The organism is Pseudomonas sp. RIT-PI-a (assembly GCF_001187875.1).
GTDB classification, from domain to species: domain Bacteria; phylum Pseudomonadota; class Gammaproteobacteria; order Pseudomonadales; family Pseudomonadaceae; genus Aquipseudomonas; species Aquipseudomonas coleopterorum.
The window spans coordinates 346,030-403,700 of sequence record NZ_LGIR01000012.1 but is presented as its reverse complement, the minus strand read 5'-3'; the positions used below and the strand labels follow the sequence as shown (position 1 = coordinate 403,700).

Below are 57,671 nucleotides of genomic sequence, written 5' to 3'. Positions count from 1 at the left end.
AACACCGAGGAGTTGCTGCGCCAGCACTTCACCCTGCAATTGGGCAAGGTGTCCATCGCGGCCATGCCGTCGTTCGCCGGCAACCTGTTGCCTGGGGCCCTGCGGATCTTTCGCGACCGCCATCCACGGGTCAATGTCGCGGTGCATGACGTGATCAACGAGCAAGTGGTGGAGATGGTTCGTCACCGCCGCGTGGAACTGGGCATCGGCTTCGAGCCGGAAAGCACCTCGTCACTGGTGTTCACGCCCTTCTACACCGACCGCTTCGTGGCCGTGGTGCCGGCCGATTCGTCGCTGGCCGAGCAACCGGTACTGACGTGGGCAACCCTGCTGGCCCATGATTTCATCGCGCTGCAGCGACCTTCTGCGGTCCGTCTGCTGCTGGAAAGCGCCGTCAGCGAGGCGCACGGCAAGCTGGCGGTGGCGTTCGAAAGTCACCAGTTGAGCACCATCGGGCGCATGGTCGCCCATGGCCTGGGCGTCAGCGCGGTACCGGCCCTGTGCATCGAGCAGATGCACGAGCTGGGCGCGCGCTGTGTGCCGCTGGAGTCGCCCAGCGTCGAGCGCCGAATCGGTCTGATGCGCTTGCCGGACCACAAGCTTTCGGCCGCCGCACACGCGCTGATGGAAGTGCTGCTGGAGCACACGGCCCACCGCCGCCAATGACCCTGCCACCCGACGGTTTGAACCGCAGCCCGATGACACTGCCCAACCCACAGGCTCCGTGTAGCAGCGGCGCAAGCCGCGTCGGCGGTCCCCGCGGTATTGTGACCCACCGCGTCGAGGCCGGACGCGGCTTGCGCCGCTGCTACAAGGGGCGCTCAATTCCTTTTCCATCGAGGAGCATTGTGATGAACAGCATTGATCTGGCCGGCAGGTCGGTACCACGCATTGGCCAGGGCACCTGGCGCATGGGGGAAGATCCGGCCCATGCCCGGCAGGAAATCGCCGCGTTGCAGGAAGGCATCGACCTGGGCCTGACCTTGCTCGACACCGCCGAAATGTACGGCGAAGGCGGCTCTGAAAAAATCGTCGGCCAGGCCATCCAGGGCCGCCGTGACCACGTCACGCTGGTCAGCAAGGTCTACCCCCACAACGCCAGCCTCAAGGGCGTGGCGCAAGCCTGCGAGCGCAGCCTGCAGCGCATGCAGGTGGAGCACATCGACCTGTACCTGCTGCACTGGCGTGGTCAGTACCCGCTGAGCGAAACGGTGGACGCCTTCGAGCGTCTGCGTGAACAGGGCAAGATCGGCGCCTGGGGCGTGTCGAATTTCGATGTCGATGACATGATCGAGCTGAACGATGAAGGCTGTGCGACCAACCAGGTGCTGTACAACCTGGAAGAGCGCGGCATCGAGTTCGACCTGCTGCCCTGGTGTGCCGAGCGGGCAATGCCGGTGATGGCCTACTGTCCGATTGCCCAGGGCGGCCGCTTGCTCGACCAACCGGCATTGCGCCAGGTTGCGCAGCGCCACGGCGTCACGCCGGCGCAAGCCTGCCTGGCCTGGGTCATTCGCCGTGAAGGGGTGATCGCCATCCCCAAAGCCTCCACGGCCGAACATGTGCGCCTGAACGCCGCTGCCCTGCACGTCAAACTCGATGCCGAAGACTTCGCCGCGCTGGATCGAGCCTACCCGGCACCGCAACGCAAGCAGCGGCTCAACATGGTCTGAAGCCGCCGCGTGCCGCCGACCGAGGCGCCGTCAATCGTCCAGCGGTTGCGGCGCCTTGCTCGGTTTCGCGGCCTTGGCGGGCTTGTTCGTAGGCTCCTGTGCGGCGGCTGCGACCGGGGCTGGCGCATTGGCCTCCTTCTCGGCTGCGGGCAATTGATCGATGGTACTGAACAGCTGCGCAGGCTCGACGTAGCCCGCCTGTTCGAGCTTTTTCTCGCCATCCTTGCCCAGCAGCACGAACTTCTGACTGGAACCGGCGCCCAGCTTCAAATCACGGATCAGGGACATGGTCGCCTGGGGGTCGAGGTCCTTGCCGTCACGCTGGCCGATGGTATTGATCACGGTGTAGAGCACCATCCCGCGCTGCTTGAAGCCGTCGCGGTTGGCGGGCTCTTCCAGCGCCTTGCGCAGTTTCAGCAGGTTGGGATCCACCGAACTCGGGGCAATCACCACCAACGGTCGGGCCCGTCCACGGTCCTGGGCCAGGGGGCTATCACCGTCGGCGGCCAGCAGCGGCGCGGCGAAGGCGAACAGTGAGGCGAGGGTCAGCGACCGGATCATCATGCTCCATCTCCTTGACGTATCGATGGCCCATCATTACAGAGATTTTGCCCCCGTGCGAGCCGGGGCCAGGCGCGCGATCAGGCTGCCGCCGAACACGTTGATCACCAGCCCCACCATCACCAGCGCACCACCCCACCACTGCAAGGCGCTCAGCCGCTCGCCGAGAATCCAGGCCGAGGAGCTCAAGCCCACCACCGGTACCAGCAACGAAAACGGTGCCACCTTGCCCGCCGGATAACGCGACAGCAGCTTGCTCCACAGGCCATAGCCCAGCACCGTGGCGATGGCGGCCAGGTACACCAGGCTGCCGATGGACTTCCAGCCGATGCCCAGCAGCGACCGTTCGATCAGCGCCGGCCCTTCCAGCCACAGCGACAGCGCGAAGAACGGCAGCGGCGGAATCAGCGCACCCCAGATCACCAGCGCGACCAGGTCGATATTGCCGAAACGGCGGGTAATGATGTTGCCCATGGCCCACATCGAGGCTGCGCACAGGGTCAGCAGTACGGCCACCAGTGGCGTGGCCTGATCACTTTCCAGGCCGATCATCGCCAGCCCGCCTGCCGCCACCAATAGCCCCACCACGCTGGCCGCACGCAGGCGTTCGCCAATGAAAAGGGCGGCGAAGAACAGCGTGAAGAATGCCTGGGATTGCAACACCAGCGAGGCCAGGCCCGCGGGCATGCCGTTGGCCATGGCCTCGAACAGAAAGGCGAACTGCCCCAGTGAAATGGTCGCGCCGTAGGCGATCAGCCAGCGCAGCGGCAGGTTCGGACGGCGAATGAAGAACACCGCGGGAATCGCCACCAGGGTGAAGCGCAGACCACCCAGCAGCATGGGTGGCAGGCCGTCGAGGCCGTAGCGGATCACCACGAAATTCAAGCCCCAGACGACGATCACGATCAAGGCCAACATCAGGTCTCTAGGTGCCACGGTACCTCCACAGGTTCAGGTCAGTCCGCTCGGGGCAGCCGATCCCCCACGGGATGGCGACTGCACGGGTCAGCCGGATCATTCTTGCCCATCGCAGCCCCAGACGGGAACCTGTTTCAAAACTTTTCTGAATAGGCTCGGCCTGGGTAGCGTTCCGTGCGAGCCCAAGCTTGAGCTAGAGTGCAATCACAATGCCATTTCAGGAGGTCCGTCGATGCGCGTGTTCTGGGTAATGCTGATTGCAGTGGGCTTGTCGGGTTGTACCTCGTTCCGCGCCGACTCGGAGCACCTCAAGGCTGTCCCAGCAGATCGTTTGTCAGCCTGGCAACAGCCCTTGACGCCGTCGAGCGAACTGGTGGTGGACCGCGACATCGGCATCATGGGCGGCGGCTGCTACGTCGCGCTGCTGATCGACCGCGAACCGGCGGCGTTGATGGCCGTCGGCGAGGTGGCCACCTTTCACCTGCCGCCTGGCGAACACATCGTCGGCATCACCACCGACAAGCAAGGTGGCATGCTCTGCAGCAAGGGCCGTCTGAACCGCGAACTGCGCCTGCAGGCCAACCCAGGCGAGCGCCAGCACCTGCGTATCGTCAGCGAAGCCAAGAGCGGCTTCGGTATCGTTCTGGACCCGCGCTGATTGCGTCGACACACCTTCTCCCCCGCTGATCTGATCAGGAGTCGCCATGCCCAGCCAGCCGCTGCACCACAACGCACACCAGCAGCCCATTGGCCACCCGCTGCCCGACTGGACCGCGCGCCCTCGCCCGGCCCATGCGGTGATCGAAGGCCGCTATTGCCGCCTTGAGCCCTTGAACGTCGCGGCCCACGCCGAGGATCTGTTCCAGGGCTATTGCCAGCAGAGCGACGGCAGCGACTGGACCTACCTGCCCGTCGGACCGTTCGCCGACCTCGACAGCTATCGCACTCACCTGCAAGCCGCGGCAGCCAGCCAGGATCCGCAACACTGGGCGGTGATCGATCCGCGCAGCCAACGGGCCGTGGGCACGCTGGCCTTGATGCGCATGGACCTGGCCAATGGCGTCATCGAAGTGGGCCATGTGACTTTCTCGCCGTTGATGAAACGCACCCCCGTGTCGACCGAAGCGCAGTACTTGCTGATGCGCCTGGTGTTCGATGAGTTGGGCTACCGGCGCTACGAATGGAAATGCGATGCCTTGAACGCGCCCTCGCGCAAGGCCGCCGAGCGCTTGGGCTTCAGCTTCGAAGGCATCTTTCGCCAGGCACTGGTGTACAAGGGCCGCAACCGCGACACCGCGTGGTTCTCGATCATCGACAGCGAATGGCCAGCGCGGCGCGCGGCATTCGAACGCTGGCTGGCGACGGAGAACTTCGACGGGTCGGGCCAACAATTGACCGCATTGACCGCCTGTCGCCAGCAGGATTGAGAAACCCGGCTATCCTTGCGACTGGCGAAATGAATCGCCTTGTTGCTCACCACCTGCAGCTCCTCATTCACAAAAAAGAGAGCCGACGCTTGAAACTCGAACCCTTGCCAAAGTCGCTGATCGCCGTTGCGTTCGCGCTGGCCCCCACCTGTTTGTTCGCCGCCTCCCCCGCCCCCGTCGCCGCGCAGAACGGCATGGTCGTCACCGCCCAGCAGCTGGCCACCCACGTTGGCGTGGACGTGCTCAAGGACGGCGGCAATGCCGTCGACGCTGCCGTCGCCGTGGCCTACGCCCTGGCTGTGGTCTACCCGGCCGCCGGCAACATCGGCGGCGGTGGCTTCATGACCCTGCAGATGGCCGATGGCCGCAAGACCTTTCTGGACTTCCGCGAGAAGGCCCCACTGGCCGCCACCCCGGACATGTACCTGGACAAGGCCGGCAACGTCATCGAAGGCCTGAGCACCGACGGCCACCTGTCGGTGGGCATTCCAGGCACCGTCTCGGGCATGGAGCTGGCCCTGCAGAAATACGGCACCTTCAAGCGTGCCGACCTGCTCGCGCCAGCCATCAAGCTGGCCGACGAGGGCTTCACCCTCGGTCAGGGCGACGTCGACCTGCTGGAAACCGCCACCGAGGATTTCCGCAAGGACAGCCAGGACTCGGCGAAGATCTTCCTCAACCAGGGTCAGCCGTTCAAGGCCGGTGACAAGCTGGTGCAGAAGGATCTGGCACGCACCCTGCGGGAGATTGCCGACAAGGGCAACGCCGGTTTCTATCAAGGCTGGGTGGCCAAGGCCATCGTGGATTCGAGCCAGGCCGGCAAGGGCATCATCACCCAGGCCGACCTCGACAAGTACAAGACCCGCGAGCTGGACCCCATCGAGTGCGACTACCGCGGCTACCATGTGATCTCCGCACCACCGCCCAGTTCGGGCGGCGTGGTCATCTGCCAGATCATGAACATTCTTCAGGGCTACCCCATGGCCGAACTGGGCTATGGCTCGGCGCAGGGCATGCACTACCAGATCGAGGCCATGCGCCACGCCTACGTGGACCGCAACAGCTACCTGGGCGACCCGGACTTCGTCAAGAACCCCATCGCTCACCTGCTCGACGCCAACTACGCGACGAAGATCCGCAACAGCATCTTGCCGAACAAGGCGGGTGTCTCGGCCGAGATCAAACCGGGCTTGGCGCCCCATGAAGGGAGCAATACCACCCACTACTCCATCGTCGATCAGTGGGGCAATGCGGTTTCGGTCACCTACACCCTCAATGGCTGGTTCGGCGCACGGGTCATGGCCAGCGGCACCGGCATCCTGCTCAACGACGAGATGGACGACTTCACCTCCAAGGTCGGCGTCGCCAACATGTATGGGCTGGTGCAGGGCGAAGCCAACGCGATCGCGCCCTACAAGACGCCGCTGTCGTCCATGAGCCCGACCATCGTCACCAAGGACGGCAAGCCGGTGATGGTGGTCGGCACGCCCGGCGGCAGTCGAATCATCACCGCGACCTTGCTGACCATGCTCAACGTCATCGACTACGGCATGGACATCCAGCAGGCGGTCAATGCGCCACGCTTCCACCAACAGTGGATGCCCGACGTGACCAACCTGGAACACTTCGCCATCAGCCCGGACACGCGCAAGATCCTCGAGAGTTGGGGCCACAATTTCGGCGAGCCGCAGGACGCCAACCACCTGGCAGCAATCCTGGTCGGCGCGCCTTCACTGGGTGGCAAGCCCGTCGCCAACAACCGCTTCTACGGTGCCAACGACCCGCGCCGCAACACCGGCCTTGCCGAAGGCTATTGAGCTAATGAATACGCGGTCGGGCCAGTGCATGGGCCTGACCGCGTGCACCACCGGTGAACGATCCACCTGAACTTTCCATTTTCCTCCGCGCTCAGATTTTTTGATCGCCTGGTACGCCAGGCCTTAACTGACCCGAGGAAGATCCACATGGCTACCCAACTGCAAGGCAAGAAAGTCCTGTTCATCACCGCCAACACCGGCATCGAGCGTGACGAACTGCTCAAGCCCGTCGAAGCGCTGCGTGCAGCCGGCGCCACCGTGACCCACGCTTCCAGTGAAGGCGGCACCGTGCAGACCTTCCAGCAGGACACCGAGAAAGATCGCACCGTCGAGTCCGACAGCAAGATCCAGGGCCTGAGCGCCAGCGACTTCGACGCCCTGGTCATTCCAGGCGGCACCGTCAACGCCGACACCCTGCGTCAGGACACCGATGCCCAGCACCTGGTCAAGGCTTTCGCCGATGCAGGCAAAGTGGTCGCTGCCATCTGCCACGGCCCATGGCTGCTGATCAACGCCGGCGTGATTCCCGGCAAGACCCTGACCTCCTACCCCAGCGTCAGCCTAGACCTGACCAACGCCAAGGCCGCAGGCTGGGTCGACCAGGAAGTCATGCAGTGTGGTGCCAACGGCTGGACCCTGATCACCTCGCGCACTCCTGATGACATCCCTGCGTTCAACGACGCCATCATCAAGGCCCTCGGCGCAGCCTGAGCCGCCCTTCCACTCACAGATCAGGGAGCCTAGATGCCTTCTCTATTCGATTCGATCCAGGTTGGCGAGCAGCAGTTGCCCAATCGGATCCTCATGGCCCCGCTGACACGCGGCCGCGCCACCCGCAATCACGTACCCACCGACCTGATGATCGAGTACTACACCCAGCGCGCCAGCGCCGGGTTGATCATCACCGAAGCGACCGGCATCACCCAGGAAGGCCTGGGCTGGCCCTACGCGCCAGGCATCTGGAGCGACGAGCAGGTCGAAGGCTGGAAGAAGATCACCGCCGCCGTGCATGAAGCCGGCGGGCGCATCGACTTGCAGCTGTGGCACATGGGCCGCATCGTCCACCCCAGCTTCCTCGGCGGTGCACAGCCAGTTTCGTCTTCGGCGACGACTGCGCCAGGCCACACCCATACCTATGACGGCAAGCAACCCTACGTGGAAGCCCGGCCGTTGGGCATCCATGAGATCCCGCGGTTGCTGGACGACTACGAGCACGCCGCGAAGAACGCCATGCGCGCCGGCTTCGATGGTGTACAGATCCATGCCGCCAACGGCTACCTGATCGACCAGTTCCTGCGCGACAACAGCAACTTCCGCGACGACGCCTATGGTGGTTCGGTAGAAAACCGGATTCGCCTGTTGACCGAAGTCACCCAGCGGGTTGTCGACACCATCGGTGCCGAACGCACCGGCGTGCGCCTGTCGCCCAACGGCGATTCGCAGGGCGTCAACGACAGCGATCCGGAAACCCTGTTCTCCGCCGCTGCCGCTGCGCTGGACAAGATCGGCATCGCCTATCTGGAACTGCGCGAACCGCCGTTCGATGGCACCTTCGGCAAAGCCGATCGCCCGCCGGTGCACCCGGTGATCCGCAAGGCCTTCAGCCGGACCCTGGTGCTCAATTCCGACTACACCCACGAAAAAGCGCAGGCTGCGCTGGACGCCGGTGAAGCCGATGCGATCGCCTTCGGTCGGCCGTTCCTGGCCAACCCGGACCTGCCCCATCGGTTCGCCAAGGGGCTGCCGCTGAACAAGGACGTCATGGAAACCTGGTACAGCCAGGGTCCGGAAGGCTATGTGGATTACCCCACAGCCGACGAGCAGTAAAGCGGAAACGGGGGCTTCGGCCCCCGATCTTTTTTAGACATTGTCGACACTTACCTTCGAGCGCCTTGACTGCAAGCTGTAACAGGACTATTTTTTCGTCACTACCTGCCCAGGTGTCGACAATATGTCCGTTACCTCTGTTTCGCCCTTGCCCGTTCCCGATCCGGAATTCACGACCCCGCCCAGTGCCGTTCCAATGGAAACCGAGACGCTGTCGGAGAACGTGTTCCGCCGCATCCAGGCGGCCATCATCAATGGCGAAATAGCCCCAGGCAGCAAGATCTCCGAACCCGAACTGGCACGCACCTATGGCATCAGCCGCGGACCGCTGCGTGAAGCCATCCACCGTCTGGAAGGCCAGCGCCTGCTGGTGCGCATTCCCCACGTCGGTGCCCGGGTGGTGTCGCTCAATCACGCCGAGCTGATCGAGCTCTACGAAATCCGCGAATCCCTCGAAGGCATGGCCTGTCGACTGGCTGCCGAGCGCATGAGCCAGGCACAGATCGACGAGTTGCGCGAGGTGCTCGCCACCCATGAACGCGATGCCGCGTTCCAGGCCGGCGTCGGCTACTACCAGCAGGAAGGCGATTTCGACTTCCACTACCGCATCATTCAGGGCAGCGGCAACAGCACGCTGGTGCAGATGCTCTGCGATGACCTGTACCAACTGGTGCGCATGTACCGCATCCAGTTCTCTGCCACGCCCAACCGTCCGCACCAGGCTTTCGCCGAGCATCACCGTATCCTCGACGCCATCGCCGAGCGCGACGGCGAACTGGCCGAGTTGCTCATGCGTCGGCACATCGCCGCATCCAAGCGCAATGTCGAACGCCATTACCTGGAACCCAACCAGAACAACACCCCAGGAGCCCCATCATGAGTCAGCCCTCCCGCCCCGGCCAACGCTTCCGTCAGGCCCTCGCCGAAGAGTCGCCCTTGCAGGTGGTCGGCGCCATCAACGCCAACCACGCCCTGCTCGCCCAGCGCGCCGGTTTCAAGGCCATCTACCTGTCCGGTGGCGGCGTCGCGGCCGGCTCCCTGGGCCTTCCCGATCTGGGCATCACCGGCCTTGACGACGTGCTGACCGACGTGCGCCGCATCACCGATGTGTGCGATCTGCCGTTGCTGGTCGACGTCGACACCGGTTTCGGCTCGTCGGCCTTCAATGTCGCCCGCACCGTCAAGTCGATGATCAAGTTCGGCGCCGCGGCCATGCATATCGAAGACCAGGTGGGCGCCAAGCGCTGTGGCCATCGACCGAACAAGGAAATCGTTTCCCAGCAGGAAATGGTCGACCGCATCAAGGCGGCGGTGGATGCGCGCACCGACGACAGCTTCGTGATCATGGCGCGCACCGATGCTTTGGCGGTGGAAGGTCTGGAGTCAGCTCTGGACCGCGCGGCAGCCTGCATCGAAGCGGGTGCGGACATGATCTTCCCCGAAGCCATCACCGAACTGCAGATGTACCAGCTGTTCGCCAGCCGGGTGAAAGCACCGATTCTGGCCAACATCACCGAGTTCGGCGCCACGCCGCTGTTCACCACCGAGCAGCTCGGTGGCGTCGGCGTCGGCCTGGTGCTCTACCCGCTGTCGGCGTTCCGCGCCATGAACAAGGCTGCCGAGAACGTCTACACCGCGATTCGCCGCGATGGCACCCAGCAGAACGTGGTCGACACCATGCAGACGCGCATGGAACTGTACGACGCCATCGACTACCACGACTTCGAGCGCAAACTCGACGCGCTGTTCGCGCAGAAAAAATGATCGCTGTATTCCAATAACAAATCCAAGATCGGAGAAAACCATGGCCGAAGCAAAAGTACTCAGTGGCGCTGGCCTGCGTGGCCAGGTGGCCGGACAAACCGCGCTGTCGACCGTCGGCATGCCCGGCGCCGGGCTGACCTATCGCGGCTACGACGTGCGCGAACTGGCCGAGCACGCGCTGTTCGAAGAAGTCGCCTACCTGCTGCTGCACGGCGAGCTGCCCACCCACGACGAGCTGGCTGCCTACCAGGGTAAGCTGCGCAGCCTGCGCGACTTGCCGCAGCCGCTCAAGGAAGTGCTCGAACGCATCCCGTCCAGCACCCATCCGATGGACGTGATGCGCACTGGCTGTTCGTTTCTCGGCACTCTCGAGCCGGAGCGTAACTTCAGTCAGCAGGAACACGTCACCGACCGCCTGCTGGCGGCCTTTCCGGCGATCATGTGCTACTGGTATCGCTACAGCCACCACGGCGTGCGCATCAGTTGCACCAGCGATGAAGACACCTTCGCCGGGCACTTCCTGTACCTGCTGCATGGCAAGTCACCGAGTGAACTGCACAGCAAGGTGATGGACGTCTCGCTGATCCTCTACGCCGAGCACGAATTCAACGCTTCGACCTTCACCGCCCGCGTGTGCGCCTCGACCCTGTCGGACATGTATTCGTGCGTGACCGCAGCCATCGGCTCGCTGCGCGGCCCCCTGCACGGCGGTGCCAACGAAGCGGCCATGGCCATGATCCAGAAGTTCGCGTCGCCCGAAGAAGCGGTGCGCGGCACCTTGGCCATGCTCGAGCGCAAGGACAAGATCATGGGCTTCGGCCATGCCGTGTACAAAGACAACGATCCGCGCAACGAAGTGATCAAGGGCTGGGCGAAGAAGCTGGCCGACGAAGCCGGTGACAAAGTCCTCTACCCCGTCTCCGAAGCCATCGACAAGACCATGTGGGAGCAGAAGAAGCTGTTTCCCAACGCCGACTTCTATCACGCCTCGGCGTACCACTTCATGGGCATCGCGACCGAGCTGTTCACGCCGATCTTCGTCTGCTCTCGGGTGACCGGCTGGGCAGCCCATGTGTTCGAACAGCGAGCCAACAACCGGATCATTCGCCCCAGCGCCGAGTACGTGGGCGTGGAACAGCGTGCGTTCGTGCCTCTGGATCGCCGCTGACCTGGCGGGCTTCTTCGCGGGCAGAGGGCTCGCCGCCCGCCCCGCTCCCACAGGCGGCGAGCCTGCTACCTGCGCCGCCCGCGAAGGCCGCCCCGCCGAACTTCTGCCATGCCTTGCACCGTGAGCCGACCTGATGAACATACAACACCGCAAGTCATTACCCAACTCGCCGCTGGACTATTACGACGCCCGAGAAGCCGTCGAAGCCCTCCAGCCCGGCGCCTACGCCACCCTGCCCTACACCTCCCGCGTACTGGCGGAAAACCTGGTGCGCCGTTGCGACCCCGCCACCCTGGACGCCTCCCTGCGCCAGCTGATCGAACGCAAGCGTGACCTGGACTTCCCCTGGTACCCGGCGCGAGTGGTGTGCCACGACATCCTCGGCCAGACCGCCCTGGTCGACCTGGCCGGCCTGCGTGACGCCATCGCCTCACAGGGCGGTGACCCGGCGCTGGTCAATCCGGTGGTCCCGACGCAGCTGATCGTCGACCACTCGCTGGCCGTGGAAAGCGCCGGCTTCGATCCGCAGGCGTTCGAGAAAAACCGCGCCATCGAGGACCGTCGCAATGAAGACCGCTTCCACTTCATCGACTGGACGCGCAAGGCGTTCAAGAACGTCGACGTCATTCCGCCGGGCAACGGCATCATGCACCAGATCAACCTGGAGAAAATGTCGCCGGTGATCCAGGTCCGCGAAGGCGTGGCCTTCCCCGACACCTGCGTTGGCACCGACAGCCATACCCCCCATGTCGACGCGCTGGGCGTGGTGGCCATCGGCGTGGGCGGGCTCGAAGCCGAAAGCGTCATGCTCGGTCGCGCGTCGTGGATGCGCCTGCCCGAAATTGTCGGGGTCAAGCTGACTGGCCAATTGCAGCCGGGCATCACCGCCACCGACATGGTGCTGTCCCTGACCCAGTACCTGCGTCAGCAGAAAGTGGTGGGTGCGTACCTGGAGTTCTTCGGTGAAGGCGCACGCGCCCTGACCCTGGGCGACCGCGCCACCCTCTCCAACATGGCCCCGGAGTACGGCGCCACGGCGGCGATGTTCGCGATCGACCAGCAGACCATCGACTACCTGCGCCTCACCGGCCGCGAAGAGCAGCAGGTGCAACTGGTCGAAGACTATGCGCGCCTGACCGGCCTGTGGGCCGACAGCCTGGACGCCGCTGTCTATGAGCGCGACCTGAGCTTCGATCTGTCCGGCGTCGTACGCAACATGGCCGGGCCGAGCAACCCGCACGCGCGAATCGCGACCAGCGACTTGACGGCCCAGGGCATCGCCGGCCCCTGGAGCGAAGTGCCCGGGCAGATGCCGGACGGTGCGGTGATCATCGCCGCCATCACCAGTTGCACCAACACCAGCAACCCACGCAACGTCATCGCTGCCGGCTTGCTGGCGCGCAATGCCAACCGCCTGGGCCTGACGCGCAAGCCCTGGGTCAAATCGTCCCTGGCACCGGGCTCGAAAACCGTGGCCCTGTACCTGGACGAAGCTGGCCTGACCGCGGAACTGGAAACCCTGGGCTTCGGCATCGTCGCCTTCGCCTGCACCACCTGCAACGGCATGTCCGGCGCGCTCGACCCGGTGATCCAGCAGGAGATCATCGAGCGCGACCTGTACGCCACCGCCGTGCTCTCGGGCAATCGCAATTTCGACGGACGTATCCACCCCTATGCCCGTCAGGCCTTCCTGGCCTCGCCGCCGCTGGTGGTGGCCTATGCGATTGCTGGCACCATTCGTTTCGACATCGAAAAAGACGTGCTCGGCCTCGACCCGCAGGGTCAGCCCATCCGCCTCAAGGACATCTGGCCCAGCGACGAGGAAGTCAACGCAGTGGTGAAATCGTCGGTGAAACCCGAACAGTTCCGCCAGGTGTACATCCCCATGTTCGCCGTGCACGAGGACCACGGACCGAAAGTCGCGCCGCTGTATGACTGGCGGCCGGCGAGCACCTATATCCGTCGTCCGCCGTACTGGGAAGGTGCCCTGGCAGGCGAGCGCACGCTCAAGGGCATGCGCGCGCTGGCGGTGTTGCCGGACAACATCACCACCGATCACCTGTCGCCGTCCAACGCGATCATGCTCGACAGCGCCGCCGGTGAATACCTGGCGAAAATGGGCCTGCCCGAAGAAGACTTCAACTCCTACGCCACCCACCGCGGCGATCACCTGACCGCGCAACGAGCGACGTTCGCCAACCCCAAGCTGTTCAATGAAATGGTGGTGGAGAACGGCAAGGTCCGCCAGGGCTCGCTCGCGCGCCTGGAACCCGAAGGCCAGGTCATGCGCATGTGGGAAGCCATCGAGACCTACATGCAGCGCAAGCAGCCGCTGATCATCATCGCCGGGGCCGACTATGGCCAGGGTTCCTCACGGGACTGGGCGGCCAAGGGTGTTCGTCTGGCCGGGGTGGAAGCGATCGCCGCCGAGGGCTTCGAGCGTATCCACCGCACCAACCTGGTGGGCATGGGCGTGCTGCCGTTGCAGTTCGACGCGGGCACGGACCGCAAGACCCTGGGCATCGATGGCACCGAGGTGTTCGACGTGGTCGGCCGCTTGACGCCCCAGGCGCGGCTGACCCTGATCATCGAACGGCGCAACGGCGAGCGCGTGCAGGTGCCGGTCACCTGTCGCCTGGACACCGCCGAGGAGGTCTCGATCTACGAAGCCGGCGGCGTGCTGCAACGCTTCGCCCAGGACTTCCTGCAGGCGACCGCACCCACTCACGCTGCTGCCGACGCCCATTGAGGACTGCCCCATGACCCAGCTTCGCATTCCCGCCACCTACCTGCGCGGTGGCACCAGCAAAGGCGTGTTCTTCAAGCTCGCCGACCTGCCCGAAGCGGCGCGTCCGCCCGGTCCGGCGCGCGACGCCCTGCTGTTGCGGGTGATCGGCAGCCCCGACCCCTACGGCAAGCAGATCGACGGCATGGGCGGCGCCACGTCGAGCACCAGCAAGACGGTGATCGTCAGTCCCAGCAGCCAGCCGGGGCATGACATCGACTACCTGTTCGGTCAGGTCTCCATCGACAGCGCCTTCGTCGACTGGAGCGGCAACTGCGGCAACCTGTCGGCAGCGGTCGGCCCGTTCGCCATCGCTCAGGGCCTGATCGATCCCACCCGCGTGCCCCACGACGGCATCGCCACGGTGCGCGTATGGCAGGCCAACATCGGCAAGACCATCATTGCCCATGTGCCCATGAGCGGCGGCGAGGTTCAGGAGACCGGTGATTTCGAACTGGACGGTGTGACCTTCCCGGCCGCTGAAGTGCAACTGGAGTTTCTCGATCCGGCGGCCGAGGCCGACGGCGCGGCCGGAGCCATGTTTCCCACCGGGCAGCTGATCGACGAGCTGGACGTACCCGGCGTGGGTCGGTTCGAGGCGACGATGATCAATGCCGGCATCCCGACGATCTTCATCGATGCCGCCGCATTGGGGTACAGCGGCTGCGAGTTGCAGGACGCGATCAACGGCGATCCTCAGGCGCTCGCGCGCTTCGAGACCATCCGCGCCCACGGGGCATTGCGCATGGGCTTGATCCAGCGTCTGGAAGAGGCGCAAACCCGCCAGCACACGCCCAAGGTCGCCTTCGTCGCGCCCCCAGCCGACTACGTCGCTTCCAGCGGCAAACCGGTGGCTGCGGCCGATATCGACCTGACGGTGCGGGCCATGTCGATGGGCAAGCTGCACCACGCCATGATGGGCACCGCCGCGGTCGCCATCGGGACGGCTGCCGCGATTCCCGGGACCGTGGTCAACCGCGCGGCGGGCGGTGGCGTGCGCAGTACGGTGTGCTTCGGCCATCCCTCGGGAACCCTGCGCGTAGGCGCCGAAGCCAACCAGCTGGATGGCCAATGGCAAGTGACCAAGGCGATCATGAGCCGCAGCGCGCGGGTCCTGATGGAAGGCTGGGTCAGGGTGCCCGCGCAGACCCTCGCTTGAACCTGTGCCAGGAACTCAGGCGGTGGGCTGCTCCTGCTGCCGGTAACGCAGCCACACCGCGCCGCCCTCTTGTACCTCGGCGCTGTCGAGGGTCAGGTAGGTCGGCTGCTGCCACTGCTTGGCATCGATCTCGAACGACGCCGGATGCTCGCCCCGGCCATCCACCAACGGCAACAGCAGGACGCTGATTTCGTCGACCAGCCCGGCATTGACGAACGAGCCACTGACGTGGGGGCCGCCTTCGACGACCAGGCGCTTGATGCCCAATTCCCGGCCGAGAATGTCCACCACCTGATGCAGGTCGAGGGAGTCCTTGCCGGCGAAGATGTAAGACACCTGGATCGATTGCAGATAGGCCAGATAGTCGTCGCTGACCGCTTCGGTGAGCACTTCGACGATGTGTGAATCCAACGCCGTGTTGGACTTCCAGCCGACCTTGCCCTGGGGGTCGATGGAAATGGCGTAGGCACTTGCCGAGCGATCGGCAAAATGATGCGTCCGCTCGATCGGCCCCTTGGCCAGGCCGGACGGATAACCGTCGTCGTGAGCGATTTCCTGCATCGTCACGCGCCCGCAGGCCCAGGCGTCGAAGTCGAACTGTTTGGCCAAGCGTTCGTACAGCTCGCCGGCGGCGTTCTTGAACGGCCGGGCCCAGCCGTCGGTGAGGGCATGACCGTCGACGGAGGACATCATGTGGCAGATTACATAGGGCTTCATGGGAGCTCCTTGGCTGTCGGTGTGTCTATCACCGACCGGCGCCCATGGCCGTTGGTTCAGCTTGAAGCGAGCGTGGACCTGCTCGACGCCGCCCCAAGATCGAGGCGCATGTGCGTCGTCTGCCAGACGGGATCGGACTCGACGTCGATCACCTCGAAGCCCTGTTTCTGCCAGAACGCGATCGCTCCGGGCAGGAACGGATGGGTGTGCAGATACAACGTGGCGATACCAGCCTGACGCGCCTGCGCCAGCAGCGCTGCGTACAGCGCCTTGGCAACCCCGGCACCCCGGCAGCTCGGCGAGACGAACAGCCTGACCACCTCGACGATGTCAGTGGCCGGCAACTGCAATTGGCTGAAGCGCTGATTGTAGGGCAGGTAGCCGATGGCGCCGACGATGCGACCCGCCTGCCAGGCCAGCAGAAAACAGCCCTGGTCCGAACCCAGATACACCTCGTCAAAGCGAGCTAGATCGTCCGGCACCTGGGTGGCATCCAACTGCGGGAAGATCGAGGCCCTGGCGGCCATGACATAGTCGAGAACCGCGGGTATCTGGTCCGGCGCTGCCGGACGGATGTCGATGGCGTTCACTGTGTCTGTCCTCTCCATAGGCGTGCGTCAGTGGGCTCAGAACGCAAGCTTGTAACCGATCAACAGCAGCATCACCGCCAGGCAGGGCCGCAGGATGTCGTCCGAAACCCGCCCGGACAGATGGCTGCCCAGGTAGATCCCCGGCAGCGAGCCGAGCAGCAAATGCCCGAGCAATGACCAGTCCATGTTACCCATGCTCGCATGCCCCATGCCCGCCACCAGGGTCAATGGCACGGCATGGGCGATTTCGGTGCCCACCAGGCGCCGGGTCGCCAGGAACGGATACAGCATGAACAACGCCACCGTCCCCAGGGCACCGGCGCCGATCGAGGTCAGCGAGACCATCACTCCGAGCACGACACCAGTTACCACAGTAAGCGCGTTGAGGGTCTTCGGGCTGAGGTTGTAGCGATCCCCGGCATGGCGGCTGGCCAGGGCTTGCAGGCGTTTCTTGAACAGGATCGCCAACGCCGTGAGGAACAGCACGACCGCCAGCGCCTGCTTGATCACCACGCCCATGGCCTGCGGCTCGGCATTCAGGCTTTTCAGGTACCAGAGCACGAACGCTGCTGCGGGCACGCTGCCCAGCGCCAGCCAGCCGGTGATCTTCCAGTCGATGTTCTTGTTGCGTCCATGGACCCAGACGCCACTGGCCTTGGTGATGGCCGCGTACAACAGATCGGTGCCGACCGCCGTGGCTGGATTGATGCCAAACCAGAGCAGAATCGGCGTCATCAGTGAGCCGCCGCCGACGCCCGTCATTCCGACGATGAAGCCCACGACCAATCCGGCAATGGTGAAACCCCAGGTACCTACTTCCATTCTTACGTCCTACACATCAGATTCAGCATCGCGGGAGCGGTAGCCGGGCGGCAGGATATCAACTTCTGTTATAGCCATTTATAACTATGCAGCATTAGCTTATAACCGGCCTCCCACAGGCGTCAGGAAGTGCACCACAGTTCACTGTCAACTTCAGCGCGACAGTCCTGGCCGCTTCGACGGATTTATCCTCCTGCGGAGAACGCATACTCTTGATCCATCGCACAGCATTTCCACCGCTGGGCACCTTCACTCGGGAGAACGTCATGCTCGCACTTCGCAAAGCCTCGGATCGCGGTATCGCCAACCACGGCTGGCTGCAATCCTTCCATACCTTTTCCTTCGGGCATTACCGTAATCCTCAGGAACAGGGCTTCTCCGACCTGCTGGTGATCAACGACGATCGCGTCAGCGCCGGCAAGGGCTTCGGTCAGCACCCGCACCGCGACATGGAGATCTTCTCCTACGTGCTGGAAGGCGCACTGGCGCACAAGGACACCCTGGGCACCGGCTCGGTGATTCGCCCCGGCGATGTGCAGCTGATGAGCGCCGGCCACGGCGTCGCCCACAGCGAGTTCAACCACAGCGACGTCGATCCCGTGCATTTCCTGCAGATCTGGATCGTGCCCGAAGTGGCAGGCGCCAAGCCGCGCTATCAGCAGGAGCACTTTTCCGCCGAGCAGAAACGCGGTCGCCTGCAGCTGATCATCTCGCCCGATGGTGCCGAAGGCTCGTTGCATGTCCGCCAGGATGCGCGGGTGTATGCCGGGTTGTTCGATGGCGAGGAGCAGGCCACGCTGACACTTGCGGCCAACCGCTACGCCTATGTGCACGTGGCCACCGGCAGTGTCGAACTCAACGGCCAGCGCCTGAACGAAGGGGATGGCGTGCGCCTGCGGCAGGAAACCGTGCTGCAGTTGGCCAATGGGGTCAATGCCGAGGTGCTGGTGTTCGACTTGCGCCCGAACGAGCTGCCGCAGATGCCCTGATCGGTATCCGCACCGGGGGCGCTCATCGACCTTGTCGATGGGCGCATTGAAAAAAGCGATTGGCTTGACCCCGGTGTGGCGCGTACCTTCAAGGTCTGCATTTTTTTTGCAACGCCTGTACGGCGTTGGCAGTCGAAATGGTCATGCCCTTTACTGGTACCCCTGATGCACACCCCTGAGCGCACCCTGCACGATGGCTTCGCCCGCAAAGTCGATTACCTGAGACTGTCGGTTACTGACCGCTGTGATTTCCGCTGCGTGTATTGCATGGCCGAAGACATGACGTTTCTGCCGCGCAAACAGATTCTCAGCCTCGAAGAGCTCGAACAGGTGGCAGCCAGCTTCGTCGCCCTGGGCACGCGCAAGATCCGCCTGACCGGGGGCGAACCCCTGGTGCGTTCGGGCATCGTCGATCTGTGCCGACGCATCGCCGCCCTGCCCGGCCTTCAGGAACTGTGCATGACCACCAACGGCTCGCAGCTGGCGACCTTGGCCAAGCCGTTGTTCGACGCCGGCCTCAAGCGCTTGAACATCAGCCTGGACAGCCTCGATCCGGCACGTTTCCGCGAACTCACCCGTACCGGCGACCTGAACAAGGTGATCGCTGGCATCGACGCGGCCAATGCTGCCGGTTTCCGCCATACCAAGCTTAACTGCGTGGTTATGCAGGGCCGCAACGATGACGAAGTCGTCGATCTGGTGGCCTTTGCCATCGAGCGCGGCCTGGACATTTCCTTCATCGAGGAAATGCCCCTGGGTGCGATCAGCGAGCACAGCCGCGCCGAGGCCTTCTACTCCAGCGAGCAGGTCCGCGCACGGCTCGCCGAACGCTACGAATTGCTCCCGTCCACGGATTCCACCCAGGGCCCGTCACGTTACTGGCGCGTTCCTCAGGCGCCGGGCACTCGCATCGGCTTCATCTCCCCGCACAGCCACAATTTCTGCGCGACCTGCAACCGAGTGCGCCTGACTGTCGAAGGCCGGCTGCTGCTGTGCCTGGGGAACGAGCACTCGGCAGACCTCAAGCAGGTGCTGCGCGAGCATCCCGGCCAGCCGGAAGTGCTCGAACAGGCAATCATCAAGGCCATGCAGCTCAAGCCATGGAGCCACAACTTCCGCCTGGACGACGATGTGCAGGTGGTGCGTTTCATGAACATGACCGGCGGTTGATCGCGGCGGCTGTCTTCGCCATTGTTCTGCTTTGCTTATCAACCCGTTTGAAAATGCAACTTATCAAATCAGTGCACAGGGCCGACAATCGCCCTGTGCCGTCGCTGTATTTCCGGTACGTCCTGCGCTGTCCGCGCCCCACAAGAACAAGGCCACCGGCCCACCTACCGAGGACTCCTCCATGCAAGACGTCGTTATCGTAGCCGCCACACGCACGGCCGTAGGCAGTTTTCAGGGTTCACTGGCAAGCGTGCCCGCCGTCGAGCTGGGCGCCGCGGTGATCCGCCGGCTGCTTGCACAGACCGGCCTGGACCCGGCGCAGGTCGACGAAGTGACTCTGGGGCAGGTGCTCACGGCCGGTGCCGGGCAGAACCCGGCGCGTCAGGCGGCCCTGTTTGCCGGCCTGCCCAGCGCGGTACCGGCCATGACGCTGAACAAGGTCTGCGGTTCGGGGCTCAAGGCCGTGCACCTGGCGACCCAGGCCATCCGTTGCGGCGATGCCGAGGTGGTGATTGCCGGTGGCATGGAAAACATGAGCCTGGCGCCCTACGTATTGCCCGCGGCCCGCACCGGGCTGCGCATGGGCAACGCACCCCTGGTCGACAGCATGATCAAGGACGGCCTGTGGGATGCGTTCAACGACTATCACATGGGCATCACCGCGGAAAACCTCGCCGAACAGTACGGCATCAGCCGAGAAGCGCAGGATGCTTTCGCGGCGCAGTCCCAGCAAAAGGCCGTGGCGGCCATCGAGGCAGGTCGCTTCACCGCCGAGATCACGCCCATCGACGTCCCGCAGCGCAAGGGCGACCCCCTGCCCTTCACGATCGACGAGCAGCCCCGCGCCGGCACCACCGCGCAAACCTTGGGCAAGCTCAAGCCCGCCTTCAAGCCTGATGGCAGCGTGACGGCTGGCAATGCGTCGTCGCTCAATGACGGCGCCGCCGCGGTCCTGCTGATGAGTGCGGCCAAGGCGCAAGCGCTGGGCCTGCCGGTGCTCGCGCGCATCGCCGCCTACGCCAATGCCGGCGTGGATCCGGCGGTGATGGGTATCGCCCCGGTGTCGGCGACGCGCCGCTGCCTGGAAAAGGCCGGCTGGAGCCTGGATCAACTGGATCTGATCGAGGCCAACGAAGCCTTTGCCGCCCAGGCACTGTCGGTAGGCCAGGTCCTGGGGTGGGACGCGAGCAAGGTCAACGTCAATGGCGGTGCCATAGCCCTGGGTCACCCGATCGGGGCTTCGGGTTGCCGGGTCCTGGTGACCTTGCTGCACGAGATGCTGCGCCGCGACGCCAGCAAAGGTCTGGCAACCCTGTGCATCGGTGGTGGCCAAGGCGTTGCCCTGGCCCTGGCTCGAGACTGACCCGTGCTCCCTCGCCGCGCACTGGCCGTGCGTGGCGAATGGGGCGACAATGGCTCAACGCCACTTATTCAGGAGCTCTGCCGATGAGCCGCACTCTATTCGCTTCGCTGTGCATCACGGGCGCACTGCTGTCGGCTGCGTCGACCGCCACTTTCGCCATCGAAGTCCTGCAAGCGCCCGGCACCGGTGCGCAGATGGTTTCGCTGGGCAAAGGCGACCGTGTTCCGCCCAACTATGCCCTCCCTGAATCGGCCTTCACGGGCTGGAAGGCTGCCGGTCTGAAGCAACCGGATATCGACAGCCAATGGGTGCAGATGGGCGACAACTTTGTGCTGATCAGGCGTGGCAATGCCGTGATTCAGGACGTTCAACCCATTCCAAAATAGACGCGGCAGCGATTATCGGTGCAACCGGTGTATCGGCAACCACATCGTCGAAGCCTCGATCAAGCGCTTTGCAGCTTCATTTACATCTAGTTACAGACAAACTGTATAGATTGTAAATGCGCTTTACTCTCAAATGCGAAAACCTATCATCTGCGCTCGCACCTCGTGTCGAGCGCTCCGGACCATGGCTGCTCCATAGCTCTTTCCCTTCCCGGTCGCTCTCGTCACGCCACTGAATTGCTGGAGAGCCCCGATGCGCTTGAACCTGAGCCACCTGTCCGTTGCCTTGCTGGCCGCGCTTGCAACCCCGACCTTTGCCGAATCGGCATCCACCAATTCCCAAGGCATTCCGGTGCAACCTACCGACCTGCCCGTGGATGGCAGTGAGCAGGCCTTGCAGCTCGAGGAAACCCGGATTCTGGGAACCGCCGCGCAGGAGCTCAAGCAGGCACCCGGGGTGTCGATCATCACCGCCGAGGACATCAAGAAGCGCCCGCCCACCAACGACCTGTCGGAAATCATTCGTCGCGAGCCGGGTGTCAACCTGACCGGCAACAGCGCCAGCGGCAACCGCGGCAACAACCGCCAGATCGACCTGCGCGGCATGGGCCCGGAGAACACCCTGATCCTCATCGACGGCAAGCCGTCCTCGTCGCGCAACGCCGTGCGCTACGGCTGGAACGGCGACCGCGACACCCGTGGCGAAACCAACTGGGTACCGGCCGAGGAAGTCGAACGCGTCGAGATCCTCCGGGGTCCGGCCGCAGCGCGCTATGGCTCCGGGGCCATGGGCGGTGTGGTCAACATCATCACCAAACGGCCGACCGACGAATTGCACGGGTCGATGACCGTCTACGCCCTGCAACCCGAAGACAGCGCCGAGGGCGCCGGCAGGCGGGCCAACTTCAACCTCAGCGGACCGTTGACCGATGATCTGATCTTCCGTGTGTATGGCAGCGCGAACAAGACCGATGCCGACGACGCCGACATCAACAGCAGCCACCAGGCCGATCCCGGCTCGCTGGTCGCCGGTCGCGAAGGCGTACGCAACAAGGACGTCAACGGCCTGCTGAGCTGGAAGCTCGACCCCGAGAACACCGTGGACCTGGAAGCCAGCTACAGCCGCCAGGGCAACATCTACACCGGTGACACGATGAACAACGTCGGCAGTGACTTCGTCAACAGCCAGCTGGGCAAGGAGAGCAACGTACTGCACCGCTCGAGCTTCGGCATCACCCACCACGGCGACTATGAGTGGGGCAGCAGCCAGTCCTCCCTGACCTATGACTTCACCCGCAACAACCGCCTGCGCGAAGGCCTCGCGGGTGGCCCGGAGGGCGCGCCCAACGGCTCCGGACGCTTCGAATCACGGTTGCGCAACACCCGCGCGGCGAGCGAGGTCAACCTGCCCCTGAGCTGGGGCGCAGAGCAGGTCCTCACCCTGGGCGGTGAGTACCTGTACGAGTCGATGAGCGACCCTGGCGCCCTCAGTTCGCAATCGTTCGACGGCAATGGCGGTGCCGCAGGCGCCCTGGGCGTGGACCGCAGCACTGACAAGATCACCGCGCGCAGTTTCGCCGTGTTCGTGGAAGACAACATCGAGGCGACGCCCGATACCATCGTCACTCCCGGCTTGCGCTATGACCACCACGAGACCTTCGGCGACAACTTCAGCCCCAGCCTGAACGCCTCGCACAAGCTGACCGACGATCTGACCCTCAAGGGCGGCATCGCGCGTGCCTACAAGGCGCCCAACCTCTACCAGTCCAATCCCAACTACCTGCTGTACAGCCGTGGCCAGGGTTGCAGCATCGCCCAGACCAACAACGGCGGCTGCTACCTGGTGGGCAATGAAAACCTGGTGCCCGAAATCAGCGTCAACAAGGAGCTGGGGCTGGCTTACGACAAGGGCACCTGGCGCACCAGCGCGACGTACTTCCGCAATGACTACAAGAACAAGATCGTCGGCGGGATCGACCCGCTCTACCGCCTGAACAGTGGCGCTCGCGTGCTGCAATGGGAGAACTCGGGCAAGGCGGTGGTCGAGGGCGTGGAAGGCAACCTGTTCATCACCCTCACCCCCGAGCTGGACTGGAACACCAACCTGACCTACATGATCGAGTCCGAGAACCGTGATACCGGGGAGCCGCTCAGCGTGATCCCCAAGTACACCCTCAACACCACTCTGGACTGGCAGGCCAGCGAAAAACTGTCGTTCCAGGCCAACGCTACCTGGTTCGGCAAGCAGGAAGCGCCATCGCTCAATACCCGTACCGGTGCGGTCTACGACGACCTGGCCCAGAAAGACGTCGCTCCCTACGCGATTGCCGGGCTGAGCAGCGGCTATGCGTTCAACGAACATTTGAGTGTGCGGGTCGGTGTGAACAACCTTTTCGACAAGCGCCAGTACCGTGAAGGCGGCGCCAGTTCGGCCGGCGCCCAGACCTACAACGAACCCGGACGCGCCTACTTCGCGTCCGTCACCACCTCGTTCTAAGAAGAGTCTGAACCATGCTCAAGCCCCTTTGCCTCGCGCTCTGCACCCTGCTCGCCAGCACCTGGGCGCTGGCCGCACCACGCACCCTCGACACGCCCTATGGGCCCGTCACCCTGCAAGGCTCGCCCACCCGGGTGATCACCCTCGACGAGAGCAGCCTGGACGCCGCGCTGGCGGTTGGCGTGCAACCGGTGGGTACCGTTTCGACCCGCGGCAGCGATCAGGTCTCGGCCTACCTGCAGGAACGCGCCGGCCAGCCACAGATCGTCGGTACGGCGCGGGCGCCGAATCTGGAGGCCATCCTCAAGCTGGCGCCCGACCTGATCCTGGCGCCTGCCGGCGTCAGTCAGGAACTGTTCGCCACCTATAGCCGCATCGCGCCGACCGTGGCGTCGAAGAACTCGAGCATGAACGACTGGCAGGCCACCACCGCGTTCTATGCGCTGGCCCTGGATCGTCAGGCGCAAGGCCAGCAGGTGCTCGCCGCCATCGACCAGCGCGCCGCCGAGCTCAAGGCGCGTCTGCCCGCCGAACAGCGAGTCTCTGTGGTGCGCTGGAACCCACAAGGCCCGATCGCCATGTCCGGCCGGATCTTCGTCGGGCAGATGCTGCACAAGGTCGGATTGCAGACCACCGAACTGGCCAACGGCCTGAAAGGGCCGCACAGCGATGTCCTCAGCCTGGAAAACCTGAGCCGGATCGACGCCGACTGGCTGTTCGTCGCCAGCCTGAACGCCGACGGTGCCAGCGCCCTGGAAGCGGCACGCCAGCAACCGGCGTTCACGCGCCTGCACGCCGTGCGGCAGAACCATGTGGCGACCGTCGACGGTCAGGTCTGGGCCAGCGGCTCGGGGCCATTGGCCGCGCACAAGGTGCTGGACGACCTGCAGCGCATCCTCGCCCCCTAGGCCCGGTTCTGTTCATGACCCAAACCCTGCCCGCGCCAACCCTGGTCAACCGCTACCGCTGGAGGGTGTATCGGTGTGCCGGCCTGCTGGCGCTCGTCATGCTGGCGAGCCTGCTGTTGGGGGCCGGCGACACCGGGCCCTGGCGTGCGCTGTCCACCTTGTTGGGCCAGGGTAGCAGCGAGGAGCGCTTCGTGCTGTTCCAACTGCGTTGGCCGCGAACCCTGCTCGGCCTGCTGGTCGGTGCCGCGCTGGGTGCGGCGGGCATCGTGCTGCAGGCGAGCATGCGTAACCCCCTGGCTGAGCCCGGCATGCTCGGCGTCAGTGCCGGTGCTTCGCTGGCCGTGGTGATCGCCGTCGCCCTGGGCGCGAGCTCGGCGACGGTCAACCTCGGCGTTGCCGTCGCCGGCGCGCTGGTGGGCTGTGCGCTGGTGCTGCTGGTCAGCCGCGTCGGCAGCCTGGGCGACGACCCGGTGCGGCTGGTACTGGCAGGCGCGGCGTTCAGCAGCCTGCTGGCGGCCTTGACTTCGCTGATCCTGCTGCACGATCAGCGCAGTGCCGACGAGATCCGCTTCTGGGTCATCGGCGCCCTCGCCGGTCGCTCCGGCGACACCGTCCTCTGGAGCCTACCCGGTGTGATCGGCGGATTGCTGCTATTGCTTCCGGTAATCCGGCCACTGGCCAGCCTGGCCTTGGGCGAGCGCGTGGCCGCCGGGCTAGGCCACCATCCGCAATTGACCCGCCTGTGGGCCCTGGTTGCCGTGGCGATACTGGTGGGTACGGCCACGGCCGCAGCGGGGCCAATCGGCTTCGTCGGCCTGATCGTGCCGTTCATGGCACGCCGCCTGGTCGGACCGGACATCCGCCGCACCTTGTTACCGGCCTTGTTGCTCGGCCCCTGCGTACTGATCAGCGCCGACATCATTTCGCGCCTGACCGTGCGCCCCTACGAACTGCCCATCGGGGTCATCACCGCGTTCATCGGCGCGCCGATTCTGATCGCCGTGGTTCGCGGACAGCGGATGCCGCGCCTGTGAAGCGCTCGATCCCTCCAGGCCACTGGCTGCTGCGCAGCGGCAACTGGTCGGTGCTGGTCGACCGCCGCGCCTGTCTGGCAGGCCTGATCCTGAGCCTGGCCTTGGTGCTGGCCAGCGCGCTGAGTCTGGCCAGCGGTTCAGCCGACATCGACGCCATCAGCGCAGTGCGCGCCCTGTTCGGGGTCGGTGAGCCGATGCAGGTTTTTTTGGTCCGCGAACTGCGGCTGGAGCGACTGCTGGCCGGGCTGTTCACCGGCGCCGCGCTGGGCATCGCCGGCTGCCTGTTGCAGACGCTGGCGCGCAATCGCCTGGCCACCCCCGGCGTGATTGGCATCGACGACGGTGCCACGGCGTTCGCCGTCGCCTCCATCGTGGCCGTGCCCACCAGCCTCGCACCGCCCGCCCTGGCACTGATCGGCGCCATGACCGCCGCCGCGCTGGCCTTCGGCCTGGCCGGTGGCAGCGGCGCACGGGGGTATCGGTTCATCGTCGTGGGCATTGGCGTTGGGGCGGTGTTCGGCGCGCTGACCAACCTGATGCTCGCACGCACCGACCTCGACAGCGCCAACCAGGCCTACCCCTGGACCGTCGGCAGCCTCAGTGCCCGGCCATGGCTGGCGGTGCAGGTGCTGGGCATTGCATTGCTGCTGGCGACTCCGTGCGCGAAAGGACTGAACCGGGCACTGGCCACCCTGCGCTTCAACGACAGCGTGGCCCGCGGCCTGGGCATCGACGTAGCACGGGTGCGCCTGCTGACCCTGGCCCTGACGGTGCTGCTGACCGGCCTGGCCGTGGCCGTGGTCGGGCCGGTCGGACTGATCGCGCTGGCCGCGCCGGAGATGGCGCGCTACCTGTCCGGACACCGCGGCGTGGCCGTCGTCAATGCCGGGCTAGCCGGCGCCCTGCTCATGGTCTGCGCTGACTGGAGTGGCCGTACCGTGCTGGCGCCGGTGGAAATCCCGGTGGGCATCGTCACCGCCGTCATCGGCGGCCCCTATCTGCTGTGGATTCTGATCCGCCAACCCGTACGGAGCACCCCATGAGTCTGGACCCGGCCCTGCTGGATGCCAACGCTGAACCTGCCAGCCTGAACGCGCGGGACCTGAGCCTGGGCTATGGCCGCACATCCGTGATCGAGCGCCTTTCCCTGGACGTCCCCAGCAATCAGGTCACCGCCATCGTCGGCCCCAATGGATGCGGCAAGTCGACCCTGCTCGCCGGGCTCTGTCGGCTGCATAGGGCCACCCATGGCGCGGTAGTGCTCGACGGCCGGGACATCGCCCGCCTGCCGACCCGCCAGGTCGCCCAGCGCCTGGCCCTGTTGCCTCAGGACGCTTCGGCGCCCGATGGTTTGACGGTCCAGGAGCTGATTCGCTTCGGTCGACAACCCCATCAGGGACCGCTGCGCCAGTGGTCCGAGCACGACCAGCGTATCGTCGAGGCCGCGCTGGCGGCCGCCGACCTGCAAGCGCTGGCCGACCGCCCTCTGGAGTCGATGTCCGGCGGCCAGCGGCAACGCGCCTGGATCGCCATGGCGATCGCCCAGGCCACACCACTGCTCCTGCTTGACGAGCCGACGTCTGCCCTGGACCTGGGCCATCAGATTGAAGTATTCGAACTGATCCGCGACCTCGCCGCCGCCGGCAAGACCGTGGTCATGGTGGTGCACGACATTTCCAGCGCCTGCCGCTACGCCGATCATCTGGTGGCCATGCACGATGGGCGGATCGTTGCCGAAGGCCCACCGGCAGAGGTGGTGACCTCGGCATTGATCGAACGGCTATACGGCGTGAAGTGCGAGCTGTTGCGTGATCCGCACAGCGGCACACCGATCATCGCCGGCGTGCGTCGGCGTTGATCGGCGCCCCCTGCTCAGCGGTATTGAGCGCCGTCGAACCAGGCGAGTTTTTCCCGCAGCACCACTACTTCACCCACGATCACCAAGGTCGGAGCATGCACTTCGTGCTCGGCAACCATGCGTGGCAGATCCGCCAGCGTGCCGGTGAACACCCGCTGATTCACTGTGGTGCCCTGCTGGATCAACGCCGCCGGTGTATCCGCGCCACGCCCGTGGCGGATCAGCTCTTCACAGATGATCGGCAAACCGATCAGGCCCATGTAGAACACCAGCGTCTGCCCCGGTGACACCAGATCGTGCCAGGGCAGGTCGCTGGTGTTGTTCTTGAGGTGCCCTGTAACGAAGCGCACCGATTGCGCGTAGTCGCGGTGGGTCAGCGGAATCCCGGCATAGGCCGCACAGCCACTGGCCGCAGTAATGCCGGGCACCACCTGGAAGGGAATACCGTGAGCGGCGAGCTCTTCGATCTCTTCACCGCCACGACCGAAGATGAACGGATCGCCGCCTTTGAGGCGCAGCACACGCTTACCCTGCTGGGCCAGCGCCACGAGCTGCTGATTGATCTGTTCCTGCGGCAGGGCGTGCTCGGCGCGACGCTTGCCGACGTACACACGCTCGGCGTCGCGGCGGCACAAATCGAGAATCGCCGGCGCGACCAGGCGGTCGTACAGCACCACATCGGCCTGCTGCATCAAGCGCAGCGCGCGAAAGGTCAGCAGGTCCGGATCGCCCGGCCCCGCGCCCACCAGGTACACCTCACCGGGCGCATGGGGCGGCGCGCCGTCGACCTTGGCCTGCAGCATGCGCTCGGCCTCGGCGCCCTGCCCGGCCAGTTGACGGTCGGCGATTGGGCCCTGGAACACTTCCTCCCAGAACGCACGGCGCTGAGTGACGTCCGGGTACAACGCCTTGACCTTCTGCCGAAAGCGCGCCGCCAGGCCGGCCAGCTCGCCATAGGTCGAGGGAATCCAGGTTTCCAGCTTGGCGCGGATCAGACGGGCCAGCACGGGCGCGTCCCCCCCACTGGAGACCGCCACCACCAACGGCGAGCGATCGACGATGGCTGGGAAGATCACCGTGCACAGCGCCGGAGAGTCGACCACGTTGACCGGGACGCAGCGCGCGCGGGCATCGGCCGACACCTGGGCGTTGAGCGGTTCATCGTCGGTGGCGGCAATCACCAGCTGACAGCCGTCCAGGTCGTGGCTCAGGTAGCCTCGGTCGAGCATCTGTCCGCCGCTGCCGCGCACCAGCTCGGCCAGTTGCGGATCGATGCTCGGCGCAACCACCCGCAGCACCGCGCCCGCTTCGGCCAGCAGGCGCGACTTGCGCAGGGCGATCTCGCCCCCGCCCACCACCAGGACCTGGCTGTCGCGCAGTTTGTGGAAAAGCGGTAGGAACTCCATTTAGCCGATGACCTCGAGGCCGCCCATGTAAGGCTTGAGAACCTCGGGCACGCGGATGCTGCCGTCGGCCTGCTGATAGTTTTCCAGCACCGCCACCAGGGTACGACCGACCGCCAGGCCGGAGCCGTTCAAGGTGTGCACCAGTTCAGGCTTGCCGGTTTCCGGATTGCGGAAGCGGGCCTGCATGCGGCGCGCCTGGAAATCACCGGTGTTGGAACACGAGGAAATCTCGCGGTACTTGTCCTGGCTCGGCACCCAGACTTCCAGGTCGTAGGTCTTCACGGCGCTGAAACCCATGTCGCCGGTGCACAGCGCCAGGACGCGGTACGGCAGCTCCAGGGCCTGCAACACGCGTTCGGCGTTGGCAGTCAGGCTTTCCAGCGCTTCCATGGACTTGGACGGCTCGACCACCTGGACCATCTCGACCTTGTCGAACTGGTGCTGGCGGATCATGCCGCGGGTGTCGCGCCCCGACGCACCGGCTTCGCTGCGGAAGCACGGCGTATGGGCAACGAACTTGAGGGGCAGCTGTTTGACGTCGAGGATCTCGCCGGCCACGATGTTGGTCAGCGACACTTCAGCCGTAGGAATCAGATACAGATCGGCCTCGCCGTCACGGCTGATCTTGAACAAGTCTTCCTCGAACTTGGGCAGCTGGCCGGTGCCCTGCAAGGCCGGTGCCTGGACCAGGTACGGGGTGTAGGCTTCTTCGTAGCCATGCTCGCTGACGTGCAGGTTGATCATGAACTGCGCCAGGGCACGGTGCAGGCGAGCGATCGGGCCGCGCATGATGGCAAAGCGCGCGCCGGACAGCTTGGCCGCCGTTTCGAAATCCAGGCCGCCGGTCTTGCCACCCAGCGCGACGTGGTCCTGCACCGGGAAGTCGAAGGTGGCAGGCGTACCCCAGCGACGGACTTCGACGTTGCCGTCTTCGTCTTCGCCGACCGGGACCGATTCGTGGGGCAGGTTGGGAATGCCCAGGGCGATACCGTCCAGCTCACCCTGCAATTGCTCCAGCTCGACCTTGCCGCGGCCCAATTCTTCGGCGATGGACTCGACCTGCGCCTTCAACGCGTCGACGTCGCCGCCACTCTTCATGACCTGGCCAATGGACTTGGACAGCGCGTTGCGTTCGGCCTGCAGTTGCTCGGTGCGGGTCTGCACGGTCTTGCGCTGGGCTTCCAGCGCCTCGATGCGTGCCACATCCAGGACATAGCCACGGCTGGCAAGGCGATCCGCTACGTCCTGAAGCTGGCTACGTAACAGTTTGGAATCGAGCATGTCGGTCTCTCGTTTATCAGTATTGGTCAGATTTTAGTCAGTGCCAGGCCGGCCCAGGTGGCCAGCAGGCCGCCGAATACGCTCACTGCGCAGTAGCCCATGGCAACCAGTCCCTGGCCGCTTTCGAGCAAGCGCACGGTGTCCAGCGAAAATGAGGAAAAGGTGGTCAGGCCGCCCACGAACCCCACCATCAGTCCCGAACGGATTTCGACCGGAATGTCCGGGCGAATCATGAACAGGCCGTACAGGTAGCCGATGATCAGGCAGCCGACGATATTGACGGCCAGCGTACCGGTATAGAACAGGCGTGGCCAGTTCGCATTGATGTAGGTGGCGGTAAACAGCCGCAGCAAGGTGCCGACCACCCCACCCAGCGAGACCGCGATGATGGTCGGGATCACTCGGTTCTCCGCCGTCGGGGGCTGTTGTCGTCCAGGCTGGACAGATGTTTGAGCTTCTCGCCGATCTTCAATTCCAGGCCGCGGGGCACAGGTCGGTAGTAGTGGCGCGGGCTCAGTTGTTCGGGGAAATAGTCCTCGCCGGCCGCGTAGGCGTCGGGCTCGTCGTGGGCGTAGCGGTACTCGTCGCCATAGCCCAGCTGCTTCATCAACTTGGTCGGGGCGTTGCGCAGGTGCAGCGGCACTTCGAGGGAACCGTGCTCGGCTGCTTCGCGCATGGCCGCCTTGAAGCCCATGTACACAGCATTGCTCTTGGGCGCGCACGCCAGGTAGACGATCGCCTGGGCCACGGCCAACTCGCCCTCCGGACTGCCCAAGCGCTCCTGCACGTCCCACGCCGACAGGCACAAGGGCAACGCGCGCGGATCGGCATTGCCGATGTCCTCGCTGGCCATGCGCACCACACGACGTGCCAGATACAGCGGATCGCACCCGCCGTCGAGCATACGCGCGAACCAGTACAGTGACGCATCCGGATTGGAACCGCGCACTGACTTGTGCAGGGCCGAAATCTGGTCGTAGAACGCCTCGCCGCCCTTGTCGAAACGCCGACGGGTGTCGCCCAGCAGGCTCTGCAACAGTTCGGTGCCGATTTCCTCGCCGTCTTCGGCAAGGTCCGACGCGTTCTCCAACAGGTTGAGCACGCGGCGCCCATCACCGTCGGCGGCCGCCATGAGCATGGCGAAGGCTTCGTCACCCAAGCGCAGTCGACGCTTGCCCAAACCCCGCTCCTCATTCAGCGCGCGATCGACCAGACGCCGCAGGGCCGCCTCGTCCAAGCTCTTGAGCACGTAGACACGAGCCCGCGAGAGCAAGGCGTTATTGAGCTCGAAGGAAGGGTTCTCGGTGGTGGCACCGATGAAGATCAGCGTGCCGTCTTCCACATAGGGCAGGAAGGCATCCTGCTGGGACTTGTTGAAGCGATGCACTTCGTCGACGAACAGAATCGTGCGACGGCCGTACTGACCGGCCTGCTGCTTGGCCACCTCGACCGCCTGGCGAATCTCCTTGACCCCGGCCAGCACCGCCGAGACGGTTTCGAAGTGCGCGTCCGAGACTTTCGCCAGCAGCCGCGCCAGGGTGGTCTTGCCCACGCCCGGCGGACCCCAGAAGATCATCGAGTGCAGGGCGCCCTGCTCCAACGCTTCGCGCAACGGCTTGCCACGGGCGAGCAGATGCTCCTGGCCGACATATTCGTCCAGGTTGCTTGCGCGCAGGCGGGCAGCCAGCGGCTGGGCAATGGGATCGCTGCGAAACAGGTCCATGGGCTGGCAATCGACCTCGAATTATTCCTGGATCACGTCCGCCCCTTTGGGGATGTCGAACTTGAACTTGCTGGCAGCGATCGGCTCGTTGGCCTTAACGTTCATGAACAGGATATTAGTGCGCTGGCCAACGCTGTCGATCAGCTGCATGTCGTTGATCATGCCCTTGCGGAACGACAGGCGCAGCGAGTCGAACAAGGTGTCACGCGTCTTGGGCTTGAGCACGAAATCGATCACGTCACCGGCTTCCTTGGCGCTGATGTCGAAGCTCTGGCTGATCTTGGACACGTCACCGGACAACAGCAGTGCCGGGGTCTGGGTCAGGCGCTGGTCGAGATTCTTGATGGTGACCTGCTCCAGGTCCGGGTCCCACAGCGAGACTTTCTTGCCGTCGGAAACCATCAGCTGTTCCTGGGGCGCATCGGTGTGCCAGTTGAACAGGCCAGGGCGCTGCAGGGCCATCTCACCAGCGGTTTCCTGCAACTGGGTACCGCTGCCATCCAGGGTCAGCTGGGAAAAGCGGGCGGTCAACGTCTGGGACTTTTCCAGCAGTTGCGTCAAGCGCGCCACGTCCTTCTGGTCGGCATGCACCGACAGGCTGGACAGGGCCAGGGCAGAAACCAACAGCATGCGAATCAGGCGCATGGGAATCCTCGTTCTAGGGTAAGGCGCGAGCGTTGCATCAGTCGCGCATCGGGCCCGGCGCGATCACTTCGCGCGAGCCATTGGTATTCATCGGCGTGACCACACCGGCCATTTCCATGGACTCGATCATCCGCGCCGCGCGGTTGTAGCCGATCTTGAGCTTGCGCTGCACCGCCGAGATGGACGCGCGACGGCTTTCGAGGACGAAGTTCACCGCTTCGTCGTAAAGCGCATCGCTCTCGCTGTCGTCACCATCACCGCCACCGCCGCTGTTTTCGAAGCCACTGCCGGCCTCTTCGACGCCGGCCAGGATGTCTTCGTTGTAATCCGGCACGCCCCGCTGCTTCCAGGCCTCGACCACGCGGTGCACTTCTTCGTCGGAAACGAAGGCGCCATGTACGCGAATCGGCAGACTGGTGCCTGGCGGCATGTAGAGCATGTCACCGTGACCCAGCAGTTGTTCGGCGCCACCCTGGTCGATGATGGTCCGCGAGTCGATCTTGCTCGACACCTGGAACGCCATACGGGTCGGAATGTTGGCCTTGATCAGGCCGGTGATGACATCCACCGACGGTCGCTGGGTGGCCAGGATCAGGTGGATACCGGCAGCACGGGCCTTCTGGGCGATCCGCGCGATCAATTCTTCGACCTTCTTGCCGACGATCATCATCATGTCGGCGAATTCGTCCACCACCACCACGATGGTCGGCAGGGTCTTGAGCAACGGCGCCTCGTCGTGAATGCTTTCACGCTTGTACAGCGGGTCACTCAGCGGTTCGCCAGCCTCTTCGGCATCCTTGATCTTGCGGTTGAAGCCCGCCAGGTTGCGCACGCCCATGGCAGCCATGAGCTTGTAGCGCCGCTCCATCTCGGCCACGCTCCAGCGCAGCGCGTTGGCCGCGTCCTTCATGTCGGTGACCACCGGGCACAGCAAATGCGGAATGCCTTCGTAGATCGACAGCTCGAGCATCTTGGGGTCGATCATGATCAGCTTGGCGTCTTCAGGACCCGACTTGAACAGAATCGACAGGATCATCGCGTTCACGCCCACCGACTTACCGGAACCGGTGGTACCGGCTACCAGCAGGTGCGGCATCTTCGCCAGGTCGGTGATGACCGGCTTGCCGCCGATGTCGTGACCCAGGGCCATGGTGACGGGCGACGTGGCCTGATCGTACTGGGGCGAGGACAGCACTTCGGAGAAGCGTACGATCTGCCGGTCTTCGTTGGGAATCTCGATACCCACGGTGGTCTTGCCGGGAATGACTTCGACCACCCGCACGCTCAACACGGCCAGCGAGCGTGCCAGGTCCTTGGCCAGGTTGGAAATCCGGCTGACCTTGACGCCGGCTGCGGGCTGAATCTCGTAGCGGGTGATGACCGGGCCCGGGTGAATGGAATCGACGGTCACTTCCACGCCGAATTCCTTGAGCTTGACCTCCAGCAACTGCCCGACGGCCGCCAGCGACTCAGGCGAGTAGTTGACCTTCTTCTGTTCGGCCGGGTCGAGGATGGAAATCGGCGGCAGCGTACCCTGCACGGCGCTGTCGACGAACAACGACGCCTGTTTCTCCTTCTGCACCCGCGCGCTCTGCTCGGCAGGCTTGGCACTGGATGCGCCGAGGCTGCTTTCTTCGCTCAACGGCTTGATCGGCACCGCAGGTCGCGCAGGCTGGCTCGGCGCGATCTGAGCGGGTGCAGGATTGGTTGCGACCGAGGCGGCCGGCATGATCGGCGCCACGGGACGAGGCTGCGGACTCGGCTGGCTCGACAGCGTCGGTTCCACCGGCAAAGGCCGAGCGGGCTTGGGCTTGGCCAGATCCCGCGGTTCGCTCATCCGCGGCGCGGCGTAGGCTGGCTCGTCCACTTCGCGCAGTTGGGCCACCAGTTGCTTGCGTTCGGCACGCGCCGCCCACCAGCGGGTGACGGAGCCCTGCATGAGTTCGAGCAGATCGAGGGTGATCTTGCCGGTCATGTCCATGACCTTGAACCAGGACAGGTCGGTGAACACCGTCAAACCGAACAGGAACAATGCGATGAACAGCAAGGTGCTGCCCTGGATGTTCAGTGCATTGAGCGCCAGGTTGCCCAGGCTTTCGCCCAGCGCACCCCCAGCTGACGCCGGCAGGCTGCCGGCGGAATGGAAATGAATATGCGCCAGCGCCGCGCCGGAAAGAATCAGGAACACCAGACCGATCAAGCGCCACGAGAACAGCCAGCCGCTCCACTGCCAGGGCTCATGGCGCTGACGGAAGATCTGCCAGGTCTTGACGGCCAGCAACAGCGGGAAGATGTAGGCGAAATAGCCCAGCACCATGAACAGGATATCGGCGGCGAACGCACCGGCGCGGCCGGCGGCGTTCTGCACCTGGTCCATGTTGCTGCTGGTATGACTCCAGCCCGGATCGGTCTGGTCGTAGGTCAACAACGCCATCCACAGATACAGACATAGCGCGCCCATGGCGATCAGGGCGCCTTCCTTGAGGCGGTAGTGCATCTGCTGACGCCAGACAGGCACCGATGCGGGAGCGGATGAGGCAGTGGATTTCTTCAAAACGCTTGATTTCCTGCGCCTGTTGGAGCGCGCAACTGATGAATGACTAAAAACACAGCAAATGGCCAGTATCGGTTGGGAACGGGCCCTGCAAAGATCGCATTGTACGGGTTTGTCGGCAATTCGCGCATCCGCAATATGAGCATCTGCCGCCGTGCGCTTTCGGACACCGTCGTCGAGCCGAATCACCGGTTGATTCGACCGCACATTGCCTTTGCCGACAAGACCTTACGCGCGGATCTTGAAGAACAGTCACGTGGGACTGCAAAAGCACAGAAAAGTTACATGAAAGCTGCCACCCAATCCTGTCCGGCATCGTGCAGGAAGACCGCGCTGCATCGGCGGTGCACGTTGGCGGGCCAGCCGGATCATGGCAGGATGAACCCATCGCCCACCCGTACCACCCTCCCCTGCCGTAGCGAACAACCATGCTGACTTGGCTCAAACGAAACGAATTGGTCTTTCCACCCCTGAGCAAAGCCATGCGCGAGCCCAACGGCCTGCTCGCCGCTGGCGGCGACCTCAGCCCCGAGCGCCTGATCCAGGCCTACCGACACGGCTGCTTCCCCTGGTTCGAGGAAGGCCAACCGATTCTGTGGTGGTCACCCGATCCGCGCACCGTGCTGCTGCCCGCCGAAGTGCACGTTTCCCGCAGCCTGCGCAAAGTCCTGCGCCAGGGCCGTTTCAGGGTCACGTTCGACCGTGACTTCGCGGCAGTGATTGCCGAGTGCGCCGGGCCACGGAACTACACGGACGGGACCTGGATCACCGACGACATGCAACGTGCCTACCTTGCCCTGCACGAGCAGGGTCACGCCCACTCGGTCGAAGTGTGGGACGGCGATGCGCTGGTGGGCGGGCTCTACGGCCTGGCGATGGGCCGGCTGTTCTTCGGCGAGTCGATGTTCAGCCGTGCCGACAATGCCTCGAAGGTCGGTTTCGTGACCTTGGTCGAACACCTGCAGCAAGCCGGGTTCGTGCTGATCGATTGCCAGATGCCGACCGACCATCTGCACAGCCTGGGTGCACGAAGCATTCCCCGCGAGGTATTTGCCGGCTACCTGAGCCAATACCTGGACCAGCCCAACAGCGCGACGTGGCGGCGCTAGGCGAGTTATCCAGCACTGGCATACACTGAACGTACTGGTTTCATTCCGAGGGTTCATCATGACTGAGTTGGCGCGCTTGAAGTTCTATGCCACTCAACCCCATTCGTGCAGCTACCTGCCCGACGAGCAAGCCACGACCTTGTTTCTCGATCCGAGCCAGCCGATGGACGTCAATGTATACGCTGACCTCTCGGAAATGGGTTTCCGCCGCAGCGGCGACCATCTCTACCGGCCGCACTGCCAGCGCTGCAGCGCCTGCGTGCCGGCGCGCATCCCAACAGCGGGTTTCACCCCTTCACGCCAGCAGAAACGCATCCTCAAGCGCAACCCCGACGTGCAGGTGACCTGCGCCACCCCGCGTTTCACCGAAGAATATTTCGATCTGTACCAGCGTTACATCGAGCAGCGTCACGCCGATGGCGACATGTTTCCGCCCAGCCGGGATCAATTCTCGACCTTCCTGGTGCGCGACCTGCCCTTTTCCCGCTTTTACGAATTTCGCCTGCAGGGGAAGCTGGTGGCGGTTGCTGTGACCGACGTACTGCCCAACGGCCTGTCCGCCGTGTACACCTTCTACGAACCGACCGAGGAACGCCGCAGCCTGGGCCGCCTGGCGATTCTCTGGCAGATCGAGGAAGCCCGTCGCTTGAGTCTGGATGCGGTCTATCTGGGGTACTGGATCAAGAACTGTCAGAAGATGAATTACAAGACCCAATATCGCCCGATCGAGCTGCTTATCAACCAGAGATGGGTGACTCTTAACTGAACCCCTTGGCTTGAGCCCCCTTTTTCGGGCACAATGCACGCCGCTTTTGCCTGGCGCAGTTGCACCGGGCCATCAACTGGATACCGAGGGTTTTACTGCATGTCGAAAGAAGACAGCTTCGAAATGGAAGGCACTGTCGTCGACACCCTGCCCAACACCATGTTTCGCGTGGAGTTGGAAAACGGGCACGTCGTAACCGCGCATATCTCCGGCAAGATGCGCAAGAACTACATTCGTATTCTGACCGGTGACAAGGTGCGTGTTGAGCTGACGCCCTATGATTTGAGCAAAGGGCGCATCACCTACCGCGCTCGCTGAACCGAGACACATGAAAACGCCCGGCATTGCCGGGCGTTTTTGTGTGCGCAGGGTTTGGACATTAAAAGCTACGCGGCTTGCGCCGCTGCTACAGGGATCATACAAACCCATGTAGCAGCGGCGCGAGCCGCGTCACACGCTTAGGCCATCTCCGCCGTGGTCTCGAAATCGAAGGTCAGCTCGCCGTCCTTGATGTCGATGTGCACCACGCCGCCGTGCTCGGCCAACTCGCCGAACAGGATTTCTTCCGCCAACGGCCGCTTGATCTTGTCCTGAATCAAGCGCGCCATCGGCCGCGCCCCCATCTGCACGTCGTAGCCACCGGCCGCCAACCAGCCGCGAGCGGCGTCGGTGACTTCCAGTTGCACACGCTTGTCTTCCAGCTGCGCCTGAAGCTCGGTGAGGAACTTGTCGACCACGCTCTTGATGACTTCGTGGCTCAGGCGACCGAACTGGATGATGGTGTCCAGGCGGTTGCGGAACTCGGGCGTGAAACTCTTCTTGATCACTTCCATGGCGTCCGAAGAATGGTCCTGATGGGTAAACCCGATCGAGGCACGTGCAGCGGTTTCGGCACCGGCGTTGGTGGTCATGATGAGGATCACGTTGCGGAAGTCCGCCTTGCGACCGTTGTTGTCGGTCAGGGTCCCGTGGTCCATCACCTGCAGCAGCAGGTTGAAGACCTCAGGGTGAGCCTTCTCGATTTCATCGAGCAACAGCACACAGTGCGGCTGCTTGGTGATGGCCTCGGTCAGCAACCCGCCCTGGTCGAAACCGACGTAGCCGGGCGGCGCACCGATCAGACGCGAAACGGTATGACGCTCCATGTACTCGGACATGTCGAAGCGCACCAACTCCACGCCCAGCGCCTTGGCCAACTGCCGCGCAGCTTCGGTCTTGCCCACACCGGTGGGACCGGCGAACAGGAACGAGCCGACCGGCTTGTCCGGCGCCTTGAGGCCCGCACGGGACAGCTTGATGGCGGTGGCCAGCGAATCGATGGCAGCGTCCTGGCCGAATACGGTGAGCTTGAGGTCACGCTCCAGGTTACGCAGCAGTTCCTTGTCGGAGCTGGTCACGTGCTTTGGCGGAATCCGCGCGATCTTGGCCACGATGTCCTCGACCTGAGGCACTTCGATGCGCTTGACCCGATTAGCCTCTGGTTGCAGACGCTGATAGGCACCGGCTTCGTCGATGACGTCGATGGCCTTGTCGGGCATGTGCCGGTCATTGATGTAGCGCGAAGCCAACTCCGCAGCGGCACGCAACGCCTCGTCGCTGTACTCGATGTTGTGGTGTTGCTCGAAACGCCCCTTGAGGCCGCGCAGGATACCGATGGTGTCTTCCACCGAAGGCTCGGACACATCGACTTTCTGGAAGCGCCGCGCCAGGGCACGGTCCTTCTCGAAGATGCCGCGGAATTCCTGGAACGTGGTCGAACCGATGCAACGGATATCTCCGGAGGACAGCAGCGGCTTGAGCAGGTTGGAGGCGTCCATCACCCCGCCCGACGCCGCGCCCGCACCGATGATGGTGTGGATCTCGTCGATGAACAGGATAGCTTGTGGACGCTTCTTCAGCTCACCGAGCAGCGCCTTGAAGCGCTTCTCGAAATCGCCGCGGTACTTGGTGCCGGCCAGCAACGCACCCAGGTCGAGGGAATACACGACGCTGTTGGCGAGCAGGTCGGGCACCTGACTGTCGACGATGCGCTTGGCCAGGCCCTCGGCGATGGCCGTCTTGCCCACGCCTGCCTCGCCCACCAGCAACGGGTTGTTCTTGCGGCGACGGGCGAGGATCTGCGCAACGCGCTCGACCTCGATCTCGCGCCCTACCAGCGGATCGATGCGACCCTGGCGTGCCAGTTCATTTAGGTTGCTGGCATAGGCGTCCAGCGGGTTGCTCGACGTGGAGGTGTCACCACCTTCCTCATCCTGCATCTCCTGCTCGCCTTCGGAACTGTCGCCGTGGCCCGGCACCTTGGAAATGCCGTGGGCGATGTAGTTGACCACATCGATCCGCGCCACGCTCTGCTGCTTGAGCAGGAACACGGCCTGGCTTTCCTGTTCGCTGAAGATCGCCACCAGCACGTTAGCGCCAGTGACTTCTCGCTTGCCCGAACTTTGCACGTGAAACACGGCGCGCTGCAGCACACGCTGGAAGCCCAGGGTTGGCTGGGTCTCGCGATCCTCGTCATGCACGGGGATCAACGGCGTGGTGGAGTCGATGAACTCCTGCAGGTCGTGTTTGAGTTTGTCGAGATTGGCGCCGCACGCCCGCAAAACGGTGGCGGCTGCCTCGTTGTCCAATAGCGCCAGCAGAAGGTGCTCCACGGTCATGAATTCATGACGCTTGGAGCGCGCTTCCTTGAAGGCAAGATTGAGCGTGACTTCGAGCTCGCGGTTTAACATAGCTTCACCTCATACCCAAGTGGTCGGCGTTAACCGTCCTTCTCGATTTCACAGAGTAGCGGATGCTGGCTTTCCCTGGCGTACTGGTTGACCTGCATGGCCTTTGTTTCGGCGATGTCTCGGGTAAACAATCCGCATACTGCCCGTCCTTCGGTGTGGACGGCCAGCATGACCTTGGTCGCCAGCTCACGATTCAGATTGAAAAAAACCTCGAGGATTTCGACGACGAAATCCATCGGGGTGTAGTCGTCGTTGAATAGAACCACCTTGTACATCGGTGGGGCCTGTAATGCCGGCTTGGATTCCTGAACGGCAATGCCTGCCGAATCGTCCTCGTGCGACTGCGGGCGGTCTTGATTGAAGGTTAGTCGAATCTGACTGAATGCATGCATGGAAAGAAGATTCATCGTTGAGCGAATAGAAGTAGTGGGTTGGACCTTGTGACCGAATTTTGACTCGGCCGCCGCATGACCTTGACTATCGGCAAAACGGTGTTACAAACAGTAGAACCCACATTGGGGAAGAAAGGTCCGCGCAGTCAACCAAATTTTTTCAATCGATTGATTGCGCATGAAGTGGATGATACTCCAGAGCTGGAGTCCTTTGCAGAGGGATATGGGTATGCACAGTGGTAAAGTCAAGTGGTTCAACAATGCCAAGGGCTACGGCTTCATCATCGAGGACGGCAAGGACGAGGATCTTTTCGCCCATTTCTCCGCCATCGGGATGGAAGGCTACAAGACGCTGAAGGCAGGTCAGGCCGTGGTCTTCGACATTATCCAGGGACCCAAGGGTCTGCACGCGGTGAAAATCCAGGCGGCGCAGACAGCAACGTCCGAAGCAGCCACTGCCACGTCCGACAACCAGACCAAGGAGTCCGCAGACGCGTGATGCTCAGGCTGGCACAGTGATCGCGAGCAAGCGTTCCGTGGGCCCATGCCCTGCAACCGGAGCGTTTACTCGCCGTCATTGGACCACCTTCTGGTTCGATGCACACACAGACAGGCCATCCAGACGGATGGCCTGTCTCGTTTCACGCGTTTGGATTTCGAGTGCGCCCCGGCGCCGCAGCTTTGTGCCCCCTACACAGTATTCATCGCCACGACCAGTGGTATACTGCCGCAGTGACCACAGGGTCACCCTGGTCGGACCGGTCCGCTCGTGCGAGTTGTCTTGGGGCCATTCTTGGGGCCGTTTGTTGCCGGTCGACCGCTTGACGCTCTACTGATGCATCCCACATCACCGCGACGAATGCTCGACTTTTCGCCTCATTGATGACAACGAGCGAAAGCGCCTATCCTGCGCATCTCGAGATTCTGTGCACGCTCAGCAAAGAAGAGAGTTAATTCGATTATGCCCACCCGCTCAAAGATCATCTACACCTTCACCGACGAAGCGCCAGCCCTGGCCACCTATTCGCTGCTGCCGATCATCGAAGCCTTCACCGCTTCCTCGGACATCGCCGTCGAGACGCGCGACATCTCCCTGGCAGCGCGCATCCTTTCAAGCTTCCCCGAGCGTCTGCAGGCCGGCAAACCCGTCCCGGACGATCTCGCCGAGCTGGGCACCCTGGCCACCACGCCTGAAGCGAACATCATCAAGCTGCCGAACATCAGTGCTTCGGTACCGCAGCTCAAGGCCGCCATCAAGGAGCTGCAGGATCAGGGCTTCGACCTGCCCGACTACCCGGACACCGCCGAATCCGACGCCGACAAGGACACCCGCGCCCGCTACGACAAGGTCAAGGGCAGCGCCGTGAACCCGGTCCTGCGCGAAGGCAACTCCGACCGCCGCGCCCCGCTGTCGGTCAAGAACTACGCACGCAAGCATCCGCACAAGATGGGTGCCTGGGCGGCCGATTCCAAGTCCCATGTAGCCCACATGAGCAGCGGCGACTTCTACGGCAGCGAAAAAAGCGCCCTGATCGAAGCCGATGGCAGCGTCAAGATCGAGCTGGTCGGCAATGACGGCAGCACCACCGTACTGAAGGAAAAGACCAAGGTGCTGGCCGGCGAGATCATCGACTGCGCCGCGCTGAGCAAGAAGGCCCTGCGCGCCTTCGTCGCCGCCGAGATCGAAGACGCCAAGAAGCAAGGCGTGCTGTTCTCCGTGCACCTCAAGGCCACCATGATGAAGGTCTCCGACCCGATCATGTTCGGCCAGATCGTCGCCGAGTTCTACCAGCAGGCGCTGGACAAGCACGCCGACGTGCTGGAGCAGGTCGGTTTCAACCTGAACAACGGCATTGGCGATCTGTACGCACGCATCAAATCGCTGCCGGCCGAACAGCAGGCGCAGATCGAAGCCGACGTTCAGGCCGTCTATGCCACCCGCCCTGCCCTGGCCATGGTCAACTCCGACAAAGGCATCACCAACCTGCACGTGCCCAGCGACGTCATCGTCGATGCCTCGATGCCGGCCATGATCCGTGACTCGGGCAAGATGTGGAACGCCGACGGCGTGCTGCAGGACACCAAGGCGGTGATCCCGGATCGCTGCTACGCCAGCATCTACCAGGCCGCCATCGAAGACTGCAAGAAGCACGGCGCCTTCGATCCGACCACCATGGGCAGCGTGCCCAACGTCGGTCTGATGGCGCAAAAAGCCGAAGAGTACGGCTCCCACGACAAGACCTTCCAGATCGCCGCCGATGGCGTGGTTCGCGTCAGCGACAGCAACGGCCGCGTGCTCATGGAGCAGAAGGTCGAAGCCGGTGACGTGTTCCGCATGTGCCAGACCAAGGACGCGCCGATCCAGGATTGGGTCAAGCTTGCCGTCAACCGCGCCCGCGCCAGCAGCACCCCCGCCGTGTTCTGGCTCGACCCGGCGCGCGCCCACGACGCCGTGATGATCGAAAAGGTGCAGAAGTACCTCAAGGACCACGACACCAATGGCCTGGACATCCAGATCATGTCGCCGGTCGATGCCATGGCGTTCTCGCTCAAGCGGATTCGCGCAGGGCAGGACACCATCTCCGTCACCGGCAACGTGCTGCGCGACTACCTGACCGACCTGTTCCCGATCATGGAACTGGGCACCAGCGCCAAGATGCTGTCGATCGTGCCGCTGATGAACGGCGGTGGCCTGTTCGAAACCGGCGCTGGCGGTTCGGCCCCCAAGCATGTCCAGCAGTTGGTGGAAGAAAACTTCCTGCGCTGGGATTCGCTGGGTGAGTTCCTGGCCCTGGCCGCTTCGCTGGAGCACCTGGGCAGCACCTACGACAACCCCAAGGCGCTGGTACTGGCCGCAACGCTGGACAAGGCCACCGGCCAGTTCCTCGACAACAACAAGTCGCCATCGCGCAAGGTCGGCAACATCGACAACCGCGGCAGCCACTTCTACCTGGCGCTGTACTGGGCCCAGGCCCTGGCCGAGCAGAACGACGACGCCGCTCTCAAGGCGCAGTTCGCCCCGCTGGCCAAGACTCTGGCCGAGAACGAGGCGAAGATCGTCGCCGAGCTCAACGCCGTTCAGGGCAAGCCGGTGGACATCGGTGGCTACTACCACGCCGATGCCGAGCTGACCCGCAAGGCCATGCGCCCGAGTGAAACCCTGAACGCCGCGATCGCTTCGCTGGTGTAAGGTTTGCCTTGGTAACACCCTCAGCCCCGGCCTAGTGCCGGGGCTGACTTTTTCTGGCATCCGCGATCTCTCGTAGGAGCGGTCATCGGCCGCGAAAAAGGCAACGCGAATTGGCTGATGCACTGCGGTGCCTGTTTCGCGGCCGCGCCCCCCCCCCTCCTACGAGGGCCCCATCAATAGGAGATTCCACCATGACCTGGCAACCCCACATCACCGTCGCCACCATCATCGAGGACGACGGGCGTTTTCTGTTCGTCGAGGAAATGAAAGGCGGACGGCTGGTGCTCAACCAGCCTGCCGGCCATCTGGAACCCGACGAAAATCTGCTGCAGGCTGCGCTGCGCGAAACGCTGGAAGAAACCGCCTGGGACGTCGAACTGACCGGTGTGGTGGGCGTGTACCTGTACACCGCGCCCAGCAACGGCGTGACCTACCAGCGCATCTGCTTCAGTGCACGCCCCTTGCACCTGAACCCCGAGCTCGAACTGGATCCGGACATCAGCGGCACCACCTGGCTGACCCGCGACGAGCTGGCCGCACAGGGCCATCGACTGCGCAGCGAGCTGGTCATGCAATGCCTGGACGACTACCTGAACGGACCGCTGCACAGCCTGGAGCTGATTCGCACCTGAGCGTTTTGCAGCTTACCCTGTTAGAATCGCGTCCTTTTCAGAGACCCCATCGAATCCCTATGCGTGAGCCAGCTCCCCGCCACTGTGCAAAGCAGCGCGTCATCGTCGGCATGTCCGGCGGCGTCGACTCGTCCGTGTCCGCCCTTCTGCTGATGGAGCAGGGTTACCACGTGGAAGGCCTGTTCATGAAGAACTGGGAAGAAGACGACGGAACCGAATACTGCACGGCGCGCGAGGACCTGGCGGACGCCCAGGCCGTCTGCGACAAGCTGGGCATCAAGCTGCACACGGCCAACTTCGCCGCCGAATACTGGGACAACGTCTTCGAGCATTTCCTGGAAGAGTACAAGGCAGGCCGCACGCCGAACCCGGACATCCTGTGCAACCGCGAGATCAAGTTCAAGGCATTCCTGGACTACGCGCTGATGCTGGGTGCCGACCTGATCGCCACCGGTCACTACGTGCGTCGCCGCGACATCGACGGGCAGACCCAACTGCTCAAGGGCCTGGACCCGAACAAGGACCAGAGCTACTTCCTGCATGCCGTGGGTGGCGAGCAGATCGCCCGTACGCTGTTCCCCGTGGGTGAACTGGAAAAGCCGGAAGTGCGCGCGATTGCCGAGATGCACGGCCTGGCGACCGCCAAGAAAAAGGATTCCACCGGCATCTGCTTCATCGGCGAGCGACGCTTCAGCGATTTCCTCAAGCAGTATCTGCCGGCGCAGCCAGGCGAGATCAAAACCACCGACGGCGACGTCATTGGCCGCCACCATGGCTTGATGTACCACACCATCGGCCAGCGCCAGGGCCTGGGCATCGGCGGGCTGAAGGACGCTGGCGACGATCCCTGGTATGTGCTGATCAAGGACCTGGCCAACAACGAACTGATCGTCGGCCAGGGCAACGAACACCCACTGCTGTTCTCCCGCGCCCTGCTCGCCTCGGAAATCTATTGGGTGAACCCAGTGGACCTGACCGAACCGCGGCGCCTGACCGCCAAGGTCCGCTATCGGCAGAGCGACCAGGCCTGCACCCTGGAACAGACCGCCGAAGGCTATCGCGCGGTGTTCGACGAGCCGCAACGGGCGGTCACTCCGGGTCAGTCGGTGGTGTTCTACGACGGCGAAATCTGCCTGGGCGGCGGCGTCATCGAAGTCGCCGAGCCCTGGAGCCAGTCATGAACAACCTGCAGGAACAACTGGTAGCGCTGGGTGCGGTGTTCCAGGCGGCCGTGCTGGTCGACCGGATCGCCAAGACCGGTTCCGCCGCCGAGGCCGAGGTTGCCTGCCTGCTGGGCAGCCTGCTGGTGGTCGATCCGCAGAATACGCTGCAAGTCTACGGTGGTGACGACAGCCATCTGCGCGAAGGCTACGGCGCGCTGTCCAGCGCGCTGGAGCGTGACCCTGGCAGCCTGCAGCGCGAGCCGCTGCGCTATGCGCTGTCGATGCTGGGTCTGGAGCGGCAGTTGGCCAAACGCGACGAGATGCTGGACATCATCGGCAAGCGCATCCCGCAGATCCAGAATCAGGTGGAGCATTTCGGCCAGGGCCATGAGAACGTCATCGCGGCCACCGGCGCGCTCTACCAGGACACCCTGAGCACACTGCGCCAACGCATTCAGGTGCATGGCGATACGCGCCACCTCCAGCAACCCAACAACGCCTCGAAGATTCGCGCGCTGCTGCTGGCCGGCATTCGCTCGGCGCGGCTGTGGCGGCAACTGGGCGGGCATCGCTGGCAGCTGGTGATCAGCCGCCGCAAGTTGCTGCGAGAGCTGTACCCCCTGATGCGCGGATGAACGGCCGAACGGTCGGCCCGCGCCGCCCAACCGGCTTTTTTCATGTATAATTCGCGCCCTTTTCAAAGCCCGACTGTCCGAGAATACCCATGCAGCTTTCTTCGCTCACTGCGGTTTCCCCTGTAGACGGCCGCTACGCCGGCAAAACCCAGGCCCTTCGTACCATCTTCAGCGAGTACGGCCTGATTCGCTTCCGCGCCCTGGTCGAGGTGCGCTGGTTGCAGCGCCTCGCCGCGCATCCGCAAGTCGCCGAAGTACCGGCTTTCTCGGCAGAGGCCAACGCCGTGCTGGACGTGCTGGCCAGTGATTTCGCCCTGGAGCACGCCGAGCGCGTCAAGGAAATCGAGCGCACCACCAACCACGACGTCAAAGCCATCGAGTACCTGCTCAAGGAGCAGGCCGCCAAGTTGCCGGAGCTGGCCAAGGTCAGCGAGTTCATCCACTTCGCCTGCACCAGCGAGGACATCAACAACCTCTCCCACGCCCTGATGCTGCGCGAAGGCCGTGACGACGTCATGCTGCCGCTGATGCGCCAGATCGCCGAGTCCATCCGGGAACTGGCCCACCGCTTCGCCGACGTGCCGATGCTGTCGCGCACCCACGGCCAGCCCGCTTCGCCAACGACCCTGGGCAAGGAACTGGCGAACGTGGTGTACCGCCTCGAGCGCCAGATCGCCCAGGTGGCAGCGGTACCGCTGCTGGGCAAGATCAACGGCGCGGTAGGCAACTACAACGCACACCTTTCGGCCTACCCGCAGATCGACTGGGAAGCCAACGCCCGCGCCTTCATCGAAGACGAGCTGGGCCTGGGCTTCAACCCCTACACCACGCAGATCGAGCCGCACGACTACATCGCCGAGCTGTTCGACGCCATCGCGCGCTTCAACACCATCCTCATCGACTTCGATCGCGACATCTGGGGCTACATCTCCCTGGGCTATTTCAAGCAGCGCACCATCGCTGGCGAAATCGGTTCCTCGACCATGCCGCACAAGGTCAACCCGATCGACTTCGAGAACTCGGAAGGCAACCTGGGCATCGCCAACGCGCTGTTCCAGCACCTGGCGAGCAAGCTGCCGATCTCGCGCTGGCAGCGCGACCTGACCGACTCCACCGTACTGCGCAACCTGGGTGTAGGCTTCGCCCACAGCGTCATCGCGTACGAGGCAAGTCTCAAGGGAATCAGCAAGTTGGAGATCAATACTCAACGCATTGCTGAAGATCTGGACGCGTGCTGGGAAGTGTTGGCCGAGCCGATCCAGACGGTCATGCGCCGCTACGACATCGAGAACCCCTACGAGAAGCTCAAGGAGCTGACTCGCGGCAAGGGCATCAGCCCTGAAGCCCTGCAGACCTTCATCGACGGCCTGGACATGCCCGACCAGGCCAAGGCCGAGCTCAAGCAGTTGACGCCAGCCAATTACATCGGCAATGCGGCCGCTCAGGCCAAACGCGTCTGACACTCGCCACCGACGCTTCGACGCCCGGCTTCGCCGGGCGTTTTTATTCCGGCTATAAAAGCAATATTATTCAGCAGGTTACACATGAAATCTAATACCCCACTTCAAATACTGGGCGGTCTGACTGCCGCTGAATTCCTTCGCGACTACTGGCAGAAAAAACCCCTGCTGGTGCGCCAGGCCTTTACCGATTTCGAAAACCCATTGAGCGCCGACGAGCTGGCCGGCCTGGCGCTGGAAGAAGAAGTCGAGTCGCGGATCGTCATCGAACATGGCGCCCAGCCATGGGAAATGCGTCGCGGCCCGTTCGCTGAAGATGAATTCAGCAAGCTGCCGGAAACCGAATGGACCTTGCTGGTCCAGGCTGTCGACCAGTTCGTGCCGGAAGTGGCCGAACTGCTCGAGCACTTCCGCTTTCTGCCGAGCTGGCGCATCGACGATGTGATGATTAGCTTCGCAGCGCCCGGCGGCGGTGTGGGCCCGCACTTCGACAACTACGATGTGTTCCTGCTGCAAGGCCTGGGCAAGCGCAACTGGAAAGTCGGGCAGATGTGCGACTCCCAGAGCCCGCTGCTCGATCATCCGGATCTGCGCATCCTGGCCGACTTCCAGCAGAGCGAAGAGTGGACGCTGGAGCCGGGCGACATGCTTTACCTGCCGCCGCGCCTGGCCCACTGTGGCGTGGCCGTGGACGACTGCATGACCTATTCGGTAGGTTTCCGCGCCCCGAGCGCAGCCGAAGTGCTGACCCACTTCACCGACTTCCTCAGCCAGTTCCTGCCGGACGAAGAACGCTACAGCGACGCCGATGCCGTGCCTGCGGTCGACCCCCACCAGATTCAGCACGACGCGCTGGACCGCCTCAAGCGCCTGCTGGCCGAGCACATGAGCGACGAGCGCCTGCTGCTGACCTGGTTCGGCCAGTTCATGACCGAACCACGCTACCCGGAGCTGGTGGCAGGTGAAGAAGTGGCCGAAGCCGATCTTCTGGCGGAGCTGGAACAGGGTGCCTTGCTGGTGCGCAACCCGAGCGCGCGCCTGGCCTGGTCGGAAGTCGACGAGGACCTGCTGTTGTTCGCCAGCGGCCAGAGCCGTCTGTTGCCGGGCGAGCTGCGCGATCTGCTGAAGTTGATCTGCGCGGCCGATGCCTTGCACATCGACAACCTGGGGCCGTGGATGAATGACGAGCAGGGTCGCGCGTTGCTTTGCGAGTTGGTGAAACAAGGGAGCCTGGGGTTCGCCATCGATGAATAGCATCGATGTGCGCGTGGCCGACTGGCACAAGGACAACCAAGACATCCGGCGCATTCGCGAGGCGGTGTTCATCGCCGAGCAGTCGATTCCGGCCGAACTCGAGTGGGACGAGGACGATCTGAGCGCGGTGCATTTCCTGGCCGTCGAAGGCGACTACGCGGTAGGTACCGCCCGCTTGCTCGCCGACGGTGAGATCGGGCGAGTCTCGGTGCTCAAGGATTGGCGCGGGCTGCGGGTGGGCGACAAACTGCTGCAAGCGGTCATCGCCCATGCCAATTCGCTGGGTCTGCACGAACAAAAGCTCAGCGCTCAGGTGCACGCCACGGCGTTCTACGAACACCATGGCTTCCGCGTCGTCAGCGGCGAGTTTCTCGAAGCCGGCCTGCCCCATGTGGACATGGTCCGCACGCAGGATTGATCGCGCTGCGATCTGCCCGACAGACCCCAGCGCACCGTTCGCGACCACGGACCGCTTCTACAAGCAAGTATGCGTGAGACTTGTAGGAGCGGTCATCGGCCGCGAACCTACGCTGCGGGCTGTCTGATGCACCGCAGCGCGCCGTTCGCGGCCACGGACCGCTCCTACAAGCAGGAATGCGTGGGACCTGTAGGAACGGTCATCGGCCGCGAACAGGCGCTGCGGGTTGTCTGATGCACCGCGACCGGCCGCTCCAGCGTGCCATACTGGTCCGCACACTCAATGCGGAGATCATGGACATGCCGCTGCACCTTCTGTTCGCCAGCCTGCTGTTGTGCCTCGGCACCGGGGCCAACGCCGCCACACAGGTCATGCCGCTTCACTATCGCACCAGTGCCGACATCCTCCCCATTGCCCAACAGCTGGTGGGACGTGACGGCACCGTCGCGGCCTATGGCAACCAGTTGGTGGTCAACGCCGAACCGGACAAGCTCGACGAACTTACCGCTTTGCTCGAACAGCTGGACAAGCCGGCGCGAAGGCTGCTGATCAGCGTCGACACCAGCGACAGCAATACGGCCAACCAGCGCGGCTATCGGGTCAACGGCGGCGGCACCACGCGCATCATCCAGTACGGCACCGACAACCGCAGCGGTGGCGTGCAGCAAGTACAGGCCAGCGAAGGCAGCCCTGCCCTGATCCAGATCGGCCAAAGCGTCCCGCTGACCACGGCCGGCACCGACGCCTATGGCCGCCTGCAAGCGCAGACCGAATACCGCGAGGTGACTCAAGGCTTCTACGTCACGGCCAGCCTGACCGGCGATGTAGTACACCTCAACATCGCTACAAACAACGACCGCATGAGCCAGGAACGGGCCGACGTGGTCAACGTGCAAAGCACTCAATCCACTCTCAGCGGTCGGCTCGGCGAATGGATCACCGTGGCTGGGATGAACGAACATTCGAGCATCAATCAGCAAGGCATCGCCCGCCAGTACAGCACTCAAGGCCGAAACGACACCACCGTGCGCGTGAAAGTCGACGCGCTGGATTGAGCCGATGGCCCGCCGCCTGCTCCAAAGACATGCGGACGACCAAGGCCCCGAAAACTGACCGCCCAGTCGCTGAATCGAAAGAAATGTAGTGCTTTGTATTTTTCACTACAAAACGTTTGACGTGCAGAAAATCCGTGGGGCATGATGGCCTCGCCCTCACCGAACCGTGCCCCTGCCCACCGGCAGGCGCAGGTTCGGCGAGCGCCGATCAAGTGTTCGGCACACGCAGCGCCTGGCGCAGCACCCCATCATCGAACCTATGCACGAGGTTTATCTCCATGGCACTGACACGCGAACAACAAGAAGCGGCCCTTGCAAAAGACTGGGCTGAAAACCCGCGCTGGAAAGGTGTAACGCGCAACTACTCGCCCGCCGACGTGGTCCGCCTGCGCGGCTCGGTTCAACCCGAGCACACGTTGGCCCGCCTTGGCGCGGAGAAGCTCTGGAACCTGGTGACCCAAGGCGCCAAGCCGTCGTTCCGCCCCGACAAGGACTTCGTCAACTGCATGGGCGCGCTCACCGGCGGCCAGGCGGTGCAGCAGGTCAAGGCCGGCATTCAGGCCATCTACCTGTCGGGCTGGCAGGTGGCGGCCGACAATAACTCCGCCGAATCCATGTACCCCGACCAGTCGCTGTACCCGGTCGACTCGGTGCCGACCGTGGTCAAGCGCATCAACAACTCGTTTCGACGGGCCGACCAGATTCAGTGGAAAGCGGGCAAGAACCCAGGCGACCAGGGCTACATCGACTACTTCGCACCGATCGTGGCCGATGCCGAAGCCGGGTTCGGTGGCGTGCTCAATGCCTATGAACTGATGAAGAGCATGATCGAAGCAGGCGCCGCCGGCGTGCACTTCGAAGATCAGCTGGCTTCGGTGAAAAAATGCGGGCACATGGGCGGCAAGGTGCTGGTGCCGACCCAGGAGGCCGTACAGAAGCTCACCGCCGCGCGCCTGGCTGCAGACGTTGCCGGCGTGCCCACTATTATCCTGGCGCGGACCGATGCCAACGCGGCCGACCTGCTGACCTCGGATTGCGACCCTTACGACCAGCCGTTCGTGACGGGCACCCGCACACCCGAGGGCTTCTACAAGGTGCGTGCCGGTCTGGATCAGGCGATCGCTCGGGGTTTGGCCTACGCGCCCTATGCCGATCTCATCTGGTGCGAAACCGCCAAGCCGGATCTGGACGAGGCACGCCGCTTCGCCGAGGCCATCAAGCGCGAGTACCCGGACCAGTTGCTCTCGTACAACTGCTCGCCGTCCTTCAACTGGAAGAAGAACCTGGATGACGCAACCATCGCCAAATTCCAGCGCGAGCTGTCGGCGATGGGCTACAAGCACCAGTTCATCACCCTGGCCGGGATCCACAACATGTGGCACGGCATGTTCAGCCTGGCCCACGACTACGCGCGCAACGACATGACCGCATACGTGAAGCTGCAGGAGCAAGAGTTCGCCGATGCGGAAAAGGGCTACACCTTCGTGGCACACCAGCAGGAAGTGGGCACCGGCTACTTCGACGACATGACCACCGTGATCCAGGGCGGCGCCTCGTCGGTCACTGCACTCACCGGCTCCACCGAGGAAGAGCAGTTCCACTGACCACCCAGGCAAGCTGCTCCCTCAGGGGAGCAGTTGCCTCCCTGGGTAGCAGATATCCCTGTGGCAGCGGGCTCTGCCCGTGAAAGGATTGTTGCGGTGTCTCTGGCGGACCGTGGTGTGGCTTTCTCGGGTAGAACCCGCTCCCACAAGGGAGGGGGGTGGTTTGGAGCCGCCGTGGCGAAAGCCCGGCGGTTTTTTTTTTGCATGATCGATTGATCTGGCGCAATGCCGACAATCGAATATCCCAGTAAAACACTCAGCGCAGTTAATTATCCCAACTTGAACAACAGCACCAGCCCGCAAATGATATTAATTATCATTAAGATATAAGCACAGTGATGGTAAAAGCCTGTCAGCGTTGAATATTCTTCATAAACCCTACCAAAACCCCAGCATGGGCTACATTGAATAAGCCTATGTGCGTAATGATACGAATTAATTTGCGATCCGAAATTTACTTGCCCGGCTTTTACCCATAAAATCACCGCGATCGATTCTGCTGCGACATATCGTCACTGCGACACTTCATTCATTTCAGCGGCCCAGGCCCCTGCCAAGGAAACCAGCATGCCCGATTCGACAGGACTCATCGCCCACAACTGGGGCTTTGCCATCTTCCTTCTCGGTGTTGCCGGTCTGTGCGCGTTCATGCTCGGGCTCTCCAGCCTGCTGGGCAGCAAAGCCTTCGGACGCAGCAAGAACGAACCCTTCGAATCCGGCATGCTGCCGGTCGGTAGCGCCCGTCTGCGCCTTTCCGCCAAATTCTATCTGGTCGCGATGCTGTTCGTGATCTTCGATATCGAAGCCCTCTTTCTCTTTGCCTGGTCTGTGTCCGTCCGCGAAAGCGGCTGGACCGGATTCGTCGAAGCTCTCGTTTTCATAGCAATTCTGTTGGCAGGTCTTGTCTACCTGTTCCGAGTGGGCGCCCTTGACTGGGCTCCGGAAGCTCGTCGCAAGCGGCAGGCGAAGCTGAAACAATGAGGCTTTGGCAATGCAATACAATCTCACCCGGATCGACCCCGATGCTCCCAACGAGCAGTATCCCATCGGCACCAGGGAAACTGTTTCCGGCCCCCTAGAAGATCAGGTTCACAAGAACATCTTCATGGGCAAACTCGAAGACGTCCTCAGCGGCGCGGTCAACTGGGGTCGCAAGAACTCCCTGTGGCCGTACAACTTCGGTCTCTCGTGCTGCTACGTGGAAATGACCACGGCCTTCACGGCGCCCCACGACATCGCCCGCTTCGGCGCCGAAGTCATCCGGGCCTCGCCGCGTCAGGCCGACTTCATGGTCATCGCCGGCACCTGCTTCATCAAGATGGCGCCGATCATCCAGCGTCTCTACGAGCAGATGCTCGAACCCAAGTGGGTCATTTCCATGGGTTCGTGCGCCAACTCCGGTGGCATGTACGACATCTACTCGGTGGTTCAGGGGGTCGACAAGTTCCTCCCCGTGGACGTCTACGTGCCTGGCTGCCCGCCGCGCCCTGAAGCTTTCCTGCAAGGCCTGATGCTGTTGCAGGAGTCGATTGGCCAAGAGCGTCGCCCGCTGTCCTGGGTCGTCGGTGATCAAGGCGTGTACCGCGCCGAGATGCCGTCGCAGAAGGAACAGCGCCGCGAACAGCGTATCGCGGTAACCAACCTGCGCAGCCCCGACGAAGTCTGATCCAGCGCCTTCCACGCCTGCAGCGGCAGGCGAGAACCCTGGCTTCACACCGTAGTTGACCGATAGCGACCGAGACCATGACAACAGCGGACACCGCTCTGTATATCCCGCCTTACAAGGCTGACGACCAAGACGTGGTCGTCGAACTGAACCAGCGCTTTGGCCCCGAGGCCTTCCTCGCCCAGGAAACCCGCACCGGCATGCCGGTACTGTGGGTGGCCCGCGCCAAGCTGGTCGAGATCCTCACGTTCCTGCGCAACGTGCCCAAGCCCTACAGCATGCTGTACGACCTGCACGGTGTGGACGAGCGCCTGCGCACCCATCGCCGCGCGATCCCCAGCGCCGGCGACTTCACCGTGTTCTACCACCTGCTGTCGGTCGAGCGTAACAGCGACGTCATGCTCAAGGTGGCCTTGAACGAAGGCGATCTGAACCTGCCGACGATCACCGGTATCTGGCCCAACGCCAACTGGTACGAGCGTGAAGTCTGGGACATGTTCGGCATCGACTTCGCCGGCCACCCGCACCTGTCGCGCATCATGATGCCGCCGACCTGGGAAGGCCATCCGCTGCGCAAGGACTACCCGGCGCGCGCGACCGAATTCGACCCCTACAGCCTGACCCTGGCCAAGCAGCAGCTGGAAGAGGAAGCCGCGCGCTTCAAGCCCGAAGACTGGGGCATGAAGCGTTCGGGCACCAACGAGGACTACATGTTCCTCAACCTGGGCCCGAACCACCCTTCGGCGCACGGTGCCTTCCGCATCATCCTGCAACTGGACGGTGAAGAGATCGTCGACTGTGTGCCCGACATCGGCTACCACCACCGTGGCGCCGAGAAAATGGCCGAGCGCCAGTCGTGGCACAGCTTCATCCCCTACACCGACCGCATCGACTACCTGGGCGGGGTGATGAACAACCTGCCCTACGTGCTGGCGGTCGAGAAGCTGGCCGGCATCAAGGTGCCGCAGAAGGTCGACACCATCCGCATCATGATGGCCGAGTTCTTCCGCATCACCAGCCACCTGCTGTTCCTGGGCACCTACATCCAAGACGTCGGCGCCATGACCCCGGTGTTCTTCACCTTCACCGACCGGCAGAAGGCCTACACGGTGATCGAAGCCATCACCGGCTTCCGCCTGCACCCGGCCTGGTACCGCATCGGCGGCGTCGCCCACGACCTGCCGCGCGGCTGGGAAAAGCTGGTCAAGGACTTCATCGAGTGGATGCCCAAGCGCCTCGACGAATACACCAAGGCCGCGCTGCAGAACAGCATCCTCAAGGGCCGCACCATCGGCGTCGCCGCCTATAACACCAAGGAAGCCCTGGAATGGGGCGTCACCGGTGCCGGCCTGCGCTCCACCGGTTGCGATTTCGACCTGCGCAAGGCGCGTCCGTATTCGGGCTACGAGAACTTCGAGTTCGAAGTGCCGCTGGCCCACAACGGCGACGCCTATGACCGCTGCATGGTGCGCGTGGAAGAAATGCGCCAGAGCATCCGGATCATCGAACAGTGCATGCGCAACATGCCCGAAGGCCCGTACAAGGCGGATCACCCGCTGACCACGCCACCGCCCAAGGAGCGCACGCTGCAGCACATCGAAACCTTGATCACGCACTTCCTGCAGGTTTCGTGGGGCCCGGTGATGCCGGCCAACGAATCCTTCCAGATGATCGAAGCGACCAAGGGCATCAACAGCTATTACCTGACGAGCGACGGCGGCACCATGAGCTACCGTACCCGCATACGCACCCCAAGCTACCCGCACCTGCAGCAGATCCCCTCGGTGATCAAAGGCAGCATGGTCGCGGACTTGATCGCGTACCTGGGTAGTATCGACTTCGTTATGGCCGACGTGGACCGCTAAGCATGAACAGCACGCTCATCCAGACAGACCGTTTCGCCTTGAGCGAAACCGAGCGCTCGGCCATCGAGCACGAGCTGCACCACTACGAAGACCCGCGCGCGGCGTCCATCGAAGCCCTCAAGATCGTCCAGAAGGAACGTGGCTGGGTCCCCGACGGCGCGTTGTACGCCATCGGCGAGATCCTGGGCATTCCGGCCAGTGACGTCGAAGGCGTGGCCACCTTCTATAGCCAGATTTTCCGCCAGCCTGTGGGCCGCCACATCATTCGCGTGTGCGACTCGATGGTCTGCTACATCGGTGGCCATGAGTCGGTCGTCAGCGAAATTCAGAGCAAGCTGGGCATCGGCCTGGGCCAGACCACCGCCGACGGCCGCTTCACCCTGCTGCCGGTGTGCTGCCTGGGCAACTGCGACAAGGCCCCGGCGCTGATGATCGACGACGATACCTTTGGCGATGTCCAGCCCGCTGGCGTGGCCCAACTGCTGGAGGGCTACGTATGAAGCTCACCTCGTTCGGCCCGGCCAATACCATTGCCCGCGCCGCTGAAACCCATCCGCTGACCTGGCGCCTGCGCGACGACGGCGAGCCGATCTGGCTCGACGAGTATCAGGCCAAGGACGGCTACGCCGCCGCCCGCAAGGCGTTCGCCGACATGTCGCAGGACGACATCGTGCAGACGGTGAAGGATTCGGGCCTCAAGGGCCGCGGCGGTGCGGGCTTCCCCACCGGCGTCAAATGGGGCCTGATGCCCAAAGACGAATCCATGAACATCCGCTACCTGCTGTGCAACGCGGATGAGATGGAACCCAACACCTGGAAAGACCGCATGCTCATGGAGCAGCAGCCTCATCTGCTGATCGAAGGCATGCTGATCTCCGCTCGTGCGCTGAAAGCCTATCGCGGCTACATCTTCCTGCGTGGCGAGTACACGACCGCCGCCAAGCACCTGAACCGCGCGGTGCAGGAAGCCAAGGCCGCCGGCCTGCTGGGCAAGAACATCCTGGGGTCGGGTTTCGACTTCGAGCTGTTCGTGCACACCGGCGCAGGGCGTTACATCTGCGGTGAAGAAACCGCCCTGATCAACTCCCTGGAAGGTCGCCGCGCCAACCCGCGCTCCAAGCCGCCCTTCCCTGCCGCCGTCGGCGTGTGGGGCAAGCCGACCTGTGTCAACAACGTCGAAACCCTGTGCAACGTGCCGGCCATCGTCGGCAACGGCATCGACTGGTACAAGTCTTTGGCCCGTGAAGGCAGTGAAGACCACGGCACCAAGCTGATGGGCTTCTCCGGCAAGGTCAAGAACCCCGGCCTGTGGGAGCTGCCGTTCGGCATCACCGCCCGCGAGCTGTTCGAAGACTACGCCGGTGGCATGCGCGACGGCTTCACCCTCAAGTGCTGGCAGCCCGGCGGCGCCGGTACCGGTTTCCTGTTGCCCGAGCACCTGGATGCGCAGATGTACGCCGGCGGCATCGGCAAGGTCGGCACCCGGATGGGTACGGGCCTGGCCATGGCCGTGGACGACAGCGTCAATATGGTCTCGCTGCTGCGCAACATGGAAGAGTTCTTCGCCCGCGAGTCCTGTGGCTTCTGCACCCCTTGCCGCGACGGCTTGCCGTGGAGCGTCAAGCTGCTGCGCGCCATCGAGACCGGCAACGGCCAGCCGGGGGACATCGAAACCCTGCTGGGCCTGGTCGGTTTCCTCGGCCCCGGCAAGACCTTCTGTGCCCACGCGCCCGGTGCCGTGGAGCCCTTGGGCAGCGCGATCAAATATTTCCGTGCCGAGTTCGAGGCGGGCATCAAGCCCGTCACGCCAGGCAGCCTGACCCAGGTGGCCACCCCCACCATGGCCGGCGCCTGATTCGATGCACGCCCGGCGGCCCGTGCCGCCGGTATCGCCCGTTGACGCGCCATCGCTGGCTGCGCCGGGCGAATAACAAGATTTCCATTAGCCACGCCCGCTGACAACGGGCCAACGAAGAACTTGAACCATGGCCACTATCCACGTAGACGGCAAAGCGCTCGAGGTCGATGGCGCAGACAACCTGTTACAGGCCTGTCTGTCGCTGGGCCTCGACATCCCGTATTTCTGCTGGCACCCGGCGCTGGGCAGCGTCGGCGCCTGCCGCCAGTGCGCAGTCAAGCAGTACACCGACGAGAACGACACCCGTGGTCGTATCGTCATGTCGTGCATGACGCCTGCCACCGACAACACCTGGATCTCCATCGAAGACGAAGAATCCAAGGCCTTTCGCGCCAGTGTCGTCGAATGGCTGATGACCAACCACCCGCACGACTGCCCGGTGTGCGAGGAAGGCGGTCACTGCCACCTGCAAGACATGACCGTGATGACCGGTCACAACGAACGCCGCTATCGCTTCAGCAAACGCACCCACCAGAACCAGGAGCTGGGCCCGTTCATCGCGCACGAGATGAACCGCTGCATCGCCTGCTATCGCTGCGTGCGTTTCTACAAGGACTACGCCGGCGGCACCGACCTGGGCGTGTTCGGCGCCCACGACAACGTCTATTTCGGACGGGTCGAAGACGGCACCCTGGAAAGCGAGTTTTCCGGCAACCTCACTGAGGTCTGCCCGACCGGTGTGTTCACCGACAAGACTCACTCCGAGCGCTACAACCGCAAGTGGGACATGCAGTTCGCCCCAAGCATCTGCCACGGCTGCTCCAGTGGCTGCA

General features: G+C 63.6%; 53 protein-coding genes (2 of these 53 only partly in view). 40 read left to right on the top strand and 13 right to left on the bottom strand.

Features of this window, described 5'->3' with window-relative positions; translation table 11 throughout:
- Both AC788_RS08080 and AC788_RS08075 read left to right on the top strand, forming a co-directional pair.
- A protein-coding gene (locus AC788_RS08080) for a LysR family transcriptional regulator (protein WP_049860136.1) crosses the window boundary here: on the top strand, positions 1-666 show its 3' portion. Its footprint begins 228 nt before the window's first position; 666 of the gene's 894 nt are visible here — the last part of the coding sequence; its start codon lies beyond the left edge, outside the window; the stop codon is at positions 664-666.
- A 185-nt stretch (positions 667-851) separates the two neighbouring features.
- Positions 852-1,673, top strand: coding sequence for an aldo/keto reductase (locus tag AC788_RS08075; protein WP_049860135.1), 822 nt, complete (start codon positions 852-854; stop codon positions 1,671-1,673).
- A 30-nt stretch (positions 1,674-1,703) separates the two neighbouring features.
- Here the strand turns inward: AC788_RS08075 and AC788_RS08070 are convergent, their stop codons facing one another.
- Both AC788_RS08070 and AC788_RS08065 read right to left on the bottom strand, forming a co-directional pair.
- Positions 1,704-2,237, bottom strand: a complete 534-nt coding sequence (locus AC788_RS08070) for a DUF4174 domain-containing protein (protein ID WP_049860134.1) — start codon at positions 2,235-2,237, stop codon at positions 1,704-1,706.
- Positions 2,238-2,270: 33 nt separating this feature from the next.
- Positions 2,271-3,152 carry an EamA family transporter gene (locus AC788_RS08065; RefSeq protein ID WP_049860133.1) on the bottom strand — a complete coding sequence of 294 codons (882 nt, stop codon included), beginning with the start codon at positions 3,150-3,152 and terminating at the stop codon, positions 2,271-2,273.
- Positions 3,153-3,384: 232 nt separating this feature from the next.
- Between AC788_RS08065 and AC788_RS08060 the strand changes: the two genes are divergently transcribed.
- From AC788_RS08060 to prpF, 10 genes are all read left to right on the top strand, one after another.
- The gene (locus AC788_RS08060) at positions 3,385-3,810 is read left to right on the top strand and encodes a 3-isopropylmalate dehydratase (protein WP_049860132.1); all 426 of its coding nucleotides are present in this window, start codon (positions 3,385-3,387) and stop codon (positions 3,808-3,810) included.
- A 46-nt stretch (positions 3,811-3,856) separates the two neighbouring features.
- Entirely contained in the window at positions 3,857-4,579 is a 723-nt protein-coding gene (locus AC788_RS08055) for a GNAT family N-acetyltransferase (protein WP_049860131.1), read from the top strand.
- A gap of 89 nt (positions 4,580-4,668) precedes the next feature.
- Entirely contained in the window at positions 4,669-6,396 is a 1,728-nt protein-coding gene (ggt, locus tag AC788_RS08050; protein ID WP_049860223.1) for a gamma-glutamyltransferase, read from the top strand.
- A 147-nt stretch (positions 6,397-6,543) separates the two neighbouring features.
- Positions 6,544-7,107: a type 1 glutamine amidotransferase domain-containing protein gene (locus tag AC788_RS08045; RefSeq protein WP_049860130.1), complete on the top strand. Its 564-nt coding sequence runs from the start codon at positions 6,544-6,546 to the stop codon at positions 7,105-7,107.
- A gap of 33 nt (positions 7,108-7,140) precedes the next feature.
- The gene (locus tag AC788_RS08040; RefSeq protein ID WP_049860129.1) at positions 7,141-8,223 is read left to right on the top strand and encodes an alkene reductase; all 1,083 of its coding nucleotides are present in this window, start codon (positions 7,141-7,143) and stop codon (positions 8,221-8,223) included.
- 196 nt (positions 8,224-8,419) lie between these two features.
- Complete coding sequence (locus AC788_RS08035; RefSeq protein ID WP_049860128.1) at positions 8,420-9,103, top strand: GntR family transcriptional regulator; 684 nt, start codon at positions 8,420-8,422, stop codon at positions 9,101-9,103.
- A complete protein-coding gene (gene prpB / locus AC788_RS08030) occupies positions 9,100-9,987 on the top strand; it encodes a methylisocitrate lyase (RefSeq protein WP_049860127.1) in 888 nt (295 codons plus the stop codon). The genes AC788_RS08035 and prpB overlap by 4 nt, the downstream gene beginning before the upstream one ends.
- A gap of 40 nt (positions 9,988-10,027) precedes the next feature.
- On the top strand, positions 10,028-11,155 hold the full coding sequence (gene prpC / locus AC788_RS08025) for a bifunctional 2-methylcitrate synthase/citrate synthase (protein ID WP_049860126.1): 1,128 nt from the start codon (positions 10,028-10,030) through the stop codon (positions 11,153-11,155).
- Positions 11,156-11,288: 133 nt separating this feature from the next.
- Positions 11,289-13,904 carry a Fe/S-dependent 2-methylisocitrate dehydratase AcnD gene (acnD, locus tag AC788_RS08020; protein ID WP_049860125.1) on the top strand — a complete coding sequence of 872 codons (2,616 nt, stop codon included), beginning with the start codon at positions 11,289-11,291 and terminating at the stop codon, positions 13,902-13,904.
- Positions 13,905-13,914: 10 nt separating this feature from the next.
- Positions 13,915-15,099, top strand: a complete 1,185-nt coding sequence (gene prpF / locus AC788_RS08015; protein ID WP_049860124.1) for a 2-methylaconitate cis-trans isomerase PrpF — start codon at positions 13,915-13,917, stop codon at positions 15,097-15,099.
- A gap of 15 nt (positions 15,100-15,114) precedes the next feature.
- Here prpF and AC788_RS08010 read toward each other — a convergent pair whose 3' ends face one another.
- Genes AC788_RS08010 through AC788_RS08000 form a run of 3 tightly spaced genes read right to left on the bottom strand, consistent with a single transcriptional unit; the run spans position 15,115 to position 17,228 of the window.
- On the bottom strand, positions 15,115-15,816 hold the full coding sequence (locus tag AC788_RS08010; protein WP_049860123.1) for a RibD family protein: 702 nt from the start codon (positions 15,814-15,816) through the stop codon (positions 15,115-15,117).
- Positions 15,817-15,872: 56 nt separating this feature from the next.
- Positions 15,873-16,406 (bottom strand): GNAT family N-acetyltransferase, encoded by a 534-nt coding sequence (locus AC788_RS08005; RefSeq protein WP_442965536.1) that lies wholly within the window; start codon positions 16,404-16,406, stop codon positions 15,873-15,875.
- Positions 16,407-16,442: 36 nt separating this feature from the next.
- Positions 16,443-17,228 (bottom strand): sulfite exporter TauE/SafE family protein, encoded by a 786-nt coding sequence (locus tag AC788_RS08000; protein WP_049860121.1) that lies wholly within the window; start codon positions 17,226-17,228, stop codon positions 16,443-16,445.
- A gap of 266 nt (positions 17,229-17,494) precedes the next feature.
- On the opposite strand from AC788_RS08000, the gene AC788_RS07995 reads away from it, so the two are divergent.
- From AC788_RS07995 to AC788_RS07955, 9 genes are all read left to right on the top strand, one after another.
- Positions 17,495-18,217, top strand: a complete 723-nt coding sequence (locus tag AC788_RS07995; RefSeq protein WP_049860120.1) for a pirin family protein — start codon at positions 17,495-17,497, stop codon at positions 18,215-18,217.
- Positions 18,218-18,382: 165 nt separating this feature from the next.
- Positions 18,383-19,387, top strand: a complete 1,005-nt coding sequence (moaA, locus tag AC788_RS07990; RefSeq protein ID WP_049860119.1) for a GTP 3',8-cyclase MoaA — start codon at positions 18,383-18,385, stop codon at positions 19,385-19,387.
- 181 nt (positions 19,388-19,568) lie between these two features.
- Complete coding sequence (locus tag AC788_RS07985; RefSeq protein ID WP_049860118.1) at positions 19,569-20,750, top strand: acetyl-CoA C-acetyltransferase; 1,182 nt, start codon at positions 19,569-19,571, stop codon at positions 20,748-20,750.
- Between the two features lie 83 nt (positions 20,751-20,833).
- A complete protein-coding gene (locus AC788_RS07980) occupies positions 20,834-21,136 on the top strand; it encodes an RcnB family protein (RefSeq protein WP_049860117.1) in 303 nt (100 codons plus the stop codon).
- A gap of 253 nt (positions 21,137-21,389) precedes the next feature.
- Positions 21,390-23,633 carry a FepA family TonB-dependent siderophore receptor gene (locus tag AC788_RS07975; protein WP_049860116.1) on the top strand — a complete coding sequence of 748 codons (2,244 nt, stop codon included), beginning with the start codon at positions 21,390-21,392 and terminating at the stop codon, positions 23,631-23,633.
- 14 nt (positions 23,634-23,647) lie between these two features.
- Positions 23,648-24,541, top strand: coding sequence for an ABC transporter substrate-binding protein (locus tag AC788_RS07970; RefSeq protein WP_049860115.1), 894 nt, complete (start codon positions 23,648-23,650; stop codon positions 24,539-24,541).
- Positions 24,542-24,555: 14 nt separating this feature from the next.
- Complete coding sequence (locus AC788_RS07965; RefSeq protein ID WP_082223615.1) at positions 24,556-25,575, top strand: FecCD family ABC transporter permease; 1,020 nt, start codon at positions 24,556-24,558, stop codon at positions 25,573-25,575.
- Positions 25,572-26,618 (top strand): FecCD family ABC transporter permease, encoded by a 1,047-nt coding sequence (locus AC788_RS07960; protein ID WP_049860114.1) that lies wholly within the window; start codon positions 25,572-25,574, stop codon positions 26,616-26,618. The genes AC788_RS07965 and AC788_RS07960 overlap by 4 nt, the downstream gene beginning before the upstream one ends.
- Positions 26,615-27,433, top strand: a complete 819-nt coding sequence (locus AC788_RS07955; protein WP_049860113.1) for an ABC transporter ATP-binding protein — start codon at positions 26,615-26,617, stop codon at positions 27,431-27,433. Before AC788_RS07960 ends, AC788_RS07955 begins: the two co-directional genes overlap by 4 nt.
- A 14-nt stretch (positions 27,434-27,447) precedes the next feature.
- Here the strand turns inward: AC788_RS07955 and cysG are convergent, their stop codons facing one another.
- Genes cysG through AC788_RS07925 form a run of 6 tightly spaced genes read right to left on the bottom strand, consistent with a single transcriptional unit; the run spans position 27,448 to position 35,042 of the window.
- Positions 27,448-28,839, bottom strand: coding sequence for a siroheme synthase CysG (cysG, locus tag AC788_RS07950; protein WP_049860112.1), 1,392 nt, complete (start codon positions 28,837-28,839; stop codon positions 27,448-27,450).
- Positions 28,840-30,120 carry a serine--tRNA ligase gene (gene serS / locus AC788_RS07945; protein ID WP_049860111.1) on the bottom strand — a complete coding sequence of 427 codons (1,281 nt, stop codon included), beginning with the start codon at positions 30,118-30,120 and terminating at the stop codon, positions 28,840-28,842.
- Positions 30,121-30,146: 26 nt separating this feature from the next.
- Complete coding sequence (gene crcB, locus AC788_RS07940) at positions 30,147-30,521, bottom strand: fluoride efflux transporter CrcB (protein ID WP_049860110.1); 375 nt, start codon at positions 30,519-30,521, stop codon at positions 30,147-30,149.
- Positions 30,518-31,843, bottom strand: a complete 1,326-nt coding sequence (locus tag AC788_RS07935) for a replication-associated recombination protein A (RefSeq protein ID WP_049860109.1) — start codon at positions 31,841-31,843, stop codon at positions 30,518-30,520. The genes crcB and AC788_RS07935 overlap by 4 nt, the downstream gene beginning before the upstream one ends.
- A gap of 21 nt (positions 31,844-31,864) precedes the next feature.
- Positions 31,865-32,488: an outer membrane lipoprotein chaperone LolA gene (gene lolA / locus AC788_RS07930; protein ID WP_049860108.1), complete on the bottom strand. Its 624-nt coding sequence runs from the start codon at positions 32,486-32,488 to the stop codon at positions 31,865-31,867.
- A 37-nt stretch (positions 32,489-32,525) separates the two neighbouring features.
- Entirely contained in the window at positions 32,526-35,042 is a 2,517-nt protein-coding gene (locus AC788_RS07925) for a DNA translocase FtsK (RefSeq protein WP_082223614.1), read from the bottom strand.
- 428 nt (positions 35,043-35,470) lie between these two features.
- Here AC788_RS07925 and aat point away from each other — a divergent pair, with 428 nt between their 5' ends.
- From aat to infA, 3 genes are all read left to right on the top strand, one after another.
- Positions 35,471-36,151: a leucyl/phenylalanyl-tRNA--protein transferase gene (aat, locus tag AC788_RS07920; protein ID WP_049860106.1), complete on the top strand. Its 681-nt coding sequence runs from the start codon at positions 35,471-35,473 to the stop codon at positions 36,149-36,151.
- Between the two features lie 58 nt (positions 36,152-36,209).
- Positions 36,210-36,917, top strand: coding sequence for an arginyltransferase (locus AC788_RS07915; protein WP_049860105.1), 708 nt, complete (start codon positions 36,210-36,212; stop codon positions 36,915-36,917).
- Between the two features lie 99 nt (positions 36,918-37,016).
- Complete coding sequence (gene infA, locus AC788_RS07910) at positions 37,017-37,235, top strand: translation initiation factor IF-1 (RefSeq protein WP_002553999.1); 219 nt, start codon at positions 37,017-37,019, stop codon at positions 37,233-37,235.
- A 140-nt stretch (positions 37,236-37,375) separates the two neighbouring features.
- Here infA and clpA read toward each other — a convergent pair whose 3' ends face one another.
- Together clpA and clpS are read right to left on the bottom strand one after the other, a co-directional pair.
- Positions 37,376-39,646, bottom strand: a complete 2,271-nt coding sequence (gene clpA, locus AC788_RS07905; RefSeq protein ID WP_049860104.1) for an ATP-dependent Clp protease ATP-binding subunit ClpA — start codon at positions 39,644-39,646, stop codon at positions 37,376-37,378.
- Between the two features lie 29 nt (positions 39,647-39,675).
- The gene (gene clpS / locus AC788_RS07900; protein ID WP_043190060.1) at positions 39,676-40,038 is read right to left on the bottom strand and encodes an ATP-dependent Clp protease adapter ClpS; all 363 of its coding nucleotides are present in this window, start codon (positions 40,036-40,038) and stop codon (positions 39,676-39,678) included.
- 229 nt (positions 40,039-40,267) lie between these two features.
- Between clpS and cspD the strand changes: the two genes are divergently transcribed.
- From cspD to nuoG, 16 genes are all read left to right on the top strand, one after another.
- Positions 40,268-40,537: a cold shock domain-containing protein CspD gene (cspD, locus tag AC788_RS21970; RefSeq protein WP_049860221.1), complete on the top strand. Its 270-nt coding sequence runs from the start codon at positions 40,268-40,270 to the stop codon at positions 40,535-40,537.
- Positions 40,538-40,999: 462 nt separating this feature from the next.
- Positions 41,000-43,228, top strand: a complete 2,229-nt coding sequence (locus AC788_RS07890; RefSeq protein WP_049860103.1) for an NADP-dependent isocitrate dehydrogenase — start codon at positions 41,000-41,002, stop codon at positions 43,226-43,228.
- A gap of 191 nt (positions 43,229-43,419) precedes the next feature.
- Positions 43,420-43,860 carry an NUDIX hydrolase gene (locus tag AC788_RS07885; protein WP_049860102.1) on the top strand — a complete coding sequence of 147 codons (441 nt, stop codon included), beginning with the start codon at positions 43,420-43,422 and terminating at the stop codon, positions 43,858-43,860.
- A 59-nt stretch (positions 43,861-43,919) separates the two neighbouring features.
- Positions 43,920-45,041: a tRNA 2-thiouridine(34) synthase MnmA gene (gene mnmA, locus AC788_RS07880; protein ID WP_049860101.1), complete on the top strand. Its 1,122-nt coding sequence runs from the start codon at positions 43,920-43,922 to the stop codon at positions 45,039-45,041.
- Entirely contained in the window at positions 45,038-45,658 is a 621-nt protein-coding gene (gene hflD, locus AC788_RS07875) for a high frequency lysogenization protein HflD (protein ID WP_049860100.1), read from the top strand. The genes mnmA and hflD overlap by 4 nt, the downstream gene beginning before the upstream one ends.
- A gap of 89 nt (positions 45,659-45,747) precedes the next feature.
- On the top strand, positions 45,748-47,118 hold the full coding sequence (gene purB, locus AC788_RS07870) for an adenylosuccinate lyase (RefSeq protein ID WP_049860099.1): 1,371 nt from the start codon (positions 45,748-45,750) through the stop codon (positions 47,116-47,118).
- An 84-nt stretch (positions 47,119-47,202) separates the two neighbouring features.
- Complete coding sequence (locus AC788_RS07865) at positions 47,203-48,372, top strand: ribosomal protein uL16 3-hydroxylase (protein WP_049860098.1); 1,170 nt, start codon at positions 47,203-47,205, stop codon at positions 48,370-48,372.
- The gene (locus AC788_RS07860) at positions 48,365-48,790 is read left to right on the top strand and encodes a GNAT family N-acetyltransferase (protein ID WP_049860097.1); all 426 of its coding nucleotides are present in this window, start codon (positions 48,365-48,367) and stop codon (positions 48,788-48,790) included. The genes AC788_RS07865 and AC788_RS07860 overlap by 8 nt, the downstream gene beginning before the upstream one ends.
- A 299-nt stretch (positions 48,791-49,089) precedes the next feature.
- Positions 49,090-49,845: a secretin N-terminal domain-containing protein gene (locus AC788_RS07855; protein ID WP_049860220.1), complete on the top strand. Its 756-nt coding sequence runs from the start codon at positions 49,090-49,092 to the stop codon at positions 49,843-49,845.
- Between the two features lie 278 nt (positions 49,846-50,123).
- Positions 50,124-51,449 (top strand): isocitrate lyase, encoded by a 1,326-nt coding sequence (gene aceA / locus AC788_RS07850; protein WP_049860096.1) that lies wholly within the window; start codon positions 50,124-50,126, stop codon positions 51,447-51,449.
- A 567-nt stretch (positions 51,450-52,016) separates the two neighbouring features.
- Entirely contained in the window at positions 52,017-52,430 is a 414-nt protein-coding gene (locus tag AC788_RS07845; RefSeq protein WP_043190089.1) for an NADH-quinone oxidoreductase subunit A, read from the top strand.
- A gap of 10 nt (positions 52,431-52,440) precedes the next feature.
- Entirely contained in the window at positions 52,441-53,115 is a 675-nt protein-coding gene (locus AC788_RS07840; protein WP_049860095.1) for a NuoB/complex I 20 kDa subunit family protein, read from the top strand.
- Positions 53,116-53,192: 77 nt separating this feature from the next.
- Positions 53,193-54,980 (top strand): NADH-quinone oxidoreductase subunit C/D, encoded by a 1,788-nt coding sequence (gene nuoC / locus AC788_RS07835; RefSeq protein WP_049860094.1) that lies wholly within the window; start codon positions 53,193-53,195, stop codon positions 54,978-54,980.
- Positions 54,981-54,982: 2 nt separating this feature from the next.
- Complete coding sequence (nuoE, locus tag AC788_RS07830) at positions 54,983-55,480, top strand: NADH-quinone oxidoreductase subunit NuoE (RefSeq protein ID WP_049860093.1); 498 nt, start codon at positions 54,983-54,985, stop codon at positions 55,478-55,480.
- Positions 55,477-56,835: an NADH-quinone oxidoreductase subunit NuoF gene (gene nuoF, locus AC788_RS07825; protein WP_049860092.1), complete on the top strand. Its 1,359-nt coding sequence runs from the start codon at positions 55,477-55,479 to the stop codon at positions 56,833-56,835. Before nuoE ends, nuoF begins: the two co-directional genes overlap by 4 nt.
- A gap of 130 nt (positions 56,836-56,965) precedes the next feature.
- On the top strand, positions 56,966-57,671 hold the 5' end (the start) of the coding sequence (nuoG, locus tag AC788_RS07820; RefSeq protein WP_049860091.1) for an NADH-quinone oxidoreductase subunit NuoG. 2,012 nt of this gene lie beyond the right edge of the window; 706 of the gene's 2,718 nt are visible here — the first part of the coding sequence; its start codon is at positions 56,966-56,968; its stop codon lies beyond the right edge, outside the window.

What these genes read in the sequence shown, in the direction of transcription:
- AC788_RS08075 (WP_049860135.1), top strand. Translation starts at nt 852, where the DNA reads ATGAACAGCATTGATCTGGCCGGCAGGTCGGTACCACGCATTGGCCAG.
- AC788_RS08070 (WP_049860134.1), bottom strand. Translation starts at nt 2,237, where the DNA reads ATGATGATCCGGTCGCTGACCCTCGCCTCACTGTTCGCCTTCGCCGCG.
- AC788_RS08065 (WP_049860133.1), bottom strand. Translation starts at nt 3,152, where the DNA reads ATGTTGGCCTTGATCGTGATCGTCGTCTGGGGCTTGAATTTCGTGGTG.
- AC788_RS08060 (WP_049860132.1), top strand. Translation starts at nt 3,385, where the DNA reads ATGCGCGTGTTCTGGGTAATGCTGATTGCAGTGGGCTTGTCGGGTTGT.
- AC788_RS08055 (WP_049860131.1), top strand. Translation starts at nt 3,857, where the DNA reads ATGCCCAGCCAGCCGCTGCACCACAACGCACACCAGCAGCCCATTGGC.
- AC788_RS08045 (WP_049860130.1), top strand. Translation starts at nt 6,544, where the DNA reads ATGGCTACCCAACTGCAAGGCAAGAAAGTCCTGTTCATCACCGCCAAC.
- AC788_RS08040 (WP_049860129.1), top strand. Translation starts at nt 7,141, where the DNA reads ATGCCTTCTCTATTCGATTCGATCCAGGTTGGCGAGCAGCAGTTGCCC.
- AC788_RS08035 (WP_049860128.1), top strand. Translation starts at nt 8,420, where the DNA reads ATGGAAACCGAGACGCTGTCGGAGAACGTGTTCCGCCGCATCCAGGCG.
- prpB (WP_049860127.1), top strand. Translation starts at nt 9,100, where the DNA reads ATGAGTCAGCCCTCCCGCCCCGGCCAACGCTTCCGTCAGGCCCTCGCC.
- prpC (WP_049860126.1), top strand. Translation starts at nt 10,028, where the DNA reads ATGGCCGAAGCAAAAGTACTCAGTGGCGCTGGCCTGCGTGGCCAGGTG.
- acnD (WP_049860125.1), top strand. Translation starts at nt 11,289, where the DNA reads ATGAACATACAACACCGCAAGTCATTACCCAACTCGCCGCTGGACTAT.
- prpF (WP_049860124.1), top strand. Translation starts at nt 13,915, where the DNA reads ATGACCCAGCTTCGCATTCCCGCCACCTACCTGCGCGGTGGCACCAGC.
- AC788_RS08010 (WP_049860123.1), bottom strand. Translation starts at nt 15,816, where the DNA reads ATGAAGCCCTATGTAATCTGCCACATGATGTCCTCCGTCGACGGTCAT.
- AC788_RS08000 (WP_049860121.1), bottom strand. Translation starts at nt 17,228, where the DNA reads ATGGAAGTAGGTACCTGGGGTTTCACCATTGCCGGATTGGTCGTGGGC.
- AC788_RS07995 (WP_049860120.1), top strand. Translation starts at nt 17,495, where the DNA reads ATGCTCGCACTTCGCAAAGCCTCGGATCGCGGTATCGCCAACCACGGC.
- moaA (WP_049860119.1), top strand. Translation starts at nt 18,383, where the DNA reads ATGCACACCCCTGAGCGCACCCTGCACGATGGCTTCGCCCGCAAAGTC.
- AC788_RS07985 (WP_049860118.1), top strand. Translation starts at nt 19,569, where the DNA reads ATGCAAGACGTCGTTATCGTAGCCGCCACACGCACGGCCGTAGGCAGT.
- AC788_RS07980 (WP_049860117.1), top strand. Translation starts at nt 20,834, where the DNA reads ATGAGCCGCACTCTATTCGCTTCGCTGTGCATCACGGGCGCACTGCTG.
- AC788_RS07975 (WP_049860116.1), top strand. Translation starts at nt 21,390, where the DNA reads ATGCGCTTGAACCTGAGCCACCTGTCCGTTGCCTTGCTGGCCGCGCTT.
- AC788_RS07970 (WP_049860115.1), top strand. Translation starts at nt 23,648, where the DNA reads ATGCTCAAGCCCCTTTGCCTCGCGCTCTGCACCCTGCTCGCCAGCACC.
- AC788_RS07965 (WP_082223615.1), top strand. Translation starts at nt 24,556, where the DNA reads ATGACCCAAACCCTGCCCGCGCCAACCCTGGTCAACCGCTACCGCTGG.
- AC788_RS07955 (WP_049860113.1), top strand. Translation starts at nt 26,615, where the DNA reads ATGAGTCTGGACCCGGCCCTGCTGGATGCCAACGCTGAACCTGCCAGC.
- cysG (WP_049860112.1), bottom strand. Translation starts at nt 28,839, where the DNA reads ATGGAGTTCCTACCGCTTTTCCACAAACTGCGCGACAGCCAGGTCCTG.
- serS (WP_049860111.1), bottom strand. Translation starts at nt 30,120, where the DNA reads ATGCTCGATTCCAAACTGTTACGTAGCCAGCTTCAGGACGTAGCGGAT.
- AC788_RS07935 (WP_049860109.1), bottom strand. Translation starts at nt 31,843, where the DNA reads ATGGACCTGTTTCGCAGCGATCCCATTGCCCAGCCGCTGGCTGCCCGC.
- lolA (WP_049860108.1), bottom strand. Translation starts at nt 32,488, where the DNA reads ATGCGCCTGATTCGCATGCTGTTGGTTTCTGCCCTGGCCCTGTCCAGC.
- aat (WP_049860106.1), top strand. Translation starts at nt 35,471, where the DNA reads ATGCTGACTTGGCTCAAACGAAACGAATTGGTCTTTCCACCCCTGAGC.
- AC788_RS07915 (WP_049860105.1), top strand. Translation starts at nt 36,210, where the DNA reads ATGACTGAGTTGGCGCGCTTGAAGTTCTATGCCACTCAACCCCATTCG.
- infA (WP_002553999.1), top strand. Translation starts at nt 37,017, where the DNA reads ATGTCGAAAGAAGACAGCTTCGAAATGGAAGGCACTGTCGTCGACACC.
- clpA (WP_049860104.1), bottom strand. Translation starts at nt 39,646, where the DNA reads ATGTTAAACCGCGAGCTCGAAGTCACGCTCAATCTTGCCTTCAAGGAA.
- clpS (WP_043190060.1), bottom strand. Translation starts at nt 40,038, where the DNA reads ATGCATGCATTCAGTCAGATTCGACTAACCTTCAATCAAGACCGCCCG.
- cspD (WP_049860221.1), top strand. Translation starts at nt 40,268, where the DNA reads ATGCACAGTGGTAAAGTCAAGTGGTTCAACAATGCCAAGGGCTACGGC.
- AC788_RS07890 (WP_049860103.1), top strand. Translation starts at nt 41,000, where the DNA reads ATGCCCACCCGCTCAAAGATCATCTACACCTTCACCGACGAAGCGCCA.
- AC788_RS07885 (WP_049860102.1), top strand. Translation starts at nt 43,420, where the DNA reads ATGACCTGGCAACCCCACATCACCGTCGCCACCATCATCGAGGACGAC.
- mnmA (WP_049860101.1), top strand. Translation starts at nt 43,920, where the DNA reads ATGCGTGAGCCAGCTCCCCGCCACTGTGCAAAGCAGCGCGTCATCGTC.
- hflD (WP_049860100.1), top strand. Translation starts at nt 45,038, where the DNA reads ATGAACAACCTGCAGGAACAACTGGTAGCGCTGGGTGCGGTGTTCCAG.
- purB (WP_049860099.1), top strand. Translation starts at nt 45,748, where the DNA reads ATGCAGCTTTCTTCGCTCACTGCGGTTTCCCCTGTAGACGGCCGCTAC.
- AC788_RS07865 (WP_049860098.1), top strand. Translation starts at nt 47,203, where the DNA reads ATGAAATCTAATACCCCACTTCAAATACTGGGCGGTCTGACTGCCGCT.
- AC788_RS07860 (WP_049860097.1), top strand. Translation starts at nt 48,365, where the DNA reads ATGAATAGCATCGATGTGCGCGTGGCCGACTGGCACAAGGACAACCAA.
- AC788_RS07855 (WP_049860220.1), top strand. Translation starts at nt 49,090, where the DNA reads ATGCCGCTGCACCTTCTGTTCGCCAGCCTGCTGTTGTGCCTCGGCACC.
- aceA (WP_049860096.1), top strand. Translation starts at nt 50,124, where the DNA reads ATGGCACTGACACGCGAACAACAAGAAGCGGCCCTTGCAAAAGACTGG.
- AC788_RS07845 (WP_043190089.1), top strand. Translation starts at nt 52,017, where the DNA reads ATGCCCGATTCGACAGGACTCATCGCCCACAACTGGGGCTTTGCCATC.
- AC788_RS07840 (WP_049860095.1), top strand. Translation starts at nt 52,441, where the DNA reads ATGCAATACAATCTCACCCGGATCGACCCCGATGCTCCCAACGAGCAG.
- nuoC (WP_049860094.1), top strand. Translation starts at nt 53,193, where the DNA reads ATGACAACAGCGGACACCGCTCTGTATATCCCGCCTTACAAGGCTGAC.
- nuoE (WP_049860093.1), top strand. Translation starts at nt 54,983, where the DNA reads ATGAACAGCACGCTCATCCAGACAGACCGTTTCGCCTTGAGCGAAACC.
- nuoF (WP_049860092.1), top strand. Translation starts at nt 55,477, where the DNA reads ATGAAGCTCACCTCGTTCGGCCCGGCCAATACCATTGCCCGCGCCGCT.